This is a genomic window from Roseofilum reptotaenium CS-1145 (assembly GCF_028330985.1).
GTDB classification, from domain to species: Bacteria; Cyanobacteriota; Cyanobacteriia; order Cyanobacteriales; family Desertifilaceae; genus Roseofilum; species Roseofilum reptotaenium.
In genome coordinates, this window is record NZ_JAQMUE010000019.1 from 1 (window position 1) to 56,057 (window position 56,057).

Genomic DNA, 56,057 nt, shown 5'->3' on the forward strand with positions numbered 1-56,057 from the left:
GCAGCGATGACAAAACAGCCAAAATCACAGAAGTCGAGAGTGGAAGAACTTTACACACCATTATTCACCAGAGTAAGGTCAGGGCAATAGCCTTTTCCCCTGACGGACGTTACCTGGCTACTGGCAGCGATGACAAAACAGCCAAAATCACAGAAGTCGAGAGTGGGAAAACCCTGCACACCATTACTCACGAGGATCTGGTCAAGGCAGTCGCTTTTTCCCCTGATGGACGTTATCTGGCTACTAGCAGCAATGACAAAACAGCCAAAATCACAGAAGTCAAGAGTGGGAAAACCCTGCATACCATTATTCACAAGGCTCCGGTCTGGAACGTAGCCTTTTCCCCTGACGGGCTTTATCTGGCTACTAGCAGCAATGACAAAACAGCCAAAATCACAGAAGTCGAGAGTGGGAAAACCCTGCATACCATTATTCACAAGGCTCCAGTCGGGGAAGTAGCCTTTTCCCCTGACGGACGTTACCTGGCTACTGGTAATGCAGACAAAACGGCTAAGATAACGGAAGTCGAGAGTGGGAAAACCCTGCACACCATTATTCACAAGGCTCCGGTCTGGAACATAGCCTTTTCCCCTGACGGACGTTACCTGGCTACTGGTAATGCGGACAAAACGGCTAAGATAACGGAAGTCGAGAGTGGGAAAACCCTGCACACTATCGATTACCAGGGAAGGATATGGGGCATAGCGTTTTCCCACAATGGACATTACCTAGCTACTGGCAGCACTGATAACACGGGTAAGATAACGCAACTGAAGACAGGCCAGACTACGCCATTACATGGTCACTGGGATGATGTTATTGATATAGCTTGGCATTCCGATGGAGACCGAATTGCGACGAGTTCACGAGATAGAACTGTGAGGCTGTGGACGAGAACAGGTCAGGAGTTAGCTGTATTTAAAGATCATCAAGGCTGGGTCTTCCTTATCCGTTGGGATGAAGAAGGTCACCACCTTACCTCTGTTGCAGTTTATAACAATCAGGTTACCATTAGAGAATTACCTGTAGAAACCCTAGAGGAGCTAATTGCACGGGGATGTCGTTGGGTGCGACCCTATCTGAACAGTAATAATAAGGAGATGAAGGAGTGCGAGAAGTATTGGGAGTAGGCAAGGGAATAGGGAATAGGTTTAAGTTGGTTCGAGAAAGTCGTAGAGAATTTCATCGGGTTCATCATCCATATCGTCATCGGGTTCTGGCATCAATACGGTTTCAGAAATGGGGGTTTGCTGAGTCGATGGGGCGCTTAATTGTTGTTGTCGCATGACGGTAACGAGAGTATGCAGTCGATTGACTGTTTGTTTTAACAGGGTGACCTCTCTTTCTAAGGCAACCAGGCGATCGCCGGAATTCGCTGCAACCTCTCCCAAATAAAGCGCGATCGCCTCTTGCACGACTTCTTGTGACGTTTTCTGGCGATCGCTGGCTATCTTCCCAATCTTCTCTTGCCAACTGCTACTGATGTTTACCTGCATGACTTGCTCCACCGAGATCTGTTGGTTATCAAGAATGGATATTATATCAAATCCTTAAATGGTTGCGACTTTCTGTGTACTGTAGAGACATGGTGGGTTCGTGCGGGTTGACAAAAATAGTTGTCAGTCTACAAGATTTGGGTATAACCCGCCCCTACAGATCTCTGTAGCGTAAATAAATAGATTTGATATTACCCTAATAATAAGGAATCATCTGCTAACTCTTCCCCTTGAAGCTGATTAAAGCGCTCTAGCAGATCGGCAACTTCTAATCCTTCCCGTTCCTCGCCAGCAATATCTAAAATAATTTGTCCTTCGTGTAACATAATCGTGCGATCGCCCATCATCAATGCCTGACTCATACTATGGGTGACCATGATCGTGGTTAACTGTTGCTCCCGAACAATTTTCTGGGTGAGCTGCAAGACAAAATGAGCTGTTTTCGGATCGAGAGCTGCCGTATGTTCATCTAATAATAAGACCTCTGTGGGAGCCAACGTAGACATCAACAGACTCACCGCTTGTCGTTGTCCTCCCGATAATAATCCCATGCGATCGCCTAATCTGCGCTCTAATCCCAATCCCAAACTGGCTAACTGTTCCCGAAACTGGGCGCGACGACGGTTGGGAAGCGCCAATTTTAACCCGCGAAAGCCTCCCCGTTGAACGGCTAACGCCATGTTTTCTTCAACCGTTAAATTCGCACACGATCCCAACAGGGGATTTTGAAACACTCTGGCGACCAACTTCGCCCGTTTCTGGGTTGGCCATAGGGTAACATTTTGATCGGCAATATAGATGTGTCCAGAGTCCGGCAGGCGATCGCCACTGACTAAATTTAACAGCGTCGATTTTCCTGCCCCATTGGAGCCAATGACAGTGACAAACTGCCTGGCTGGAACTTTGAGGGAAATCTGCCGTAGTGCTGGAGTTTCTAGAGCAGTACCCGGATTAAACGTGACACAAGCGCGATCGATTTCAATCATCCGTAGAGTCTTCCCCCTGATTCTGTTGATTGAGAAGAATATCTAGTATACGGCGATTCTCCGTTTGCAGCCCGCGAATCTCTTCTTGGTGTTGCAATATAATCGCTTGTTGCTGTTGCCAATCTTCCCTAGCTCCTGCTGAGGTATTGGCTAGAGTTTGAATCACACGAGCGTTGCTTTCTATCAGGCGCTCTTGCCTCTGGGCTGCTTGAGCATTGCTTTCAAGGATGCGATCGTGTCTCTGGGCTGCTTGAGCATTGCTTTCTGCTGTACGAGCATTACTTTCTATCAGGCGATCGTGTCTCTGGGACATCTCAAGGAGATCCTCGATCCGATCTGCTAAACGATCTAAGCGCTCATCATTCCAGCGTTCTGCACTCATCGGTTTTTCTCCTTTAATCTTCTTTTGAATATTAAGTTCAATTTTACTGTTTTCTGATTAGCTGGACTGGGTATCAATCTGTCGAACTACGGTTAGCGCCGAATAGGATACGCCTGCGGTTCCTTCTCCGGGATGGGTGGAGTCTCCGACTAACCAAAGGTTGCCGATGGGGGTGCGGTTGGCAAAGCCGAAGGGACCAAAGGTGGTTAAGCGTTGTCCCATACCACCCACGATACCGCGATCGCGCGCTGTATAGTTGGCAAAGGTTCTCGGTGTGGCGGCTTCGACGTGAATTAGGGTTTCTGGAGTCAAGTGGAAATACTGGCTTAAACGGGCGATCGCCGCTTCGGTAAATTTTTGCTTCAGTTGGTCGTAGTCTCCACCATTCCACCATTGCTCCGTATCCGTAAAGGAGGAGGCGGTAATCGTTGCTTTTCCTTCGGGTGCCCGTCCATCTCCCGAATGACTGACGGAGACAAACAGGGAATTATTCTCGCCAATGGGGCCTTCATAATCATACAGAAATTGCAGATGGGGCGGGCAATTCTCTGGAATAGCAGCGTGTTCGACTCCCAGATAAACGACAAATGCGCCACTGGGTGAGGGGACTTGTTTCAAGCGCTGGCTGTAGCCATTGGCGTATATTTTTGTGGCTAGATCGTCAGATTTCAACAGTTGTACCAAGTTATGAATGGTGACATTGGCAACCACACGATCGGCTGGTTCGCTCCAGGTTTCTCCAGTTTTCATATTGCAGATACGAACGCCAGTCACTCGCGAATTTTTGGTTTCGATTTGCTCGACACTGTGGCGCATGAGGAGGGTAGCGCCATCTCGTTCTAGGGAGGCGACGAGGCGATCGCTCAAAACTTGCATACTTCCTTGCAAATGATACAGCCCTTGCGGTTCCTGGGAAACACCCAGAGCGGTTGCCGCATACAAGAGGGCGGTTTCCGTGGTATCGACTTGGGAGTAGAGCTTTAGTTGCATGTCGAGGAACGTTTTCAGGCGGCGATCGTTCCCCACTCCCATCAATCTCAGTGCATCCCACACCGTCAACAGTGCAAACGGCACAGTAATCAATGTATCCGGGCGCATCGCCTGCACCAATTGCCACAAATCCCATAAATCACGCGGAGGCAGCACCGGATCTCGTCCCTGAAACCGCCAACTGGCCTGAAATAGCGTATTCATCAACTGCCAAAAGGGTTCGCTTCCTGGAAACTGTTGCTGCCGTTCTTGTTGCCATTTTAGGGGATCTCGCCACACTGAAATCGGTTCTTTTTCCCCCGGCAAAAACACTGCACAAGCGGGATCGCAAGGCATTGCCTCCGGTAGCGCGATCTCCAGTTCCTCAAAGATGCGATGATGAATCCCCCCAGGCTCCAACCCCGCTACCTGCGTCGCTCCCACATCAAACGTAAACCCCCGCCGCTTAAACGTGGAAGCACATCCCCCCGGTACAATCGCTTGATCCAGGATCAGCACCGAATACCCCCGACGAGCCAGGAGTGCGGCTGTGGTTAAGCCACCAATACCTGCACCAAGGACGATACAGCGAGGCTTAGAGGAGGAGTGAGACTGAGCCATAATCTGAGCAGTGAACAAGGGAACATTCACGATTGTAACGTTTCGTTAAGTTTTTAGGGGGCTATAATTGCGCCAGAGAGCGTACTGTAAAAATCTCATCAGCTTTCAGAGGCGCAACCGCCGATTCAGGAACGATAACAGTATCAATTAATTTTCCTAAAGCATTAAACACTTCTAGGATATATCCTTTTTCTCCCTGGTTAGGAAGGAAGGAAGTTTTTCTGACCATTCCGTAAAGAAGTTACTATTTTTAGCAACTGGCAATCCCAAGCTTTATGTGAGATTTCCTAGGGTAATATCTTGTCCTGAAAGGGTTTGAGATATCATAAGTCATGAGAATCTAGTGATTTAAGTCACTCAGTAGTGACGCGCCACATGCTATTACAAGAGCTAATATTTTGTAGTTTAAACAAAACTATTATATTACCGTATTTTCGAGATATATTGGAAAAATACACAAAAAATCAAGATAAAACCTCGATTTATATCAACCCATTCATATGGAGGGGGGGAAATCCGTGGTAGCACAAGTCGAAAATCCAACCTATGAGAGCCAAACTCAGGCGATCGCCAAACAACTTCTCGCAGCGCAAGGGGAAAAACGCTCCATCTTTGCCCAGATGCGAGACCAAATGCGCTGGGATGATAAGCTTCTAGACTGGGCCATGAGTAACCCAGGGCTGCGGGTGCAATTGTTCCGGTTTATTGATTGTTTACCTGCATTGCGCTCTAAGGCAGAAGTGGCGCGGCATTTGCAGGAATATATGACAACTGAGGCGGTAGAATTACCCGGTGCCTTGAAGGGGATTCTTAATTTTACCAATGCCGACTCTATGCCGGGACAAGTGGCAGCAACAACGGTATCGACTGCGGTAGAAACCTTGGCGCGGAAATACATTGCTGGGGAAACTGCGGGGCAGGTGCTGAAAACTGTAGAAAATCTTCGCAAAGAGAAGATGGCATTTACCCTAGATTTACTGGGGGAAGCGGTGATTACGGAGACAGAAGCAAAAGCCTATCTGCAAGGCTATATCGATCTGATCGATCGCCTCACGGAAGCTGCTGCACGCTGGAAAACAATCCCCGAAATTGATGAAGCAGATGGGAAACCCTTACCCAAGGTGCAAGTTTCCGTGAAGCTGACAGCGTTTTATTCCCAGTTCGATCCCTTGGATGCTGAGGGATCTAAACAACGGGTTATTGAGCGCATTCGCACCCTCCTGCGCCATGCCCAAGAAAAGGGGGCTGCAATCCACTTTGATATGGAGCAGTATGTTTACAAAGATATTACCCTGGCAATTCTTAAGGAACTGTTACTCGAAGAGGAGTTTAAAACCCGTACTGATATCGGGGTAACACTACAAGCTTATCTACGCGAGTCAGAGGCAGACTTAAACGATCTGATTGCTTGGGCTAAAAAACGGGGAAATCCGATTACCATTCGCTTGGTGAAAGGGGCATATTGGGATCAGGAAACCATTCAAGCGGTGCAACATAACTGGCCGCAACCGGTTTTTGATGATAAAGTGGCTACCGATGCTAACTTTGAATTGCTCACGCGCCTACTGCTGGAAAACCACGAGGTTCTTAACGCTGCCATTGGTTCCCATAATGTCCGATCGCAAGCCAGAGCGATCGCCATTGCTGAAACCCTGAACATTCCTCGCCGTCACATTGAATACCAAGTGCTGTATGGAATGGGCGATCGCCTCGCCAAAGCCATGGTGAACCGAGGCTTACGTGTACGGATGTATGCTCCCTACGGCAGTCTGCTCCCCGGTATGGCGTATTTGATTCGCCGCTTACTAGAAAATACCGCAAACAGTTCCTTCTTACGTCAAAGTCAAGAAGACCGCCCCATTGAACAATTAATCGCGCCTCCAGTGGTTCAAAGTACGGGATCTCGACCCCAGAAAACCACAGTGTTTAAGAATGCAGCCGATACGGACTACGCCCAAGTTGCGAACCGGGAACGGGCACAAGCCGCTTTAAACACGGTACGTCCCCAACTGGGTAAAACCATTCTGCCTTATATTAATGGCAAGTTTGTGCAAACCGCAGATAGCGTGAATTCGGTCAATCCTTCCGATCCCACGGAGTTAGTTGCCAAAATTGGTTTGGCTTCCGTAGAACAAGCGGAAGCAGCCCTTGATGCCGCTAAAGCTGCATTTCCCGGTTGGAAAGCAACTCCCGCAGCAGAACGGGCGCGAATTCTGCGAAAAGCAGCCGATCTGATGGAACAGCGTCGCGCAGAACTGTCCGTTTGGGTGATGCTGGAAGTCGGAAAAGTCTTGCAACAGGTGGATGCAGAAGTTTCCGAGGCGATCGATTTTTGTCGCTATTATGCCGATGAAATGGAACGGCTCGATCGCGGCCATAATTATGATGTTGCTGGGGAAAATAACCGCCTCACTTATCAACCGCGAGGTATCGCCCTAGTGATTTCCCCCTGGAATTTCCCGATCGCCATTACTACGGGGATGACAGTAGCCGCCTTGGTGGCAGGGAACTGCGTGATTTTGAAGCCCGCAGAGGTCAGTAGTGCGATCGCCGCCCAACTGATGGAAGCTCTGATTGAGGCGGGAATTCCCAAGGGCGTGTTCCAATATTTATCAGCTAAAGGCTCAACCGTCGGGGGCCATTTGGTCAAACACAAGGATGTACAGATGATTGCCTTTACCGGTTCCCAGGAAGTCGGCTGTAAAATCTATGCTGATGCGGCTCTTCTGCAACCGGGACAAAAACACATGAAGCGTGTCATTGCCGAGATGGGCGGTAAGAATGCGGTGATTGTGGACGAAAGTTGTGATTTAGACCAAGCCGTGCAAGGAGTGGTCGATTCTGCCTTTGGGTATAGCGGTCAAAAATGTTCGGCTTGTTCGCGGGCGATCATCCTGGAACCCGTCTATGATGCCTTCTTGGAACGGTTTGTGGAAGCGACGAAATCCTTGAATGTGGGGCCAGCCGACTATCCGGGTACGAAGGTAGGCCCGGTCGTCGATGAAACCTCGATGAAGCGGATTCAGGAGTATATTGCGATCGGCAAACAAGAAGCAAAAGTTGCCCTAGAAATGCTCGCGCCCAATGTTTCCAATGCCAAAGAGGGCTATTATGTTGGCCCCACGATCTTCCAGGATGTGTCCCCGACGGCTAGAATTGCCCAGGAAGAGATTTTTGGCCCCGTAGTTGCGGTGATTAAGGCTAAAACCTTCCAGGAAGCTCTAGAGATTGCCAATAATACCAATTTTGCCCTTACGGGAGGTCTCTATTCCCGTACGCCAAGCCATATTGACCAAGCTATGGCCGAGTTTGAAGTGGGCAATTTGTATATTAACCGCAATACGACCGGGGCGATCGTCTCTCGTCAACCCTTTGGTGGCTTTAAGCTTTCTGGAGTCGGTTCCAAAGCAGGTGGCCCGGATTACCTGATTCAGTTCTTAGAACCCCGCACAATTACGGAGAATATCCAGCGTCAAGGGTTCGCTCCCATCGAAGGAAACGAGTAGGCTACGGAATCATGACAGCGCAAAGTGCTGTCATGAGATATAGCCAGAACAATCCCCCCAAATCTCCCTTAGAAAGCAGGGGATTGGGGGAATAAAGATGTATAGCAGAGAAAGGGAGAAGTTAGGGCATTTTCTATCGCCTATTGCCTCAAACCATAACCTAACTGTCTTAACCTACTTCTTCTCTGCTATATTGTGAATTACCAAACCGATTTCTAGAAGAGAAATTGAGTTTTTTGCAAAATCCCCAATTTCAAATCCTCAATCGACAAAAACTTTGCCTCAAACAAAGCTAACATATCTTTCGGCTGAGGATTACCCCGGGATTCGCCCCTCATTCCCATCGCAATCAGCAAACCACAATAGCCTTGAGTTTTACGACACTGATCGTCCCAGTTTTGCCGATTTTTCTGGTATGTAGAATTGATTTCAAATTCATCAAATAAGTATAAGTCTCCATCTCCAGTTTGAAGAATTCCCAGATCAAAAGTTTTTTCTGTATAGGGATCTTCTCCCCCATTAAATCCAAGACCTTCCAATCCATCAAAAGCTTCTAAATCTCGGATTAAGGTCTTGGCATTCCGTTTGCTGGTTTGAACAATCGCCACCGGTAATCCAGCTCCAACCCCTCGGATATGGTCTGGTGCAGCCGGGTGAAATTGAATCTGTTCGCGAATTGATTCCCAAGTTTCCCATCTAAGAATATCGAGACGACAGAGGGCGTTGTCGGGAATTAAATCATACTGAAGAAGGGGGCCATCGAAATCCTCATCCTCTTCTTCATCTTCTTCTAAATCATTCATCATGGCATCAAGTTCTAGGGAAACTTCTGGCAGAGTTTCCACTTTAACCAAAAGGGAAGATTTTGACTCTTCAGCCGTTTTGGGTAAAGAAATGCGGTAGCGTTGGCTAAGGCTTTCAAAAGACTCTGTATCGAGAGAGTTACGAGTGGATTTGAAAAATCGATGTAACGCTTCTAAAGCTACCATCATGGCTACTGGTTCTCGCTCATATAAGGTGGTGCGTAAGCCTTCGAGGGGATGAATTACGCCGAAAGAGGCTTCAATTTCTGACCACGGGAGCAGCTCAAGAATACATTCTTCTTCAGCTAGATCGCTTAAAGGAGAATCGGGTTTTAGCTCAAAGGTCAGAAAAAAACAGTCTTGATGGAAGAGGGCACTTTCAATGTCTTCCATGGTGTTATGGTCGATCAAGGCTTGGCGAAATTGTTTGAGAGAGTCTAGGGAACGGTAGAGCAAAATTCCGTATTCTTCACCGAGCATTCCTAGGATAGAGACATAAAATTTCTCAATATCCCATTGATTCAATTGCACGGAAATAATTTGATGTTCAGCTAGACTTTGCCATGGTTGAACTTGCCAAATTTTTTCAGCACTTTTAGATAAGGATGTGAGATATTTGGGCGCAATCTGAGGCGTTTGTTGGGTTACTTCTTCGGCCATTTGTTGAAAGAGATGTTCGATGAGAGGTAACTGGGGCCGATATTCAATATCAATGTCTAGGTCTTGTAATACCCCTCGCAGATAAAATTGAATTTCGCGATCGCACACTACAATTTTTTTGGGCCGACTCGGTTGACTGGGAGCTGGTGGCGCTTCCATTGCCTTGAGGAGCGCTCGGACAAGGGCCTCTGGTCCGGTTTGAGGATTCACCATTTCCATCGATCGCACCACCCCTTCTGAGCCATCTACCCATAAAATACATTCAGGCTGAAATCCTTCCTTTAGGGAAATTGGTATGATTCTTCGGTCTGCTTCCCAAATACTCTCTCCTGGTTGAGGTAGCTGTTGAAGACGGCGACAGGTGGAGGGGGTTAGGGTGATCATAGGGTTGTGTCTAGCAATAGTATCAGTTCCAGGGTCTACATGGACTCTAGATCCTGATTTTAATCGCGATCGCGTGGCTCCTGGCCATTAAGTTTATGATTACCAGTGTAGCTTTCTCTGCTGCAAGGGGACTTGACTCGATACAATAAGAATTAAGTTGACATCAAGAGTTCAGGTATACAGCTATGACCCAAACGATGGAGAGTTCTAAACGCGGCATCATGATGACGGATGCTGCTCTCGAGCAGGTGCAATCTTTACGAGAAAAGCAAGGCAACGATCTCTGCTTGCGTGTGGGGGTTCGTCAAGGGGGATGCTCTGGTCTGTCTTATACGATGGATTTTGAAACCGTCGATCAGATTAAAGACAATGATGAGGTCTTTGATTATGATGGCTTTAAGGTGATTTGCGATCCCAAGAGTATGCTCTATCTCTATGGATTGGTACTCGATTACAGTAATGCTCTGATTGGGGGCGGGTTCCAGTTTACCAATCCCAATGCCACTCAATCCTGTGGTTGTGGTAGCTCTTTTTCTGCCTAGAGTTTAAGTGCCCATTTTCTGTTAAACTATGTGGTTGGTCAAATTCAGGTACGCTTAAGCCTGGATTTGACCCAATTAATGTTTTGCACCTAAGCCGGTTATGACTCAGACAGCAGAAGACTTGTTTAATGAAGGGATTGAACGCTACAAGAAGGGAGAAAGTCCCGCTACGTTGATTCCCTTGTTTAAGGATATTTGCGATCGCGCCCCCAAACAAAGTACCGCCTGGACTTGTTTGGCTTGGTTATACTTACTCGAAGATAAACCCAAATCAGCTTATAAGGCTGCTCAGAAAGCGATCAAACTCAATCCTGAAGACCCCCAAGCGAGGGTCAATATGGCAGCCGCGATGCTGGAAACAAATAAAAGTGGAGTCCGTGAACATATTGATATGGCCCAGCGTTTGATTATGGCCGTCTCGGAATATCGCCAGGAAATTGAAGAGAATTGTAAAGAAGGATTAAGCAGAAAACCCGACTGGCAAAACCTCCAAAGAATATATGATTGGCTATTTTCGAGTTAAATCAAGGCTTGTGGGATTTATAAACGGAAATAACTAGGTAATTATTCTGATTCAATAATCGTATAAAACTTCATGATTATATACAGAATTTAACCCACTTTCCCGATTTCTAATGATAAGATTTGATGAACTCAGACATAAGGTTAATATATCAACCTGTCTGAGGGCATATATTTTTTAACATGAAGTCAATTAAGAAAGGAGTCAGGATATTATGCCAGTTGATAGTAAAGTAGCCATTAAACCTGAAACCCGTAACCACAAAGGGTTCTTTGTCCAAGAAGCTGAATATAAGCTGATGGGAATTGCTGATTCTGGATGGGCGCTTATTTGTCTGGACGATGCCGTTTGTCATTATGTTGATCCCGATGATTTACAAGCCCTCATCGATGCGAATGGTGGCTTAGAATAAGCTCATTCTCTGTTTTGTGAGTATTGAATAGTCAGGATGGCTGTACTGAGTTAGTGCAGTCTATTTTTTTATTTCTCCTAGTTACGACTGCTGGTTGAGCGGAGTCGAAACCAGCAGTCATCAAATACTATCCTCACTCTCCATTTCGTTCTCGATCGCCAAATTCTGGTAATGCGAATCATTTTGACACTCAGCTAAAATATGGAGTCGATCCCAATCACTATTGATCAAAGCCATTTTTTTAGCTCGACTCCATCCCTGAACTTGCTTTTCTCGATAAAAAGCATCATCCACACGATCGTAATGTTGGGCATAGACAAGTTTTACAGGTAAACGTTTGCTGGTATAGTTTGCCCCTAAACCATTTTCATGTTGCCAAAGACGCAGAGGTAAGTTTTGGGTACTGCCTGTGTAGAAAGAATTATCACAACATTGCAGAATATACAGATAAGCCATAGATTGAGATAGTGGATAAAACCTCAATGATTTCCTAGAGATTACCAATTTCCTGAGCAGAGCTGAAGAGTTCCCTGAGCGGAGTCGAAGGGAACTTTCTCCTCACAATAATTTGCGATTACAACGCTCTTTCGAGTCGTTCAGCAATCCACACTTTAATCAATGACTGTCGTGTTATCCCCAACCGTCTCGCTTCGAGATCGAGTCCTTTGATCATCCACTCTGGAAAATCAACATTTACCCTTTCCTGCGTCAACTCACCCCGTCGTGCTTGACTCAGATCCAGGTATTCAACAATATCTTCTTCACCTTGGTCAAACTTTTCATCAAAGGTCTTAGCTTTCATAAAGTTCTATCTCCTGTTTTCGCGAACGTCGAACTGAGATGATGCGTATTTTGCTCTCTCTGTAAGTAATAACGGCTGACCAGCATTTTCCTCCAATTTGCCCGATGACTAAAAAGCGAGGCTCATCCTCTGTGCGAGCTGGGATCTCTAACTGTCCTGGATCGTCCCAAAGCTCTTGGGCTTCTACAAAGTTAATCCCATGCTTGGATTTATTTCTTTCACTCTTGTGATGATCAAACTCAAACTCCATAGGTTTCAGCAGTGTTTTTTGCGCCAATAGGCAATCGCCTATTATATTATATGAAATGCATTTATTTATGCTATACATCACCATCATGGTAGAGACAAGGCATGCCTTGTCTCTACAGTACGCATTTGTAGTAAGCATTTAAAGGTATGAAAGAGAAACTCTTAAACGGACTCAACACCGTTTTAACCATTAACTTATTTTTTGTCTTATTTAGCTTTGGGTGGTTTGCGATCGCCCTTTTGGGTCGCTCCATAAATATTCCACTGGGCTTTGATATCTGGTATAAATTATGGGAACCCGTGTTTACTCCGGCAATCGGCATCCTCATGGCTGGATCTATTGCCAGTGGTGTCATCAGTTGGATTAACCGGCGATTAAATCCGGAATCTAAATCTTAACCCATGGTTGGTAAAGTTTATTTAGTGGGTGCAGGATTAGGCAGTCTCGACACGCTCACCCTACGGGCTTATACTCTCCTGAAACAGGCTGATGTCGTTATTTATGATGCGCTAGTCGATCCTCGTTTATTTGCCGAAGTGCGATCGCACTGTTTGCTCCTCGATATGGGAAAACGGGGAGGTAAACCCAGTGCCTCCCAAAGCAGCATTAATCAAGCGCTAATCTATTACTGTCAACAGGGAAACCAAGTGGTACGCCTCAAAAGTGGTGACCCCCTGATTTTTGGTCGTAGTGGTTCGGAACTGCAAGCGCTAATGGAGCAAAATTGCCCAGTAGAAATTGTTCCCGGACTTTCTTCTGCCATTGCTGCGCCGACTTTAGCGGGTATTGCGCTCACCGATCCGATTTTAAGTCAAGGCTTTACGGTTGTCACTGCTCACGATCCAAGTCTTTTAAATTGGGCAGTTTTAGCGCAGATGGAAACCCTTGCAATCCTGATGGGAACCCGTCAACTTGCGGAGATTATCTGTCAACTTAGTAACCAAGGTAAACATCCAGATACCCCAATTGCAATTATCCGTTGGGCGGGATTTCCAGAGCAACAGATTTGGCAAGGCAGATTACGAAATATTATGGAACTGACGGCAGGTCAAAGCTTGTCCCCAGCAGTGATTATTATAGGAAAAGTCGTTGAAGCGCGATCGCATTACTCTGTTGATTCTATGTCCCTATCCCAGCACACTATTTTAGTCACCCGTTCGGCAGGTCAATCGAGTCAATTTACGCAACTGTTACAACAACAGGGAGCTAGAGTGATTGAAATGCCCGCCTTAGAGATTGTAGCACCTTCGAGTTGGGAAGGGTTGGATGGGGCGATCGCCAATTTATCCACCTTTAACTGGCTTATCCTCACCTCCAGTAACGCCGTTGACTACTTCTTTCAACGTCTCCAGCACCATCACCTCGACAGTCGCGCCCTTGCGGGAATTAAAATCGCCGTAGTTGGCAAAAAAACCGCCACCAGCTTACGCCAACAAGGACTCGAACCCGATTATATTCCCCCCAACTTTATCGCCGATGCCCTAGTGGAGCATTTTCCCGAACCCTTATCTGGAAAAAGCCTTCTCTTTCCCCGCGTCGAAACCGGAGGGCGAGAAGTCCTCGTTCAAGAATGCACTGCTCAAGGCGCTCGTGTAACGGAAGTTGCCGCCTATCAATCCCAATGTCCTCAAACCATTCCCCCAGAAGCGTTAAACGCCCTCCAAAATCAACAAATCACGGTGATTACCTTCGCCAGTTCCAAAACCGTTAAAAACACCGTTCAAATGCTCAATCAAACCGGTGAAATTTCCCTCAATTCCGTTTGTATCGCCTCTATCGGTCCCCAAACCTCCAAAACCTGTCAAGATCTCCTAGGGCGCGTCGATATTGAAGCCAAAGAATATACTTTAGACGGATTGACCGAGGCGATCGTAAAATGGGCAAAGCATTAACCCTGTGACAAACGTATTTATAGATAACAGAAAAATTGATCATCTATTTAATTATCAGATTGCACCAGATAACCACAACAGTCCTCAGGCTATTCAAAATGTACAACAGCTACAGAGACTTGGTTTTTATGATAATCTAGAAAGTAGAGAAATCGTTGAACACCATCTCGATCAAGTAGTTCAAGAGAACTCCAATATAATTGATGATCGGGAAAACCAGTATGGTAAGTTTGAAGATAGAGAATCTTTACTATCCGGGCCTTCAGGAAAATTTGTCAAAATAATGAGTTCATGGCAAGTTATGCCAGATAGAACTCGCAGATTGGTCAGCGCCAAACTGTTTGGAGGATAAAAACATGAAAACAATTGAACTCAAGAACCATTTTGATGAACTAGACTTCTTAGAGTTTTTCTTAGTAGAACCCAAAGTTGCTCATCCTGAAGATGGCTATTGGTGTTATGAAGTTTCTGATAGTGTTGGTTCGACATTAAAATTTGGTATCGATATTATTCAATCCTCTGTCCAAATCGAAATCAAAAAGTCGGATGCTATCCTTACATTATTAAGCTTTGAAGCCATTGAAAAAATTGAAATAGATGGATCTGGGAAAAAACTCAGCTTTTGTTTGCCAACCGAGAAATCCAATATCAAAACTCAGATTAAAGTTGAAATTAGTCCCCAAATAAAAGTGTTTGGACATTCATTGAAAATCCAGTGAACTGGAAAATTAAAAGATGAAATTACCTGAAGTTTTACTCAAGGATATTCACCAGGCAGTCGATCGCATCGAACAAGCTCATTCTCAAACTTCTGGCCGCAGTTTACTCGTTGCCATTAGCGGTATTGACGGCTCAGGCAAAGGTGTAATCAGCAACGAAATCGTCAGTGTTTTGAAAACCCGAAACCTCAACGTTGCCTTGATTGGACTCGATGTTTGGCATCATCCCCAAAGTATCCGATTTAGTTCAGACAATCCAGCCCAACATTTTTACGATCATGCGTTTCGTTGGCAGGAACTGTTTAACTCCTTGATTCTGCCCCTGAAGCAGAACCAATCAATTGACTTGCAAGCAAAATCCCTAGATCTAAAAACCGATCGATTTTACGACGATACTTATGAGTTCAAAGATATAGATATCATCCTCTTTGAAGGGATTTTTATCTTCAAGAAACCCTGGATTGATGAATACGATCTGAAGATTTGGGTCGATTGTAGTTTTGACACTGCCTTGAATCGAGCCTTATCCAGAGGACAAGAAGGTTTAGGAGAAGAAGAAACGATTCGCGATTTTCAAACCATCTATTTTCCAGCTCAGAGGATTCATTTTGAGCGAGATAATCCGACAGCATCGGCTTCATTGATTATCAATAATGATTTGAAAAGAAAATCCTATGAGTTCCCAACCTGAAAAACAAAATGTTAACTCTCTACCACTCCCGAATTCTCCATTGAGTACCCTAGATATTCTCAAAGAATCTGGATTGATCGGTTGCATTAGTGCAGAGCCAAAAATTTCTACTCATTATAAATTTGCTCTACAAGAAGAATTAGACTCGAAATATGATCGATTTATCAGATAAGCTACAAGCCTTAACCGATGTTTTTGATTTAGACATTCCCGATGAAATAAATCCTGATTCTATTCGGATGATAAATCTAAAGCACCGCAATACCGGAATGATTTTTAAGTACATACCTGGCGGTGAGTTTGTGATGGGCTTGACTGAAGAGCAAGAAATAGAAGCCGGAAAAATCTATGATTATTTACCATTTGATAGTTCTGAAATGAAACCATGCACTAGAGTTGAAATCAATCCTTTCTTGGTTTCAGAAACTCCTCTACTCAATGGCATTGCCAAAGAAATACTTGGACAAGATTCAATAGCAGAAGAGAATCCTTACTATCCTGCTTTCTTGAGTAGACAAGATTGTGAAAGAGTGACCTCATATTTGAATTGTCGATTGCCATCTGAGGCTGAGTGGGAGTATTTTTGCCGTGGGGGAACCAATACGCTCTTTGTCTTTGGAAACCAAGTTTTAGAATACCAGGAAATGGAAAAGTGGTTACTTTGGGATTTTTCCAACCTTAAGATACATTACGCTAATCTATTTGGCTTATATGGGATTTTTGTTGGGGAATGGTGTCAAGATCGATATAGAGAAAATTATGACATTAAAAATCCTCCAGAAGATGATGTTTATGTCATTCGAGGAGGTGGAGCTATATTTTGGCCTTGGCAAGACCAAGAATGGATTTGGTGTATGTCAGCAATTAGGATGAGTTCAAAAGACCTGTTGGAGGACAGAACATGTGCAATGAGACTGGTTTACAACTTGCCCTAAGTCAGGATTCAATTTGTCTGATTGTGATTCTATTGTTCTCCATCACTATCTTCGATAAGCTCTAGAGAATCTAGACTGTTGTAGATAGACCGTTCCTCGATAGATAAATGATATGGAAGCTTTATTTCTTGTTGTTCAAGAGTGCATTCATAATGCCTTAAATGGTTTTCTAAATTTTCTAGCACACTCAGGATAGTATATTTTATATCTTCTGTTTGTTCATCTGGAAATTGACCCATAAAAGAATATATTTCTCGAAGATGATCAAATAAGTTTGAAACGGTATCACCTTGAATAATAATACCTGGATAGTGCCGTCCTGGGACGGCTGCAATCACACTATTAGATTGGTTACAAAGAATTTTAGCTTTCATAAATTTTAACCCTCTGCAAAATCAGCAATATCACTATTTCAAATGTGGTAAAGTTATATACTTTTTATCTCCCAAGTCAACCAATATATTTTTTGTAAGGGAATTAAGCTCATAATATTCTGTTGTTCTATATATTGCCAGTTACTGGGTAAGTGATTTTCAAATCCTAGGTAGTAAGATTCGGGATGCGAACAATAAAAAAATCGCGTGTTAAAATTAATTAAGATTGTAGGTAAAAAACAAAAGTATGACTCTGTTTTTTCTTTTTCTGATAGACTCTCGTAATCCTCTTTAAGGTCATCTAAGTTAATCTTGAATTCTTCCAAGTACAATAGATATGAATTTATTTTTTCTTCAGTATCTATATTGATCAGTCCTTGCCTAAAATTATCAGAGATATTTTCTTTAGAGGACAGATTCAGCATAAAAACAAAGTAGTCAGCTTCAAAAAAATAGATGTATTCATTATACTTGACTGAGTAAATTAAGTCCATATTTTATGTCAGTATTCCAATGAATTTATTATGATATAAAATCCAAAAAATTAGCAATGATAAGCTGTTGCGAACGGAACGCAGTGGAGTGAAGCAATCTGATAATCTCGCGAGTCTTGGCGATTGCTTTCTTGCCGTCGCAATGACAATTATTTAAACGGAATCAGGTAGGTTAAATTCCTACACCACCCCCAATGCTACCATCCCTTGATGGGAGATCTAATTCTTTGCTTAACCCAAGTAAGATATTTTGGATCTTCTTCTGCAAAAATCTCCTGACCCTCTCCCATGTATGCTCTAGTAAGTTCATCTAGCGCTCTACAAAAATTACCTAGTTCATATTGTACTTGACCCAATCTCAGATGAATAAATGGATTGCCAATGGCATCAGGGCAATACATTACATCCTGAAGTATTTTAAGGGATTCAGAATAGTTCTTCATAAGAAAATAAGCATCTCCAATTGCTGTTAAGATCCAAGTTGAGGCTACCCACTCCTCTTTAGGATCGGGAATCATGTGTAATGCTTTATAGTATTGTGATAAGGCAATATCGAATTTTTCTTCATCCGCATATCGATCGCCTGAATCACATAATTCAACGATTTCAGCATAAATTTCTGGTTCTAGCTCTTTCATAAAATTTTCACTCTTATTTATAAAAGAAGGCGATCGGTAAATTTGATACTTATTGACTCCTTATTTTGGAATTGAACTCAATTTGAACCACAAGACGGCGGCAAGAGGAGCGTAAATGTGACACACTAGAGGATATTATTCTTCAAAAACCCTATCACCACAAGCGACTTTATGACTCTTGTAATTCAAGCGCCGATCGCCAATGACCTATCCGTTAGAACCTATCACGCCACCAAACATCGGTTTGATGAAAGCTGGGAAGTGATGCTATCGAGTCTCCTGGGATGGGGACGCGCAGCAGGTGCAGACTTTATCGAATTCTTCCTAGAGCGGATCAACTATATCAGTTGTATGGGCGAAGACGATACCATTACCAGTATTTCCCCGCGCTTGTCTACCGGTGCAGGGGTGCGGGTATTTCGCGGCAAAGCAGATTGTTATGTGAGTACCAACGATTTATCGTTTACGGGACTCAAAGCGGCTCTGGAAAAAGGGTTGCTCATTCTCGGCTTTAACCTCCCTTCTGCCAACTCCTATATTCCCGAAGTTAACCTCGAACCCCTGCGCGACTATGCCAGTACCAAGGGGAAAGAACTGTGGTTAGACGACTGTAGCCCCATGCAAGAGATGGGAGATATTCTATTACAAGCGAGCGATCGCCTCAACCAAAAAGCCTCCCATATCCAATCTCGTCGCGCCATCTACTTCCGCGACTGGCAAGAAGTCCTCGTCGCTGCCAGTGATGGCACCTTTGCCCGCGATATTCGCCTCACCCAGTCCGTTGGTTGCAGTCTCCTCTGTGCGGATGGCAGCCATCGCACCTCCATCGGGCAACGGTTGGGTAGTACCAGTCAGCCTGATTTTTTACGAAATTGGGACAGTGAAAATACGGCTACCGATTTGGCTGAAGCGGCTGGAAAAATGCTCTATGCTGACTATGTAGAATCGGGAAATTATCCGATTGTAATGGCGAATCAATTTGGTGGCGTAATTTTCCACGAGGCTTGCGGTCACCTCTTAGAAACCACGCAAATTGAGCGGAAAACCACCCCCTTTATGGATAAGAAAGGCGAAAAAATTGCCCATGAAAATCTCACCGCTTGGGATGAAGGACGCTCAGAAGGTGAGTTTGGCACCATTGATATGGATGATGAAGGAATGCCCACTCAGAAAACGCTTTTAATTGAAAATGGCATCCTGAAAAACTTTATCTCCGATCGCGCCGGTTCCATGCGGACAGGACATCCCAGAACCGGAAGTGGTCGCCGTCAGTCCTACACTTATGCCGCTGCTTCCCGGATGCGAAATACCTACATTGCTCCCGGCGCTTATTCCTTAGATGACCTCTTTGCCTCCATTGATAAGGGCATTTATTGTAAGAAAATGGGTGGCGGTAGCGTCGGCCCAACCGGTGAATTTAACTTTGCCGTTGATGAAGCCTATTTAATTGAAAACGGTAAAGTCACCAAACCATTGAAAGGTGCAACCTTAATCGGAGAAGCCAAGGAAATTATGCACAAAATTTCCATGAGTTCCCAAGATTTGGGATTAGCGGCTGGCTTCTGTGGCTCTGTCAGTGGCAGCGTTTATGTTACCGTCGGGCAGCCTCATATTAAGGTAGATTCTATCACCGTGGGCGGGCGATCGTAGTAAACCCTCTCTCGATATCCCCAGCCCCCTGCAAAAATGGGGGGATGGGGGGATAGGGAGATAGGGGGATCTCAGCCCATCTCAATCCGTGCAGAAATTTCTGTAAAATTTACTCTCAAAATCAACATTAGACCCATCATTTCCAATGGTACAAACAATCGATTCATTAACTACCTCTGCACAAGAGAGTGCCGAAAAGTTAGGCATTCAAAAGTTTGATATTTATGGTTCTGCTGTCGAAGAAACCAGCGTCAAAGTCGATAGCGGTGAACCGGATCAGGTGAAAGCCTCCCAGCGCTCGAGTATTTCCGTCAGGGTATGGAATGAAGAAAATCGCATGGGAATTACCAGCACTACCGAACTCGATCCAGAGGGGCTAGAATTAGCTCTGAAAACCGCCTATGAAGCCAGTTTTTTCGGCATGAAAGAGCATGTGCCTGACTTTAGTCCAGAAGCGACTGCACCCTTGGAAAGCCAGGTGGATAAAGTGCCTCAAGCGTCGGTAGCGACGTTGATTGAAAAGTTAGTGGACGTAGAGAAACAATTGCTCGACTCCCATGAGGCGATCGCCGGAGTTCCCTATAATGGATTGGCACAACGGGATATTGAGCGCTTTTATCTCAACAGTGATGGCGCGGCTCGCTATGAAGGGGGTTCCTATGCCTCTATTTATCTGTACACCAAAACGGAACAGGAAGGCAAAAAACCGCGCAGCGCTGGTTCAGTAAAATTTAGCCCAGGGTTCGAGAAACTAGATATCGAAGGCTGCTTAAAAGAAGCCACCGAAAAAACCATCAGTCACCTGAATTATCAGAAAGTGAAATCGGGGAAATATTTGGTGGTGTTTTCACCTGTGGCATTTCTAAGTCTGTTGGATTCCTTTACCAATATCTTTAATGCCCAAAATATTTTGGATCGTCAAAGTTTATCCACTCCCGAATCTTTAGGAACACCCATTGCCTCTCCCCTGCTCTCGTTTTCCGATGATGCTTTGCATCCCGAAAATATTGCCAAAACTACATTTGACGGCGAAGGCACGCCCACGCGCCGAGTGCCCATTATCACTGAGGGCGTATTAACCAACTTCTTACACAGTGCAGGAACCGCTAAACGCCTCAATGCTCAGCCCACAGGACATGCCAATATTGGTGCAAAAGTCACGGTTGGTCCCCACTATTATCATGTTTTTCCGGGACAAAAGGGCGATCGCACCCTGAGCCTCGACTCAGCCGAAAACGTGATTTTTATCGACGAACTGAACGCCCTCCATGCTGGAGTCCAATCCTTACAAGGGTCATTTTCCCTACCCTTTGACGGTTGGCTCGTCAATAAAGGCGAGAAGATTTCCATCGATTCTGCCACCGTAGCTGGTGATATTTTAGAAGTGCTAAAATCCATCGTCTATGTGGAACCCGAACCAGAAATTACTCCCGATGGCGTTTGTCCTCGTATCTGGATTGAAGGATTATCCATCACTGGAGAATAGGGGAATAAATGGATAATTAATTATAGGGGCAGGTTCACTCAATATCTCCCAATTCCTACCAATAAATCTTGTGAACCTGCCCAATTGAAGGGTTATAGCGCTTCGCGCTAGGCAATAGGCAATAGGTAATCGCTTGCATTACTTCTAAGGCTTCAAGCTGTACTTCATAGAAGAGAGAATCAATATATTGGATCGCCAGAGAATAGGAGAAATTTATGAACATTAAGTTAGTAGAATCTTTAGCCCACGTCGTCGAATCTCTATCGCCCGAAGAGCGATCGCTCTTAGAAGAGAAGCTAAAAGTACACCAAGAGCAAGCCTTAGCCGAGGGGCAAGAGCGTCCTTTTTATGAAACCGCGACTCCGGCAGAAAGAGCGAAAGCCTTTCGGGAGTGGGCGGAGAGTCACTCGCGCAATCAGCCCTACTTATCCGATGAAGCCATTAGCCGGGAAAGCATTTACGGAGACAGAGGTTAATGTCATTTTTGATTGATACTAACATTCTGTTGCGGAGTGCTGATCCTAACCATCCCATGCACGCCGATGCGGTAAGAGCGACAAATATTCTGCTCGATCGAGGAGAAGATGTTTGTATCATTGCCCAAAATTTAATCGAGTTTTGGAATGTTTACACCCGCCCTGCGGATCGGAATGGATTGGGGTATACCCCAGCCGAAGCCGCCGCAGAAGTGAATCGGTTAAAAGGAATTTTTTCCCTATTACCGGATACCCTGGCGATTTATACTGAGTGGGAACGGTTGGTGCGAACTTATGAAGTGAGGGGCGTTAATGTCCACGATGCAAGGTTAGTGGCGGCGATGGTGGTGCATGGATTGACGCATATCTTGACTTTTAATACCAGGGATTTTGCCCGGTATGCAGAAGTGACAGTAGTCCAGCCGATGGAGATGCGATCGCCCCCTGCTGAGTAGGGACTTGATCCCCAGTAGGAGTAATACCAGCCCGGTGAATCAGTCAATAATACCTTTTGCCTAGCGCCGACCGCCATAACTCTTTAGATCGATTTTATATTCAACCAGGGCAAATCATGCTTATATAGAGTCACATCTGTTGAGGAGAATGCGATGGATAGAGTTAGCATCAATGCCCTAGGTCGTTTTCGCCAAAGCGCGATCGCCACTCTTTTGGGAACCGCAGCCAGTGCAGCCAGTATCGTCTGTTTCGCTCCTACTGCCCAGGCTGCTGATACGATCATTTTCAAATATAAATCGGAGCAAATCACCCTTGAAGTTCGTGAACTGAGAGACTTTGCCCGCACCGGTGAGATTCCCTCTGACTTACGGCGCTTCTTAGACGATACAGATCAAGTGCCATCGGAAGTCCAAGATGTCCTCAATTTATCGATTCGGGTGAATCCTAACTTCTTCCGAGACCTGATCAACACCTCCACAGGGGAATTTGTGGTTCTGAAATTAGATGAGGCGATCGCCTCATCTGCCAGTCGCCAAGACTTAGACGCAGTTAAAAATACTCTCCTAGAAGCGGTAGAAGACGATGGGGAACTCTCCATTATCGGCTTACTCGAACGTTATCCCATCGAAACGATTACCGTAGATATTACCAATTTAGAGCCGGTTTATTTACAAGCGAAAGCCCTGGTCGAGCGCATTATTCCTGCTTTAGAAGTGGCCAAACGCTTCCTTCAGGATATCGTCTGTGAATGCGAAGAAAACAGTAATCTGCCCACAACTGAGGGACTTTCTGCTTCTGCGTCCTCCAGCAATAGCTGCAAACCTAGCACCTATACGGCAGAAGTCACAGAAGAAGGTATCGTCATTAAAGATATTGCCGATGACTCCATTGTGTTAGAGTCAGTCAGCTTTACAAACCTTTCTCGTCTCAGCGCCAGCGTTGAGTAATCTGGTTGATTAGTTTTGAGACTCAATGCTTATGTCTACAGTTATACAGTCCATTCAACAACAGGTTTCTCAGTGGATGGCTCGCGCCTGTCCCCTAGTGTGCGCGGGTGTGGCGAGTCTGTGTTTAGGTAGTTCAGCCGCTCTCGGTGCTGAACGGGTAGTGTTGAAGTATGGCCCCGTTTCTCGGTCAGTTCCTGTTGAAGATCTAGTTGAGTTTGTGGAAACGGGAGAGGAATCCCCGATTATTCGATTTATTCTGGATGTTTCCAATGCCGATCCAGAGCAGATACGCGAGTTATTAACCTATAACATAGGGGTTAATGTATTATTCGTGGATCGGGTATTTTACTCCTTACCCGGAGAGTATGTACTCTTTGAATTAGGCTTTTTATTTAGTACCCGGTCAGGAAAAGCCAATATTCAAGCCTTGCGCTCTGCAATTACCCTATCTGCCAGTGATGATGGCCAGATTTCTCTGTTAGAGTTCTTGCAAAACTATCCCACGGAAGGTCTCTATGTGGATGGACAGCGAGTGCAACGAGTGGCCAATGATGCGATCGCTTTTGTGGAGCGCATTGGGGTAAGGTTAGAGTTACCGATCGCCATTGTCAAAGATTTTCTCAGTAGCGTTGTCTGCGACTGCGAAGAATTCGAGAGTCCCTGAACCATCATTATTAGACTTCTTGCAGAAAGTGAGGGAATAGGGAATAGGGGTAAGAATGCAGGATTACTCCATTGCCATTTATTTTCTGCACAATTATGCAAGAGGTCTATTCATTATTTCGGCTTGGGATGAAACACCCGGTTTCTTAAAACAGAAGCTGGGTTTCTGGTAGATTCATTGAGTCTGGACAAGATAATGGATATCACGCGAAGGCAGTTGATCAAAACACTGACTTTTGTCGGTGGACTAGGAACCGTTTTGACAATGCAAGGATGCAAAAGTAATCGGCCTACGTTTGACTTTGATGTTGTGACGGTTAATGCCACTCCCCGACTTCTACAAGAAGTCTAATTTTGTGCCTCAAAGTCATCTTCTCGCAATTTTGCTGTTCCATCAGCTTGTAAGACCCAAAGTTCCTTATGAATAACACCACTAGCTTTATTCATTTTCCATTGGGAAGTTAGTATTGCACTGGTTTCATCAACGATGTCGATTTTGGGTTCGACATATTCCACATCAGAAAACCCATCTTCAATGAGCTTTTGCCAAAATTGTTGGATTTCTTCGCGACCTGTAAATGTACCAAATGGTCTGGCATACATCACTGCTGTTTCCTCATATTCATTAGCACAGCCTGCGGCCTTCCCTGAATTAAACGATGATTGCCACCGTTTACTTGCTTCATTGACTATTTTAAGGAGATTTTCTTCATCCATATCCTATTCCCTCACTCTTAGTTAATTTGCTACCATATAACGGTCAGTTCAGTTTTGTACGACCGATTCATTCTCTTGAGTATCACAGATTTTATTTCCTGTCAATAATTTTCAGAAGCCCTAATCAGCGATACCCAGGTATTGTGTTACTAGACCTCTGGCATAGGTCAGCAGAAAATGAATAGTAATGCAGTAATCATATATTCTTATAATTATTACCTCTTGCCTTGTGCCTTGTGCCTGACTTCTGCAAGAAGTCTCGTGACTCCCCTTGACCAGTAAGTTACAGTGTTAACTTGTTTCCCTTAAATTACCCATTACCCATGACATTAAGCTTGTGCATTATTGTTAAAAATGAAGAGCAGAATCTTCCCGCTTGTCTGAAAAGTGTGAAAGATGTGGTCGATCAAATGGTGGTGTTGGATACCGGATCGAGCGATCGCACGGTGGACATTGCCAAGCAATGGGGGGCACAGGTTGAATACTTTGAATGGTGCAATGATTTTGCGATCGCCCGTAATGAGTCCCTCAAATATGCACAGGGAGACTGGATTTTAGTCTTAGATGCTGATGAACACTTGAATCCCAGCGCAATTAACCCCCTAAAACAGGCCATAACCTCTGAAGAGCATTTAGTCATTAACCTAATTCGTCATGAAATTGGAGCCACTCAATCTCCCTATTCTCTGGTTTCTCGTCTGTTTCGCAATCATCCCCAAGTGCAATTTACCCGCCCCTATCATGCGATTGTGGATGATTCCGTCGAAGCACTGTTAAAAACAGAACCCCATTGGAAAATTGGAAATTTACCCACGATCGCGATCGATCATTATGGCTATCAACCGAGTATTATCGCCGCTCAAAATAAGGCAGAGCGGGCAAAACTCGCCATGGAAGCCTATTTAAACGAACACCCGCGTGACCCCTACACTTGCAGCAAATTAGGCGCACTCTACAGCCAAATGGGAGAGGTAAAACGGGGAATTGAAGTATTGAAAAGTGCCCTTTCTCAGGAAACCACCAATTTAGTCCGCTTTGAACTCTATTATCATTTGGCACTAGCCTACACTCGCCTGGAAAATATTCCCAAAGCTATCAAGTATTATCAACAGGCGATCGCCCTAGATATTTTCCCCCCCTTAAAACTGGGTGCTTATAATAACTTGGGAAACTTGCTCCAGGCTCAAGGAAACCTGGGAAATGCCCTATTAATGTACCAGAAAACCGTAGAAATCGATCCCACGTTTGCGAAGGGTTATTTTAACCGAGGGATGGCATTTAAGACTTTAGGAAAACTTGACAGTGCGATCGCTGCTTATCGCAAAGCCATACAATATAATCCCCAATATGCCCAAGCTTATCAAAACTTAGGAGTGGCCTATCTCAAAGGAGGCAATGTTCCCGAAAGCTTAAAAGCATTTAAAGAAGCGATCGCCCTTTACAAAGGCATCAATCCCTCACAAGGCGAGAGACTTCGCCAAGAACTCTCTGCTATGGGATTTCCTGAACTGTAATCGTGCGATCCGAACCCTAAATAGTTCTGAATCCTTTTTTGGACTCACAATTATTAAGACATAATAAACAATCCCCATTCTGGCCATGAGTTGCCCTCGACCATGTTAGATCGCCGTCAGTTTCTCCACTTAACCCGTTTGTTTTCTACATCAATCGGTATGTCGATCGCCGTTTCTAGTTGCGATCGCATCTTTCATCCCCAAGCATCCCAACCATCAGACAATGATCGGGTTAAAATTGGTTATATTCCCATTACGGATGCTTCCCCATTACTGGCTGCCTACGACAAAGGCTTTTATCGTTCCGAAGGTCTCGAAGTCTCCCCTCCCCAACAGTATTACTCTTGGGATGCCATCTCTCAAGCCTTCATCAACCGAGAGGTGAACGTTGTTCACTTATTAATGCCCACAACAGTGTGGATACGCTACGGTCTCAACGTTCCCGGAAAAGTCGTTGCTTGGAACCATACGAACGGTTCGGCGATTACCGTCTTGCCCAACATCGATCGCCCAAGTCAGTTAGGCGGGCAAACCATTGCCATTCCCTCTTGGTACTCTATCCACAATATTGTCCTGCAACTTCTCTTGCGCCAATATGGTTTAGAACCCATCGTGCAACCGACAGATATAAACTTGCAATCCAACCAAGTACAGTTGGCAGTATTATCCCCTCTAGATATGCTTTCTGCCCTCTCTAAGGGTGATATTTCTGGGTATATTATTGCCGAACCCTATAACTTGGCGGCGGAGACAACAGGAGCTGGCAAGCTCTTACGCCTTACTGGAGATATTTGGAAAGATCATGCCTGCTGTGTGGTTTTTATGCATGAAGATGACATTCGCGATCGCCCTGAATGGACACAAAAAGTGGTTAATGCTATTGTGAGGTCACAACAATGGTCTCGGTCAAATCGTTTAGAACTGGCGCATCTTCTTTCTCTCGACGGAAGTAAATATATGCCCTATCCTGCATCCGTTCTAGAACGAGTTTTGACCTCCTACGATAGCGATTACTACACTCGCACAGGAGCGATGATTCATCCAGAGTGGCGATCGCAGCGTATCGATTTTCAACCTTATCCCTTTCCATCGTATACGCGATCGTTGGTCGAGCAGCTCAAAAAAACATTGATTCAAGATAACATTTCTTTTCTAGAACAATTGTCTGCTGATTTTGTTGTCGAAGATCTCGTCGATGATTCTTTCGTTAAGCAAGCCTTAATGAAAGTAGGCGGACCACAAGTCTTTGGTCTATCTTTAGATTTATCTCGTACTGAAGAAGTCCATATTTAAATAGCAACCCATAATGGATAGGTTTAGGTTACTGAAAAATTACATTCAGTCAAAATTCAGTTCTATATGGCGAACTATTGCTATTGAGCATTTGCTTCGTTACAGCTTGATTGCATTAGTAACCCTCAATTTAGTCATTGTTGGAGTAATTGCCATCGAATTGACTCGACAAACTCAGGAACAACGAATTAGCGAGCTACAAGAAGAACGCTCCCTATCTCTAGCCAATAAAGTCAGAAGTCGATTAGACGATTTACAAAAAGAATTAAGCTATCTGCAAAAAATACGCAGTTTAACCGAGATCGATCCAACCATTCAACATCGTCTCTTGGAAGGGTTGACACGGCAAAATGATGCCTATGAAATGATCGCTATTATTAATGAAAATGGTAATGTATTAACCGCAATTGCACCCTATTCATCAGCTGATCCGATCGATCTTGTCCGATCTTCGATCGCCAATCAGCAAATGACTACAGCAATACAAGAACAAACGCTATATTCTCAGCACATTACATTTGATGAAGACTTGCGTGTTCCTGTCATGACCTTAGTGCTTCCCTTGCAAAATCTTCATGGACAACCTCAAGGCATTTTATTTGCAACGATTAATCTCAATTTTCTGAATTTTATTCTTGCACAAGTCCAGATTGGACAAACGGGTTATGTTTATATTCTGGACGAATACAATCGAGTAATAGTCGAAAAGCTGACAGCAGAGGACGCTTACAAAGAAATAAATTTAGCTCCTCTCAATAACCTGTCCTTAATTACAACATTAAATACCCAAATAGCCGGTTCTGTTAATATTTATCAAGGGTTGCGTAACCTCCCCGTATTTGGAAGTAGTGCTTTTATTTATGGTGTAAATTGGCGTGTGATTGTTGAATTACCCACCTCGGAAGTCTATGCTCCGCTGCGTCGTTTAGTCATAGTGATCTTGCTGGTACTCGTTCTGGCCATCTTCATTTCTACTTTGTTAAGCATTAAAATTGCTCAAATTCTCGTCTCTCCTCTAGAAATACTAACTCAGGCAGCTAATGAGATTAGTAATGGAAACTTTTCTACTCGATTAACTGTCAAGCAAGATAATGAATGGGGAGTCTTGGCAAATGCTTTTAATTCAATGAATGATGAGATCCAGTCCTCTTTCCAAAAAATGGAAGTTAAAAATGCAGAACTTTCGGATACATTATCCAAACTGCAAAATACTCAAATACAACTTGTTCACAATGAGAAAATGTCCAGTCTTGGCCAATTAGTGGCTGGGATTGCCCATGAGATCAACAATCCTATTAATTTTATTTATGGAAATCTGATTTATACAGAGAGCTATGCAGAAAACTTGCTAGATGCAATTGAAACTTATGAATCTGTTTATCCAGATCCCGATAGAAAAATTGCAGAGAAACTAGAAGAGATTGATATTGATTTTATCAAGAAAGATTTTCCTAAACTCCTAAAGTCTATTAAAATGGGGTCTAATCGTGTCCGTGATATTGTTGATTCCCTCCGCAATTTTTCCCGTCTTGATGAAGCAAATATGAAGGAGTCTAATATTCATGAAGGAATTGATAATACCCTGGTTATTCTACAAAATCAGACAAAAGATAATGGCGATCAAAAAGCCATTGAAATTATCAAGATTTATGAGGATTTACCCTTGATTGAATGTTATCCTGCACAGCTCAATCAAGTCTTTATGAATCTCCTGAATAATGCGATTGATGCTCTAGAACCATTCCGTCATTCAGGAACTGATCGATTGCCTCAAATTTCGATTTCTACATCCCAGGAAGAACGGGGAAATATTGTCATTCGTATTGCTGATAATGGTTCTGGGATTCCTGATGAGATAAAACAACGGATTTTTGACCCGTTTTTTACAACTAAACCGATTGGGCAAGGCACGGGATTGGGGTTATCCATCAGCTATCAAATTATTACCCAAACCCATAACGGAACGCTCAAATGCGATTCAAATGTAGGTGAAGGCACAGAATTTAAAATTATTATACCCGATCGCATCGTACAGGTGGGTGAGAACATAGGCTAAGAAATCAACATGAATAGGGACTACGGCCAAGGATAGAACTCAGAGTTAACGCTATATGATACCCTTATTCCTACAGCGGATTGAGGAATAAGCGGATGTTCAAACGCCTAGCGATCGCCACTCTGATGGCATTAACGTTTATGTTGACCAGTTGTGTTGGAGCCACCAGTGGACTGCAACAGTATGTCAATGCTACCAAAGGATACGAATTTTTATACCCCAATGGTTGGGTTCCCGTGAAAGTCAGTGGGGGGCCGGATGTCGTCTTCCACGACTTAGTGGAGAGAACAGAAAATTTATCGGTCATTATTAACCCAGTGGAGGGAGACCAAGGGTTAAGCGATTTAGGAACACCGACAGAAGTGGGATATGAACTCTCAAAAACGGCGATCGCTCCTGAAAGAACAGGACGCAGTGCAGAACTGGTGAATGCCGGTTCTAAGACTCTTGGCGATCAGCTCTATTACTTATTAGAATACGAAGTCAATACCCCCGATCAACCCATGCGCCATAATCTCACCAGTGTGGCGGTGAGTCGCGGAAAATTGCTCACGTTTAGTTTATCAACGACCGAAAAACGTTGGCAAAAACTCCATACTCTCTTTGAACAAGTCGTTCAATCATTTAACGTTTATTAACCATGACCATTCCTCCCTTGGTCTTAGCTTCTGCGTCCCCAGCTCGGTTGCGCTTACTCCAACAAGCGGGAATTTTTCCCCAAGTGCATCCGAGCCATTTTGATGAGTCCCAAGTGCAAAGCTCAGACCCAGAAATCTTAGTAAAAGCCTTAGCCCAACGCAAGGCAGAAACGATCGCCCCAGAGTATGAAAAAGGCGATCGTTTGCCCCTGATTTTAGGCTGTGATTCTGTCTTAGCCATCAACAATCAAATCTATGGTAAACCGGCGAGTGCAGCCGAAGCGATGACTCGCTGGCAGGAAATGCGCGGTCAACAAGGATCTTTATATACGGGCTATGCTCTGTTAGACTTGCAGCAAAAAAACTCTGTAATTACCGCAGAAGTGACCACAGTTCACTTTGCTTGGGTGAGCGATCGCGCTTTAAGAGCCTATATTGCCACCAAAGAACCCCTTAACTGTGCCGGAGCATTCGCCATTGAAGGTAAAGGGGGTTTATTTGTCGAGCGTATAGAAGGCTGTCATATGAACGTCATTGGCCTGAGCTTACCTTGCTTGCGATCGATGGTCGATCAATTGGGCTACGACATCACCCAATGGTGGGAACCATCAACCCATTAAACCTGTAATCCTCTAAGCTTGCTACACTAAAAAAAAGAACCAGCAATCGACAATACTCGGCAAACGTTGGGAATCAATATGGCGAATGAACAAGCCTCCAATAAATTAGTCCAGTTTCCCAAAACTGTGACCTGGGAAACCGACCTGGCGCGTCTATGTGGAGAAGACGAGTTATTTCGCGATCGCTATCAACTCTATAAACTCCTGGGAAGAGGTGGCTTTGGAGTCACTTTTTTGGCCAAAGATTTAAGTGCAACCCAACAGCCTTGGTGTGTGATTAAACAACTTTGTCCTAAAGTAAAACACCCTAAAGGACTCGAACGGGCCCGTCGTTGCTTTCGCCGAGAAGCCAGAATTCTCAGCCAGTTAGGTAACCATCCCCAAATTCCACAAATGTTCGATTATTTTGAGGAAAATGGAGAGTTTTATCTCGTTCAAGAATATATTCAAGGGCGAACTCTCTCCCGTGAGATCCGACATCGAGGGCAATATTCTGAAGCCTTAGTGAAATCTTTTTTGCTGGAAATTTTACCCCTATTGAAGTTTATTCATGAGCAAGGAGTAGTCCATCGTGATATTAAACCCCCTAATATTATTCGCCGACACAGTAGAATGGAATCCTCCCCAGGAGAGTTAGTTTTAATCGATTTTGGAGCCGTCAAAGAGTTAATCCGAGAAACCGAATCGAATCATACAATAACGGCTACTGCTTCTACTGCTTTTGTGGGAACTTTTGGCTTTTCTCCCCCCGAACAGTTAGCCTTACGCCCCACCTACGCCAGCGATCTTTATGCCCTAGGAATTACTTGTGTTTATATGCTGACCGGGAACTTTTCCGCTGATGACGAACTGCCCCATTTTCGTTCTAAACAATGGTGGCGTAATCAGGTAGAAGTTAGCGATCTTTTGGCTGATGTTGTTGATAAAATGTTGGCGGTGGATCTCAAGGAGCGATATAGTTCAGCCCAAGAGGTTCTTACCGCTATTGATCTAGCCCCCCATCTAGAAAGTTTAAATGAGTGTCTCACCCATCAAGCCCAACCTGAAGAACCGGAATCTGAGGAATATGCATCTCCAGCCCAGCGCCGCGCTCAAGAAATTCGAGCGCGTATGGAACGTTTGCAAAAACGGCAAAAGTTGGGGAATCACCATTTCCCCAAGCATTGGTAGCTTAAAATTCTGCACAACTTTTTCTTGATTATCCCAAACAATTGTTGCTAAATGTATAGACAATAGTGTTTCACTGCCATAAATTGTTTGGCTCTTTCCGCAACTTCTTCCACTGTCCAAAAAATAGCTTGCATGAGGATTTACCCTGTTCTTTCTTCTTTAAGTTGGTCATATCAACTATAGCGCTACACGCTAGTGGGAGTTGACTGATAAAACTGAAAATCCCCTGGTAAAAGCGACCAGGGGATCTTAGAGGTTAAGATAGGGGCAAGTGATTAAATCTCTTGCATCAGGGGTCAGAAAATGAATCGCAATAGACTCATCGTCTATTCTGATGACGATTGCCTATTGCCCGACTTCTGCAAGAAGTCTATTGAAATCCTAACGAGCAAAACCCACCGTTATAGAGTTCGTTGCGTTCGCGTTCTAATTGGGAAACTAGGGTACGATCGCCTTTATCTTGGGCTACTTGCAAGCGGTGTTCCAGACTTTTGAGGATATTCTGACAATGGGCCGCAGCCAGTTCAATGGTCAATTCTGATTGAGCGGACTGGAGCTGATGGGTTGGGCGTTGTAAACCTGGATAGGTGGGTTCGTCACATTGGTGGGTTTTATACTCGATCCCACGGTATCTTAAATCCATCGGCGATTGAGGGACAGGGAGGTGTCTGGGGTAGCGATTCACCCGATAGGTACGACCCCGATATTTGGCAATCAAATCTTCTTCTTGTATGTCGATCGGTAGGGGTTTACGGTTGTATTCTATACCGCGATAAAAGAGTTTCATGAGTCTTTCCTTTTCTTAGTTTTGAAAGCGTTTTTTTATTTCTGTATCTATCCTGACATTTCAGGATGAAGTTTGGGTGTGATTTAAATTAAGATTAAGTTAAAAATTATAAAGTTAATCTAAAGTCTTTGGAGATGAGTGAAAATCGGGACAACAACAACCAAAAACAAAGACTTTTAGAAGTTATCTGTTCTGGCTGTTGTTTATTTTCTACTGCAATCGGAGCTAAGATTCTTTAGCTTCTAAGGCTTCGACCCGACTTTTTAAGGTTTGATTGGTTTTCTTCAACTGCTCGATTTCTTGCCGTAAGGTGTCCATCGCGCTATTCGAGCCGATCGCCTTCTGCACTTTTTGCACGGTTTCTTCTGCTCGACGCTGGACCCGGCCATCTGCGGTTGAAGAGGCGATCGCCTGTAAAATCCCCATCGCTTTTGCTGTTTTCATCCCTCCCAAAGCCTGGATCACTGCCATTTGGGTTAAGAAAAACGATTCAGCCGATAGAGCATCCAACCGTGCTAACACTTCTTCTACTTGAGCTTCATCTTGACCGGAGGATGCCACACCTAAAGCACGAATGGCACTTAAACGTAGAGGTTGGGGAATACCGAGGTGGGTATACTCTAGAATCACCTCTAAAGCTGCTTTAGAGCGATTCATTTGGCTTAATCCGGCGATCGCCCCACTGCGAACTACCTCATTCCAACCCGCTTTCGTTTCCAAAACTGTCTTGAGCAGTTTAATCACCTTACGGGGTTTAGGCATCTCTTGATCCTTGACAGCGGCGATCGCCCCCAAAGCCTTAGCCACAGAAGCTTCCACCTGATAAGACGGATCGCCATTAACCAAAACCGACTTCAGCACCTTATAACTCGCCTTAGTTTTGATCGTCCCTAACGCTTCAATAACTGCCTTACGGACTCTAGCATCCCCATCTTGCAAACCCACTAACAGAGCCTCAAATACCTGATCCAGGCGAATTTTACCCAAACCTCTGGCTATTTCCACTCGCACTCCCCAAAAGGCTTCCGTTTTTAATGCTTCAGCTAAAGCCTGAACCACGGGTAAGGTTCCTTTCTTCACTAAAGCATTAATGGCATAAATGCGAGCAATGGGATCGGGATCGTAAGCCAACTGAGCCTTTAACTCAACCACAGGATAGTCCAAAACCACCGTTTTCAAATAGCGATTCCCCACATCAAAACTGATAAACTTAGGCTTCTCATCTAAGGGGAAATAAAAACTCTCTTCCACTTGATGAATTCTCACCGTATGGGAGTTAACCACAATTTCAGGTGCTTCACCGTCCTGTTCTGAAGGACTGACATAGCCAAAACCGATAGGGATTGTCAAATCAAAGAGAGATTTTTTATCTTCTTTAGCTTGGGTTTGGACTACCGTTACCTTCGCCAGCTTATGATCTGTATCCCAACTGTAGCTGACCTTAAAATCGGGATGTCCCCCACGATAGACATATTGATCGAATAAAAACAGGAGATTGCGCCCTGTAGCTTCTTCAATGGCTCGCAGTACATCCACCGTTTCTACCGTACTATGGGCATGATTGCGAACAAAGGTTTGTATTGCCTTGAAAAATAAATCATCGCCCAATTCTGCCCGCATCATATGGTAGACACAGGCTCCTTTTTCGTACAAATGGCGATCGTAGAGTTCTATCGGCTCCCGATAGACATGGGTGACCATGGGGCGACGATAGCGGGTTTTATCTTCTTGTAAATAGCTTCGTGCTTCTCTGAGGTAATAATAGGCAGCATCCTCTGCTCCATATTCCTGTTCTGTCCACAGCACTTCACAATAGGAAGCCATCCCTTCTTTAATCCAAGCGTGAGACCAATGTTTAATCACCACTAAGTCCCCAAACCATTGGTGGGCAAGTTCATGAGCGACTAAACTTTCAGTAAAGGGATGATCGAGTAGAGATCGTTTATCCAGTAGACAGCGATCCGTTAAGAGCGTTGTTGAGGTATTTTCCATGCCGCCAAAGATAAAATCAGCGACACAAACTTGGGCATATTTGGGATAGGGATAGGGATAATCAAAGATGTTACTAAAGAAGTCGATCATACGTGGCGTTTTGCCCATACTTCTCTGGGCATCATTTTTACGGTCTTTTTCCACATAGTAAAGGACGGGTGTGTTTTGCCACTTGTCTTTGATTTCTACAAATTCGCCTATTGCTAAAGTCATCAAATAGGTCGGATGAATTTCTTTTTGAAACCAATGATAAATTTTAGTGTTGCCTTCAGTTTTTGTATCGATCAGTTCCCCATTGGAGATCGCCATATATTTAGCCGGGACTTGAACTCGAATTTCTGAAGTGGAAAGTTGTCCGGGGTAGTCTAGACAAGGGAACCAGTAACGGGAGTCTTCATCTTCGCCTTGAGTCCAAACTTGGGTGGGTTTGCCAGGATAATCAGTATCAGGATGAATGAAATAGAGTCCTCTTTGGGGATGATCGACTTGATAGACAATGTTAATTTCTAGAGTTTGTTCCGCTTGAGTTGGGAGATCTAGGTGGATGTGGAGTTTTTGTCCATCGTAGTCAAAGGATTGGGATTTGTGGTTGATTTTGACCTTCTCGATGATTAAGTCTACTGCGTCTAGGGAGAGGGTTTCAATACCCGTGCGAATGGGTTTGAGATGGAGAGTACAGGAACCGCTATATCGAGCGTGAGGAATGTCTAAGACTAAATCTAAAAAAATATGTTCGACTTGTCCGGGGCGATCGGGGGTATAGTGAGGATAGGAACCGGGAAGTTGAAAGGATTTGCGTTTGGGTTTTTCGGTATCGAGGAAGGATTTTAAGAGTTCAGACATGCACTTAGAGTTGAGATTAGGAGCAATCTTTTAGTTTAATACAGTTTTTAGGGTTTGGAACACGAAACTGGGAACAACTAATCTAAGATGCCGGTTAATATTTCTAGCAAAAGAGTTAATTCTTCTGGTACAAGATAGCGCTTGGGGTCTTGTTGAATGCAGCGCTGTTGGCGATCGAATGTCCCAAATCGCCAGTCTTCACCGGTCGTGACGATGCCGTATAAAATGGGGGTATCCGATTGAGTCCAGCGATCGAGGGCGAGGAGTTGAACTGCCAGTTGGGTAAAGCCACGCACGAGATCGGATTGTTTGGCTTCAATGACTATGAGGTTATGACTGGCAATATAGTAATCTAGGGTTCCCCGCAGATATTCATTGACAGCGATCGCATATTCGACATGGATACGCAGATCGGCAAGGTCGGCGACTTCAAACAAAATGGGGCTAATTAGAGCTTCTCGACGGGCAGTTTCATTGATCAATTCGATGCGTTTGCGGTTGCGCTCTAGTTGATAGAGCAAGGGTTCAATGGAAGTTGTTAAGGCTCTGTGAGGTAAATTGAGGGGCGATCGCACAAGATGACAATCAAATTCAGCTAGAATATCTTCCAGAGTAAAACTGAATTCAAAATATTGGCTGAAAGTATACGATTCTCCTGGCTTAAAAATACGTGAGGAAGCCATAAGTTAGAGTTTAAGAAAGACAATAGATAACAGATAAAAAACGAAAATATCCCACTGTTCTTTTAGCTGGACAAGTGGGATATTTTTTCTTTCTAGAGATATCGACTTATCGCAAGAAACTACTCACTAACCACAACGTAAAGAAAGCAACTACAGCCGCGAATTGATCGCTGTTAACTTGACTGACGTTGGCTAACCCCGCTCCTAAAAGGCTACCGAGCAATAACCCAGCGATCAGTCCCCCAACGGTAAGTAAGACCGATCGCCCAAACTTATTTTCCTTGCGGTTCAAGAAATAAATGCTGGCCACCACCCCCGCTAAAAGTGTAACCTGGAGAGGAGACTGACTACCCTGGGTGGGGGGCAGGAGGGCGACACAACTCATTAGCACTAAATAAACACCCATAGGCAAGAGAATATCTGCTTGACTGGGAGTATCCAGATAGGATTGTAACCAGTTGGGCATGGAATTCCCAGGAGTTGGGGGGGGCTTCGGTTGAGTCACCGTTGCTTTTTCCGGAAACCGGATGCGATCTGGAACTTTGAGTTTTCCCTGTTGCCGCAGTCGTAGACGATCCATGAGAACGGCATCATAGGCCGTCTCAATAGCTTCTACTTGTCGGCGATCGCCACTGTGTTGATCCGTGAGGCTCTGACGGGCCTGTTGAATTTCCTCAAACGAGGCATTTTCGTTTAACCCCAAGGTTTCATAAGGACTTTTGTCACTCATCTTCTTTTTAATTCCCTCACAATCATTCAGCCCTCCGATCGAGGAACCGTAGGAGTATAGACTTCCAGCATACATAGCTTATACAAGCTTGGTTGCTCAACTCAATGGTTGACCCGTTTTCTAGCGCTTGCCAAATTAGCCTAAACTTTTTTCGCCATTTTATTTAGTGTCACTTTAACATAATTCTTAATAGAGTTGGCTACCCAAGCAATCACCACCGATAATAGATAATCTAAGCTCCTCAATGACAGATCGCCCCATCTTTTTGAGCAAGGAATGATCTGCCAGTGGGCTTAGGCTGCCGTTATTCTAACGGAAAACCTGTATCACAGAGCCACCATGGCCAGATACACTTGAGGACGAAACTGCCAGTCTTGGGTCTGTTTGTCAACTCGCAAGCATATATCACAAGGTTATTCATATGGCTTCAGCCAAGATTCTTGTCGTAGATGATGATCCTGCAATTCGTAATCTAGTCTTTCGCTATTTGGGCAAACATGGCTATGAACTTGAAAATGCTCCTGACGGAAAAACCGGCATGACTAAGTTCAAGCAGTTTCGCCCCGATTTGGTAATTTTAGATGTTAATTTACCGGACGCGCTAGGTTACAATCTTTGCCAGGAAATGCAAACTTTAACGGATGTTTTTGTGTTGATGCTTACGAGCCGCACGGATACATCAGATAAAATTATTGGCTTTGAAAAGGGAGCCGATGATTATCTCACTAAGCCTTTTAGTGTCGAAGAACTCAAATATCGCGTAGAAGCTCTACTGAAGCGCCAGCGCACTGTGACCACTCCTGAGCGTCAACTGATTACCCATGGTCAGTTGTCTATTGATCCCGAACGTCGGGAAGTGATGTTCCAAGGGGAACCCGTGGTGCTAACGGCATTAGAGTTTGATTTGCTGCATGTTCTAGCCAGCAACCCGACCAAGGTGCTGCGACGTTCAGAGTTAATCAGCCAAGTATGGGATTATGAACACCAGGGCGATCAGCGGGTTGTTGATGTGCATATTGGCCAAATTCGGAAGAAGTTAGAAGCAGATGGGGGACATCGGTTTATTAAAACGGTGCGGGGTGTGGGTTATAAATTTGCACCTCCCGATACTGTATAGGATGAAACCAATTCTGGATTGCCCTATCCTTCTGCGGATACGGAGGGGTTGAGATGGGACGTGCATCTACCCAGTGTTTGGAATAAGCGCCTGACTTTTTCTAGGTCTTTGTCTCCTGGTTGGCGCTCAACTCCACTGGACAAATCGATACCTTGGGGAGAGAGCTGCTGTAAAGCTCTGTGAATATTGTCAGGAGTCAATCCTCCCGCTAGGAACCAGGGTAAGGGAGGAGTAAAGCTCTTTAAGTCTTCCCAATTGAGGGTTTGACCTGTTCCGCCAAGTTGGTGGGGGTGATAGGCATCTAAGAGTAGGGTATCGACACAGGTTTGATAGGTGGGAATTTGATTTAAGGTTTCCGGAGTGCGGACTCGAAAGGCTTTGATTAGTTCGATCTGGGGTAGATGTTGGCGCAGGGTTTGGCAAAATGAGGGGTCTTCATCACCATGGAGTTGAATTCCAGTCAGATGGCCTAGGGTGACGGTGTGGGAGATTTGCTCTAGGGTAGCGTTGACAAATACGCCGATGCGATCGATAGATGGGGGCAGTTGGGTACAGATCTGTTGGATCTGTTGGGGTTCAATGTAACGGGGAGAGCTGGACACACAGATGAATCCTAGGGCTGTAGCTCCTAAATCGGCGATCGCCACCGCTTGGTCAACTTGGGTAATGCCACAAATTTTAACGCGCATATTTGCTCCGGATTCTGGAAATTTTGTATCAAAATTTTAATAAACTTTAAGGAATGACACAAAAATAAAGTTTTGTCACCCGGCTTCTTATAATAGTGAGGACTTTTTACCGGGATTAAGGAGCGAAAGACCTATGACCTCAGAATGGTCTCTCAATATTGGACTGATCATGATTGCTTGCAATATTCTAGCGATCGCCATTGGCAAATTCACCATTCAACAAAAAGGTGTTGGCCCCGGCCTGCCTGCTGGCCCCTTCTTCGGTGGCATGGGAATGGCTGAATTACTGGCGACCACCAGCTTAGGTCATCTCCTAGGTGCTGGCGTAATCCTAGGACTCAGTGGTACTGGAGCGATTTAATCTCCCACACAGTTTGGAAAACTTGGGGAGTATGGGAGTCCGGGGAGCATCGTTTTCCTGATTTTCCCTCTCCCCAACTCAATTAGCCCTTACTAACCTGTAGCACTCTAATTGCTGTCCACTCTTGTTCAGATAAAGGTTGTACCTGAATTTCCATCTTAAAGGTTTCACAGGCTGCTTGAGTCAACGTATCGACTAAGTGAGAAAAACTCAGAGCAGCTAAACTCGGTGGAGATTCTGGCAGTCGCTCAGAAAAGACCTGATGCCATAATTGGCGATCGGGATTCAGACGCATAGAGCCATGTTGGAGAACTGTGGAACCCTGCCAAACCTGAGCGCTACCAATCAGCTTATAGCCAGAATCTAAGACTAAATCTGCTCCCGTCGCTGTGGCAAAACAATTGGGAACTTGGGCATAGCCTCGCCCAGCAGAACCATAGTGTAACTCGAAATCGAGCGATCGCCACCCTCGAATCAGAAACTCACAAATCTGCTCGTAAGCTGCCATTCGATGAGCAAACCGTCCAGAATACACCACAGCATAAGTTAAATCTCCTTGATGGAGAACCCCTCGCCCCCCCGTTGGTCGCCTCACCAACTCTACGGGTTTTCCTTGCCATTGCAAACCTTGCCAAGACTCGGGCCAGCGTTTTTGGTGATACCCCAAAGAAATTGCCATCGGCTGCCAGGTATAAAATCGCAAGCTAGGCGGCTGATTGCCCTGTTGATGCTGTTTCCAGAGCCAGCGATCGATCGCCATTTGCGATCGGCCCGACTCCTCAATTAAGGGAATAAACCGCCACTGTGCAACCAAAACTACTGTCCAAATTCAGCAATCAGAGCGTCATCATTATCATCAGCAATATTGGCTACTAACGTAATGGCTCGCGCAATTTCCCCTGGGGACAATTCCGCCACCGTGCGCGTCGCGACCACCACCACCCGGTTATCCACAATGGCAAAATGGGCCTCAAAGGTTTTTAGCCAATTCATTTCCAATAACTTACGCATCAATCGTGCTTCCTCTTTAGCCGGTAGCGATAGCACATAAGACCAGACCGTTAAGCTATCATCATCCGTTTGACCCGTCAGTTGCACATAGACCTCAACCGAGCCATATTGGAATTTCCATAAGTACCCTTCCTGAGAATCATAGCCCGCTTGCACCGTCTGACCTTCAGCAATCATCGTGCTGATGACTCCTTCAATCTCATTAATATAACTGGGAGTCACAGGTTCTAGCTCTTGGGTCATCGTGTTTTCTACCACTGGATTACTCATAATCGTCTTTCTCCATCACCAATCACCAATCACCAATCATACAGGAATCTTATGGGTCAGAGGCTCCCATGTTTATCCATTATTACAAATCCTGAGGATTTAGAGATATTCAATGAATTAAGATCTCGGAGGTGCAGAAAAACTCTAAACGCTATAGAGCTTGGGTTGACTGCAAATTATTTTGCTCTCTCCACTAACCGGATATCTGGATTTTTCTATATATCCTTTTCTAAGGCCTCCCAATCTATAGCGCTTCGCGCTAGGCTTGCTTTGCAATAGGCTTGCTTTGCAATAGCTTGTATCGCTTAGGTTCTAAGGCTTCAAGCTGTACCTCATAGAAGAGAGAAACGCTATAGTTTTCGATATATAGTTGTTTTAATTAAGGAGGGGACATGGTTGTAGGGGCAGCCGTTCGCCCCTACATATACCCTGGCTTTAGATAGATCTTGGTGTGTCAATCTTAATTAAAATGACTATATAAGCGCTTCGCGCGGTAATGGGTAATAGGTAATGGGAAAACCATTTTCACACTATAACGCCCATTCTTCAGGCTTTTCAGGGGAAGGCACTCTCAAGGAAAACTCCGATCGCTGTACCTCATAACAGTGAAAACCACTGTAAGTTTTTCAATATTTCACTTAACGTTGATGTTTACGTGTGTGCCTTCGCTCTATAGCTCTTCCATCAATGCTTTGACTCGATCGATTCCCTCTCGATCGCCAGCCACCTGATAGAGTTGTAGGGCGCGTTCTAATACCGAAAGGGCTTCCTGTTTGCGATCGCGCTCTTTGAGTGCCAACGCCAGCTTATAATAGCCTTCTGGATCTTGGGGCGCTAGTTGCACCACTTGACGGTAGGTGGCGATCGCCAAGAGGACATCATTCTGTCTCATGAGAATATCACCCATGGATCGATGGGCATCCACCAAATTCCGATCTAAGGATACTGCCCGTTGATAGGCTTGATAGGCTTCTGGCCAATTTTCAAAGCTCTCTTGGATTTTACCAATGGTCATATAAATTACTGGATTCCGGGAATCGAGTTGAGCGGCTTTATCCAAGGCTTGCCGTCCTAAATCCACATTACCGCGAGCTAACCAAGCACTGGCTAATTTCACCTGAATGCTACCGGAACGGGGATTCAGTTGTTCGGCTTGTCTGAGGTGTTGAATAGATTGATCCAGTTGTCCCTGTTTGAGGTACATTGCTCCAAGTAACTCATGGGCTTGAAAATTTCGAGGATCGGCACTGAGAACCTGTTCATAGGTTCTTTTAGCTGAGATAAAATCGTTTTGTCGCCACTGCACCACTCCCAAACCCAAATAAGCCTCCAAATTGTTCCGATCTAACTGAATGGCTTGTTGATAGGCAATTTGGGCCGCCGCATTATCACCAATCTTGGCTAAACTATGGCCGAGGGCATAGAAAAAGTCTCCATTCTGGCGATCGTAAACCACTGCCTGACGATAGGCTTGGGCTGCTTGAGCAAAATTTCCTTGAATAGCTTGCAGATAACCAATACCAGAATAGAGGCGAGCATTTTGGGGGTCTAATCTGAGGGCTTGTTGATAAACTTGAATGGCTCTAGGATAATTTCTCGCTTCGACGAACTGATTTCCTTGCTCCAACAGAGTATCAAGTTGGGCATCAGTGGGCGATCGCTGGGCAATCCATTCTACCCCTTCAGAGGCTTGAACGGCCAAGGGCGCAACCCCCTGAAAACCTCCCCAAACCAATAGAGTTGCCAAGAATAAGCTGGAGTTGTGCATGGTTAATGATCGACAGAGCGTGTGTGAGGGATTTGTAATGAAAATTTACACTTTCTTTAGGATTCCGGCAAGGGGGAATAGGGGGACGCGGGGACGCGGGGAATGGGAGACACGGAGATATGCAGATAAGGAAGATACTCAATGACTCCCGACTCCCGACTCACAAATCCCGACTTAATTCTTCAAGATCCTAGTTTGAAGGCTTCGACGAACAGACTATACACTAAGCCAATTTTCAATCCATTAATTACATCTCGCCAGAGGTTATCTTGACTCCAAAGCTTAGAGCCATAAATGAGGCGATTGAGGACTTCTATCCCCATCACCAAAATGGCTGCTACCAGGATATCCTGTTCTGCCCGTTGACCAGCGATGGTAGACAAGGCTGTACCCAGGAAAAAACCGAATAAAAAACTGATAGTCAACAAGGACAAGCGCCGCCAAGGATTGCGTAATACCCTAGCAGTCTCTCGACTCAAAACGTTGACGAGTTCATTCAGACGAGTATTCTGCGTAACCCTATCCTCCCGATCGAGTGCAGTGCTAAAATTAAGGGTAAACCATTCACTCCATTTTTACCAAATTGTGACTATCTCTGTAGAATTTATTGAAGGAATGTCAGAAGAAATTAGTGGCATTAGTCTGCGAAAACGCCCGAATTCTGATACCAAAATTGTGGTTTTAAGCTTTGAGAGGCTGGTTGCAGCAGAAGGATTTAAGAGTTTTGGCAATAAGGTGGAGCATCTGTGGCTCAAGGATGAAGAAGGAACGATCCAGGTGAGTCCCAATGGTATGAAATTTATTTTTGTCGATGATGATGAGCTATCTAATGCAGAGTGTACGTTTGAGGTGCATTCTCAAGATCAGTTTGACCGGGTAATGCGTTTTTTCCATCGCTATGCTGATGCCTATGGTTTTGAGTTTCAAGGCAATAGGCAATAGCTTTAAGATTCTTCTGGAGGGGGATCGAGGGGTAACAGACCACTCTGTTGGATAAGTTTGGGCCAAATGAGGATAAAGTAGCCCATCCAAGCGAATATGGGTAGGGAGAAGAGGAGGGAAAACCACCAACGATGGAGAATAATCCAACTCAGGGCGATCGCCGCGACTCCAGTTAAAATGATAGACCAGGGTTGACACCACCAGGGCTTATATTGCCAAACATTCACGGGTTTTGAGGGAAGGGATTCAGACATGGGTAAAAAGTTAAGGCTCTCAGCTAGTTGTCAAGGGGGAGGCAATAGGCAATAGGCAATAGGGAAAATCCAGTTTTCCCCTTGGCTTGAAAAGTCCATAAGGGGAACATCGGGTGCGATCAAGATTTTATTCTATTGGAAATATTTCTAAACACAAGGGAAAACTATGGCAAAATCGAAATCCAAAGATCGGACGTTAGCGATTGATATTGGTGGTAGTGGGATTAAGGCAATGGTCTTGGATCGCAAAGGCCGTCCTTTGGGCGATCGCGTACGAGTGCAGACTCCCCAACCCGCTACACCCGAGGCACTCTTGAGGGCGATCGCCGATTTAGCCGAACAAGCCGGAGCTTGCGATCAGGTTTCCGTTGGCTTTCCCGGAGTCGTGCGCCATGGTATCGTTTCTACTGCCGTTAACCTTCATCCCAATTGGGTGGAATTTGACCTAGCCTCAACGCTCTCGGAATCGTTGGGTCAACCGGTACGAGTGGCCAATGATGCCGATATTCAAGGGTTTGGAGCGATTTCTGGTCAAGGGGTGGAACTGGTAATTACCCTGGGAACCGGCTTTGGAACGGCCTTATTTGTAGATGGAAAACTGGTTCCGAATCTGGAAGGTGGTCATCATCCTTTCCGTAAAAAACAAACCTATGAGCAACAATTGGGACGTGCTGCACTGGAGAAAGTCGGGACGAAAAAATGGAATAAACGGTTGAAAAAGGCGATTTGCAAACTTCAACATCTATTCAACGCCGATCGTATCTATTTAGGAGGTGGAGAAGCGAAAAAGGTAGACTGTGAACTTCCTAAAAATGTCTCCATTGTTCCGAACATCAATGGACTTTTAGGCGGAATTGCGCTCTGGAATTTATAGCACTTTGTGCTAGGGAATAGGGAATAGGATTATGGTACATGGCTTTAGGGATTCAGTATTGTACTCCATAACATCGCAAAGCCCTGTATCTATTTTTCTGTCAGTTTCAATCCCTCATAGGGATTTAAGAGCGTTTCAACTGGTTCGCTCGGTTCGCCTTCGCTGTATTCTTTGTCTGTTTCAATCCCTCATAGGGATTTAAGAGCGTTTCAACTTGAGGAAGTGGGCGCACTTGCCATTTTGACACGTTTCAATCCCTCATAGGGATTTAAGAGCGTTTCAACCGGTAGGGCGCGATCAAGGCATCAAGGTTTCTAAATTGTTTCAATCCCTCATAGGGATTTAAGAGCGTTTCAACGTGCGATCGCTCCATAGAGCGATGGGAAATGATCGCTTTTTGGTTTCAATCCCTCATAGGGATTTAAGAGCGTTTCAACGATTATCGCAGAAGACTAAAAAACAATTTAGGGCAAGTTTCAATCCCTCATAGGGATTTAAGAGCGTTTCAACGCCACATATTCGGCATCTTCTGTTGACAATTCTTCGTTTCAATCCCTCATAGGGATTTAAGAGCGTTTCAACAACTCCCCACGGCATCCATCCCCCAAAAGCGCTTGGTTTCAATCCCTCATAGGGATTTAAGAGCGTTTCAACTTTCCATTCCATAAGTGCGACCTGTAAAGCTACACGTTTCAATCCCTCATAGGGATTTAAGAGCGTTTCAACTTGGATGTCGTTACTGAGTTCGATTAATCCGTCTGTTTCAATCCCTCATAGGGATTTAAGAGCGTTTCAACACTCGAAACCATCCCCAGCGACTCCACCTCGTTCCCAGAGTTTCAATCCCTCATAGGGATTTAAGAGCGTTTCAACTCGCAGGGGGAAGTAAGCTATCCCCCATTTTTGTGGTTTCAATCCCTCATAGGGATTTAAGAGCGTTTCAACAAAGCTTGAAACCCTTATCCAGAGAGAATTATAGCCAGTTTCAATCCCTCATAGGGATTTAAGAGCGTTTCAACCCCTTGGCGATGAAAATGATTTCTATCGGCCAGTGCGGTTTCAATCCCTCATAGGGATTTAAGAGCGTTTCAACATTGGGCTCTTCAATGTTTCCCGATCGTATTTTGTTATGCGTTTCAATCCCTCATAGGGATTTAAGAGCGTTTCAACACCGGGGTCTGGTTTTCCCCAATAGGCGAGGAAGAGGTTTCAATCCCTCATAGGGATTTAAGAGCGTTTCAACAAGATTTCGCTAGGCGTGGGGATATCTTGATGACAAGTTTCAATCCCTCATAGGGATTTAAGAGCGTTTCAACATGATTTTGATTATAGCGAATGGAATCCTCTTCTTAACCCAGGTTTCAATCCCTCATAGGGATTTAAGAGCGTTTCAACTTAGAATCGTCAGTCCTGATGTTGTGGTGATTAGTTTCAATCCCTCATAGGGATTTAAGAGCGTTTCAACATTATGGCAACCTTGGGCAAGCCTAATTGCTCAAGGTTTCAATCCCTCATAGGGATTTAAGAGCGTTTCAACCAGGGCGATTTTCTTACGGATGTAGTAGGTTCTGCCGTTTCAATCCCTCATAGGGATTTAAGAGCGTTTCAACTCTACCATTATTTTAGCGATCGCCACCAGATCCACTGTTTCAATCCCTCATAGGGATTTAAGAGCGTTTCAACTTTGCATAGCACGAGCCGTTGCCGTTTCTAGTTTTTCAGTTTCAATCCCTCATAGGGATTTAAGAGCGTTTCAACTTCACCCACTCCAATATGTCTTTCTGGTAATTACTTGTTTCAATCCCTCATAGGGATTTAAGAGCGTTTCAACGACCACTATAGGCGGCTGCGGTGAGGGCTTGGGTTTCAATCCCTCATAGGGATTTAAGAGCGTTTCAACTCCAGCAGTTGATGGGCATTGTAGTGTTCTAGTCGGAGGAGGTTTCAATCCCTCATAGGGATTTAAGAGCGTTTCAACTTATCGGATTTTGGGCGGTTGTCATCCTGATTCTTATTGCGTTTCAATCCCTCATAGGGATTTAAGAGCGTTTCAACGTAACTCAGGCATTGGTGACTGGCGAATCTTTTGGTTTCAATCCCTCATAGGGATTTAAGAGCGTTTCAACTGCTGGCTTTTGAGATGCTTGCTGTATTGACTTTTCAAGGTACATTTCCGACGCACAGGTAGTATCATAGCAAATCGGCTCCCAACAAACAAGCCCAAATCGCTGAAACCTTTGCTCTGTAAGGGCCGACGCTGGTTGTTGGACTCCAAAGCTTGGAACTCAGACGAGATAAGTCATACAGCCATTTCAGCGTTAGAGGCATTTTCCACACCCCCCTAGCGTCGGAATTCGAGAGGGGGATGGGGAGATCATCAATTATCGATTCTCGATGTTCTGATAATAACTAGAAATAATGGCAACGGCGAACCACCAGAGAGTGTTGACTTGGGGACGATACCAAACCGTATCGACTGCACCATGGGCCATCATACCGATCGCGATCGCCAATGCTCCCATTAACCACCATGCCTCAGTGGAAGCCCTATCCCGCAATCGTTCCAGGTGTTTCCATCCCTGATGGAAGGTGACGGCTAAAAACCACAGGAATACGCTTAAGCCAATTAAACCCGTTTCTACCGCCGTTTCCAGTAAGACGGAATAGGCACTAAGGGCAGAATATTTCGGAGTCATAAACAGGGGATAGATTTTATTAAAAGCACTATTCCCCGGCCCAATACCGATAATGGGATACGCTTCGATCATCCGCACAGCGCCCATCCAGACGTTAATGCGGAAATTATTACTGCTATCACTACGACCGGCAAAAATACTGGAAACGCGATCGCGCACGGGAGGCACAAACAGGACTGCTATGGCAAACAAAGCGACTAAAACCCCAAATGTCAAGGGAAGAGCAAACTTTTGCCAAAACGGAGATAACCTAGCGCTCCACCAATAAACCGCCAATAAACCGAAGGCAGTCAGGGCGACCACAAAGCCAATCCACCCTCCCCGACTATAGGTCAACACTAAGCAGGCAGAATTAACCGCGAACGTCACGATCGCCAACATTTTAGGAAAAATGCCATTCCAGATCCAAACCGCCGCCAAGCCCCAAATAACCGCCGGTAAGAGATAACCGGCTAGGAGGTTAGGATTGCCCAAATAGCTATAGACGCGGGTAACATCGGCAGAAGCTGAACTGGGGTCAACCCAAGTGGCTAGCGATCGCGCCCCAAAGAAGTATTGGCGAATGCCATAAACCGCTACGGGCAAACTGGTCAATAAATAGATAGTAATTAGACTAGAGCGAATCCTCGGATTACGGGCGAGTCGAGCAGTAAAAGCAAAAAATAGCAGATACAAACCCAGTTTAATCAAGCCACTGAGGGCAGCCATTTTTACTGGAGATAGGGCTGTCGAGATCAGAGAAATCACCCCAAACAGGAAGATCGTTCCATGGATAGGAGTTGCTAAGGGTTGGCTTTCCTGACGGGGATCGTCGGAGAGAGTGAGTAAAATCCAGAATCCACTACAGGCGAGCAACAGGACACCAATTAAAGTAGTGGAGACAAAGGGACTAAACCCTAGAAGCAAGGCCACGAGGGTAGCACCGATCCAGTCAGCATAGGTCATCAGAGCGCTACCAGAACGCCAAGTTCTCAGCGATCCGACAATTCGATGCAGTAGCGATCCTTCCAGCCAAGGATCGAGGGCAAAGTTAGATAAGAGTAGAGTTTCCCACACAGCGATTTTTAGGGAATAGGGAATAGGTAATCGATAATAGCAAGAGTCTAGCAGGGTGGGCAATGCTCACCAACCCCTAATATCAAATACTTAGATGTTTGCTACAGATGATTGACACGGGGACGCTCCAGACACTCCAGACACGGGGATTGATGTGTAGCGTTGTTTTTGGGATTTGATATAATTTTACTAACTAGGGTGTAGTGCTCTAAAACTGATGTTAGATTTAATCTAATCTTTAGTTTATTGAATTACGATTATTAAATAATATTCTGATGTCTAACACGATCGCCATTCATCCTAGCATTCACATCGATTGCGATCGCCTGCGGAAACTGTGCCAGCACTGGCAAATTATCGAGCTTGCCCTCTTCGGTTCCGTTCTGCGTGAGGATTTCCGCCCCGATAGCGACATTGACTTACTCATTACTTGGGATGCACAAAGCCATTGGACATTACTCGATTTTGCCCAAATGCATGAAGACTTTGCTCTACTTCTAGATCGCCCAGTTGATCTCGTCAGTAAACGCGCCATTGAAAGTAGCAACAACCCACTACGCCGCAAGGAAATTTTGAACACTGCTCAACTCATTTATCAAAAATGATCACCGATCGCGATCGCCAGTCTCTAGTTGATATCATTAACTCCATCACCCTTGCGGGTGAATATTTGCAGCACAAGAGCCAAGCTGATTTTGAGCAAGACCCAATTCTGCAAGATGCCATCATTCGCCGAATTGAAATTGTTGGAGAAGCTGCTGCCCGCTTATCTGAAACTGCACGTAACGAAATGCAAGCTGTTTCCTGGAAACAGATCATTGGAATGCGGAATATTATGATTCATCAATACGATCGCGTTGATCTGCAACTTGTCTGGGATACGGTCACTCAAGCTTTTCCTAGACTTATCCAAAGTCTTCAACCCTACCTCTAAATTTAATCCACTTAGATGGGTAGACCCCCTACCAGAGTCTCTAGTTCATCTTGCAGAATGGGTTAAGTTACAGCGCGAGCGCTCTAAAACTTCAGATACGGCAATTGGGCGGCGGTGGTACGAATGGAGTCTACTCCTTGCAGGAGTTGGCCGCAACTGTCCCATGTACCAGAGGTAAACATTTGTTGCGCTCCAGCACTGAGGTGAACGGGGCTGGTGTTGCCTTCCCACGCCACGGTTAGGTTATTGAGATCTAGGGTAAGCTGCATTGAGGGATTAGCGGCGATCGCCGTTTGCAGAGCCTTAATTTGCTCGCTCGAAGCCGTCACACAAGGCAGTCCAATGGCGACACAATTACCAAAGAAAATTTCGGCAAAACTTTCACCGATAATGGCTTGAATCCCCCAACGGGCGATCGCCTGGGGAGCGTGTTCGCGACTGGAACCACAGCCAAAATTACCATTCACGACTAGGATTTTCGCCTGTTGATACTGGGGTTGATCGAAGGGATGTTTGCCCTGCATTTGGGCACGGTCATCCTGAAAAACAACTTCTCCTAAGCCATCGAACCTGACACAGCGGAGAAAACGAGCCGGAATAATGCGATCGGTGTCAATATCATCACCGATTGAGGGAATTCCTGGGCCAGAAATTAGTTGAATTTGACTCATAGTTATAGAGAGGGGATAGGGAATAGGAAATAGGTAAGAGGGAAAAGAATATTAATGTTCTTTTGCACTGCCATAGTAAGACGTTACCTGGCTGGCGATCAATAGACCTCTTACCTATGTAGGGAAAAATAATAACCCAACAGATATAAGGAACCCGACAGCACAATTAACCCGGAAGAGTCCATAACTGCTGCATCTAAAGCATCTTGGAGATCTCGATAGGCAGCACAAGCGCTCAGATTCGGTTGTAGGGTTTGGGCGAGTTCAAGTAGTGCTTCAGGGGAAGCGCAATTGCTATCGGGAACGGGGACAGTAAAGAGGCGATCGCCGGGACGCAGCAGAATTTGAAAAATTTCTTGATGAGATTTAGTCGAGATCATTCCCATCACCCAATGAATGGGGATCGTCTCTAGGCTATCGAGATAGTGGCGCAAAACCAGCGCCGACTCTGGATTATGGGCCCCATCGATCAGAATACGCTGTTGTTTCCAGCTACTCCATTCTAGGCGGCCGGGCCATCGGGTATGGGCAATTCCCTGTTGGATCGCTTGAGGAGAAATCTGCCAGTCTGAAGGGGGTAGAGTTTGGATTGTGGCGATCGCCACAGCAGAATTTTGCAGTTGATGCGCTCCTACTAAGGGCAGTTGATACTCCAGATCCCCAAATCTAGCTTTTCCTCCCCCCAAATCTTCGGCTGCTGGAGGATAAAGAGCTGGGCAATTTAACTCTTGAATTCGTTGCTTAATCACCGTTTGTGCTTCTGGCTGGAGAGCGCCAATAATCGCCGGACAGTGGGGTTTGAGGATGCCCGCCTTTTCCCGGGCAATATCCCCTAGGGTAGGCCCCAACACTTGCCAATGATCCCAACCAATAGAAACAATAATCGAAGCTAAAGGGCGATCGCACACATTCGTGGCATCTAGACGACCCCCTAATCCCACTTCCATGACCGCCACATCGCAACCCTTTTCAGCAAAATAGAGCCATGCAGCAGCCGTAAACACTTCAAACTGAGTGGGCGAATCTTCAGGATTGACTTGTTCTAAAACCGAAACCAAAATGTTATAGAGGTCTTCTGAGGCAATATTCTGACCATTAATACAAATTCGTTCTGTCCAATCTTGTAAATGGGGGGATGTATAGCGTCCCACTCGATAGCCGGCTGCCTGTAAAATCGACGAGATATAAGCACAAACTGACCCCTTGCCATTGGTTCCCGCCACATGGATGACTCGAACCCGATCCTGGGGATTCCCCAAACGAGCCAAGAGTTGCTTAATGCGATCCAATCCTAGATGAATCGCTGGATGTTGATGAGAGGGCAACAAATCGGCGATCGCCTGCCCCCATTGAGAAACCTTATTCTTCAAGTTGCAATCTCAAATTCACTGTTCCAGAAGGTCTAACATCACCGGGAGAGCGAAATAATCCTAGGCCTTCACCTACGATACTCTCTCGATACATGACATCCACCTTTTCATTAAGTCTCAATTGGGGAATTCCTTGAGATCTTCCCCGGGTCGATAACCGCGGATCGACCCGGTTTTCTAGGTCTGTATACAAACCCGGAAAATCTTGAGTGCTGCGACTCTCCACCGTTTGCAAAGAATCCCCTTTCAGAGTCACCGCCTCATCTTGGGACAGAGCGGGGGCAGTGAATAAGGAAACCACTCCACCCAAAGTCATCAGTGGTATAACCAGCCAGAACCCTATGGCGCTACGTTGTGCTAGGGAATCGGGCATATTGAGGGGGTGTACCTGCATTTTAGGATTCACAACTGTACTCCATAACTGTAAAGTCTTCATCTGTCACACTGAGGGATTCAGTCTAAAAATACCCATACTTACTATTATGGTGCGCTATGGAAAGCCTGAGCAAGCGATCATTTATAAAGTTTTAATCTCCCAACTGCCTATTGCTAGCCCTAAAGCTGGACAGCCGTTAATTCTCCCTGATTTAAATGCCAACAGCGATCGGCTAAACTCACTAATTCATCGGGATCGTGGGTGACAATCATCAAGGTCCAATGGGACTTAATTTTAGCTAACAATTGCACCAATTGCCGACGCATCGACCAATCTAAACCGGCGGTTGGCTCATCTAACATTAAAATACTCGGTTGACGGATTAATTGTACCGCTAAAGCTAAACGACGCTGTTGCCCTCCACTCAAAGCATGGGGAGAGGTTTGCAACGACAGGTGTTCTAAACCCACTTCCATCAGGGCTTCCTTAACCCGATCTAAATCCAACTCTGGATGACCTAAACGCAACTCTTCCAGAATCGTACTGCCGCAAAAATGGCGTTCGGGAAACTGAAACACTAATCCGGCCAATTGTTGCATATCCTCAGCAATTAATATTTGCTCACGCCAGCGAATTTCTCCGGCTGTCGGATAAACTAAACCTGATAAAATTTCCATCAGGGTACTTTTTCCAGAGCCACTAGGGCCAATAATTAATCCCAGTTCTTGGGGGCCGAGTTCTAAATTAATGGCTTTGAGAACTGGGTGGGGAATAGCTGGAGGATGATAGCTTAAGTTGTTTAGATAGAGCATGGGGAGATGGGGGGATAGGGGGATGGGAACTTTTAATTCAAGATATATCATCCTATCGAGTATACTATCGGACTAGAGAGCGACTGACTCCTGTTGAGTTAAACTGCCATGAAAAACCAGCGTAACCTATTTAAATTTTGCTCCAGCTTGGCGATCGCCAGCTTACTGCACTTGAGTGTATTCACGCCTTCCCTACAAGCGGGCGATCCCTTCCGCGAACAAAATCCCCATGCTATTGGTGACCATACGGAAGCTGCATTTAAGGCCCTTTTTATTGGCGGAGATTATCCCCAAGCGCAACAGTATCTACAACAGGCAAAACAAAAGGAAGCCAACGATCCTATGCTTTATGCAATGATGGCTTCTCTAGCGTATATTGAACAAGACTGGGAGAAATTTGAAGAATATGCTCCCCAAACGGGTAAAGTGGCCAAGGCTTTAGTCAATGAGAACCCGTTGCGGGGCAATTTATACATAGCAGTGGGTCATTTTATGGAAGGGGGTTATGCCTTAGCTAAAGATGGGCCAGTCAGGGGCGCAACCCAAGCATTAAGGGAGTTACAAGAAGCACTAAAGTTTATTAACAAAGCGGAAAAAATCCGGTCGGACGATCCAGAGTTGAATTTAATTAAGGGATATATGGACTTGATGTTAGCCGTGAATTTACCCTTTGCCGATCCACAACAGGCGATCGCCCGTTTAGAAAATCTAGCTCGTCCCCAGTATCTCACCTATCGCGGCATTGCTATGGCTTATCGCGATTTAGGCAATTACAATAAGGCTCTTGAATATGTAAATTTAGCCTTATCTGAGACCCCCAATCATCCCGAAGTTCATTACCTCAAAGCACAGATTCTCAAACAACTCGAACAATGGCAAGCCGCCCAAGGCTTTTTTAATCAGGCCTTAGCTCGGCCGCAAATTTTACCCAAATATTTAGTCGCCCAAATCTTTTTTGAATCTTGTCAAAATCAGCGTAAAATTGATCAGAAACCGCGCAATTGTGATGCTCTGCGCGACCCCATTAAAGAAGGCAATCAAACCTGGGGGCCGGAACGTTTACCCTCTTTAGATTAGCGCTACGCGCTAGTGATGGGTAATAGGTAATGGGTCAGAACGTTCTGTATTCATATTATTCATCATGAAACACAAAAGTCGGGAACCAGAAAGAGAACAGGGAAGCAAACGGTATCGTATTCAACGTCTGCGTCGTTTAAGTCAACTGCTCGATAATGCTCTACCTATTCCCGGCTTAAATTACCGCGTGGGAATCGATCCAATTATTGGCTTAATTCCTGGAGGTGGAGATATGGTGAGTGGGATCTTATCTGCTTATATTGTCCTGGAAGCCACGCGGTTTGGATTACCGAAAGAAACCCTAGGACGCATGGTAATTAATGTCCTTATTGATACCCTAACCGGAATTGTTCCCATTTTAGGTGATATTTTCGATCTCACCTGGAAAGCGAATGCCATGAATGTGGAATTGCTGGAAGAACATTTACAAGCCCCTAAATCCAGCGAAGCAGCCGATCGCGGCTTTATCATTGTCATGATTCTGAGTTTAGCCCTGATTGTCGTTGGCGTTACCAGTTTTGGCCTGTTCCTGCTTTGGGGATTAACTGCTTTAATGAATTCTTTGTTTTAAGTCTAGCGATCAATCTCAATTGCCTGTCAAAGTCCTATAATACTTCTTCTGATAAAGACATGATTTTATGTTTTGCTCTTTCTAATATCAACTCTCGATTCAGCATGAGTTCATATTCATTCCCTTCCAATCCTAATACATAACACCAACATTTTTCCGTTCCCCAAATCGTGTTTTTCTTGAGGTCTATAACGCTTGCTCTAAAACGGGGATAGCGATGAATTAACTCTAATTCCAACTCTCGGTGTTTAACGGCATTATAAACCTGATTTGAAGTCGAAGCGGTTAAATTAATCCATCTATTGGCTAGAGTAAATTGATATCCCCAAGCCAGATATGACAATTTATTTCTTTGTTTTTGAGCTGTCCCCTCTGGCATTAATTCCAGTAATTCATCAGGTTTAAGATGAATTAAACTAATATCAACATCACTGACTCCGCGTACATCAGAAGGAACACCACTAGCCAACTTTAGCCCAGAAATAGGAAGCATTTCTTGAACTAAAATAAATGTCTCTTCAATAGATAACATCCGATCTCCTTTGATTTCTTATCTTGCCCACTTTCTCAATGAAATTGCTATATTTTAATCAAACTTGTCAGAAATGGGATCAGTTTCCAGGATTAAGCCGACAGGGTTGTGAAATCAAACGTTAAGGCAAGCAGCGATTGTTGCCATTACTGACTCGGACAAATTCGATAAGTGATAACCCCCTTCCAAGCCAAACAGGATTTTCGAGGTAAGTTGTAAACAAGCTCCGGTAAATGTACCATAATCATCCGGAACTAAATTCATCCCTGCTAATGGATCATCTCTTGTGGCATCATAACCGGCACTGACAATTAACAAATCCGGTTTGAACTGCTGTAAAAATGGAATTGCTTGGCTTTCAAAGGCTGGCCAATATTCCGCTATTCCCGATCCAGAGGGTAAAGGAATATTTAAAACATTGTCATACTCTCCACGCTCTGTTGCTCTACCGGTTCCAGGATAAAAGGGAAACTGATGGAGAGAACAATAGGCAATTTGGGGATGGCTTTGGACGATCGCCTGAGTACCATTGCCATGATGGACATCCCAATCTAGAATAGCAACTCGCTCGACTCCCGGTTGAGCTAAAGCATAGTGAGCAGCGATCGCCGCATTAGAGAACAAACAAAACCCCATTCCCCGCTGTGCTTCCGCATGATGTCCTGGAGGACGCGCCAATACAAACGCTGGAGTCCCTGTTGCCAAAACCCTCTCTACACCATCGATCCAGCCATTCACTGCCAAGAGCGCTATATCATAGCTCTGGGCAGAAACCGGGGTATCGCCATCGAGTAACCCACCTCCTCCTTCCGCAATTTCCCGTACCCGTTGAATATGTTCAGCCGTATGCACTTCCTCTATCCAGGGTAAAACGGGACGCACTTCTACTGGGGTCGGTGTTTGCCAATCGAGAGATTCAGCCCATAAACTAGATTGGAGAAGATTTGCGATCGCCTGAAGACGCTCCGCTCTCTCCGGATGCCGTCCCGTATCATGGAGCAAAAATTCCTCAGCATAAATAATCGGAAATACCATATGAGCGCCCCATCTCTGATCCGCTTAATTTGCCCTCTATTTTATAGCCCTATGGTATTAAAATAAAAACCAACCCCCTTCTGGGGAATCACGGGATTTGCTCTACCCGCCATGACTTTCCCAAGCCAAAAGAACACGACCTCTGCTAATCATGCTTTCCATACCCTCCGCTCTACCACAAATCACCAACGAAATCGAACGTCATCCCGAAGCGCTTCGGATGAAGAAAATGTTAGTGTGCGCCTGGCAAGATATCTGGGAAAACGATGCCAAACGCTTACGAGCCATAGTTTTACCCGATCTACTCAAATCAGTCATTAAGAAATATCCCACCTTAGAAGATCTCAGAGAAGCGCTCGAGCGGATTGCCAATACCCTCAACAAAAGACAAGAATATCAGGCGATCGCCCACAACATCGTCCTTATTTTAAGCAAAGTCTATCCCGATACTGAGGAAGCCACCCAAGTCTATGCTGCACCCCCAACCCATATTACCCTGGCCTCTAATCAACCCCTGCCCCGTTCTATCTCTGTGGTTGACCCTCCCGTAAACACTCAAATTCGCACCGGTTATGACCCTTTCAATCTGCGGTTAGAACTGATGCGATACACCAATCCTCTCAGGGCTAAAATGGTCTTATTTTCAGCCTTACACCAAAAATCCCGTTTAGAAGAACAGGATTGGGTGAATCTAAAAGCCGAAAACCTAGATGGCCTACTTTACGGCATCTATGAACAATGTGAAACCTTAGCAAAATTAGGAGAGTGTCTTTGTGCTACAGCCAATAATGCCGAAGATGAACCGAGTGAATGTAATCAAGCAGCCGGAGCTATTATCCAA

General features: G+C 45.0%; 63 protein-coding genes and 1 CRISPR repeat array (1 of these 64 running past the window's edge). Of the genes, 34 read left to right on the forward strand and 29 right to left on the reverse strand.

What is annotated here, in order from left to right; genetic code table 11:
- On the forward strand, positions 1-1,130 hold a 1,130-nt coding region (locus PN466_RS02120), incomplete at its 5' end, for a WD40 repeat domain-containing protein (RefSeq protein ID WP_271936577.1).
- Between the two features lie 21 nt (positions 1,131-1,151).
- Here the strand turns inward: PN466_RS02120 and PN466_RS02125 are convergent.
- The 5 genes from PN466_RS02125 to PN466_RS02145 all read right to left on the reverse strand — a co-directional run bounded on the left by PN466_RS02125 (position 1,152) and on the right by PN466_RS02145 (position 4,683).
- Positions 1,152-1,496, reverse strand: a complete 345-nt coding sequence (locus PN466_RS02125; protein WP_271936579.1) for a hypothetical protein — start codon at positions 1,494-1,496, stop codon at positions 1,152-1,154.
- A 191-nt stretch (positions 1,497-1,687) separates the two neighbouring features.
- On the reverse strand, positions 1,688-2,482 hold the full coding sequence (locus PN466_RS02130; RefSeq protein ID WP_271936581.1) for an ABC transporter ATP-binding protein: 795 nt from the start codon (positions 2,480-2,482) through the stop codon (positions 1,688-1,690).
- Positions 2,475-2,864, reverse strand: coding sequence for a hypothetical protein (locus PN466_RS02135; protein ID WP_271936582.1), 390 nt, complete (start codon positions 2,862-2,864; stop codon positions 2,475-2,477). The genes PN466_RS02130 and PN466_RS02135 overlap by 8 nt, the downstream gene beginning before the upstream one ends.
- 57 nt (positions 2,865-2,921) lie before the next feature.
- Entirely contained in the window at positions 2,922-4,454 is a 1,533-nt protein-coding gene (gene crtD / locus PN466_RS02140) for a C-3',4' desaturase CrtD (RefSeq protein ID WP_271936691.1), read from the reverse strand.
- A 61-nt stretch (positions 4,455-4,515) separates the two neighbouring features.
- A complete protein-coding gene (locus tag PN466_RS02145) occupies positions 4,516-4,683 on the reverse strand; it encodes a hypothetical protein (RefSeq protein ID WP_271936583.1) in 168 nt (55 codons plus the stop codon).
- A gap of 289 nt (positions 4,684-4,972) precedes the next feature.
- Between PN466_RS02145 and pruA the strand changes: the two genes are divergently transcribed.
- Complete coding sequence (pruA, locus tag PN466_RS02150) at positions 4,973-7,960, forward strand: L-glutamate gamma-semialdehyde dehydrogenase (protein WP_271936584.1); 2,988 nt, start codon at positions 4,973-4,975, stop codon at positions 7,958-7,960.
- Between the two features lie 215 nt (positions 7,961-8,175).
- Here the strand turns inward: pruA and PN466_RS02155 are convergent, their stop codons facing one another.
- Positions 8,176-9,807, reverse strand: coding sequence for a DUF6930 domain-containing protein (locus PN466_RS02155; RefSeq protein WP_271936585.1), 1,632 nt, complete (start codon positions 9,805-9,807; stop codon positions 8,176-8,178).
- 185 nt (positions 9,808-9,992) lie between these two features.
- Between PN466_RS02155 and PN466_RS02160 the strand changes: the two genes are divergently transcribed.
- The 3 genes from PN466_RS02160 to PN466_RS02170 all read left to right on the forward strand — a co-directional run bounded on the left by PN466_RS02160 (position 9,993) and on the right by PN466_RS02170 (position 11,284).
- Positions 9,993-10,349, forward strand: a complete 357-nt coding sequence (locus tag PN466_RS02160; RefSeq protein WP_271936587.1) for a HesB/IscA family protein — start codon at positions 9,993-9,995, stop codon at positions 10,347-10,349.
- Positions 10,350-10,449: 100 nt separating this feature from the next.
- Positions 10,450-10,872: a tetratricopeptide repeat protein gene (locus PN466_RS02165; RefSeq protein WP_271936589.1), complete on the forward strand. Its 423-nt coding sequence runs from the start codon at positions 10,450-10,452 to the stop codon at positions 10,870-10,872.
- A gap of 214 nt (positions 10,873-11,086) precedes the next feature.
- Positions 11,087-11,284: a hypothetical protein gene (locus tag PN466_RS02170; RefSeq protein ID WP_271936591.1), complete on the forward strand. Its 198-nt coding sequence runs from the start codon at positions 11,087-11,089 to the stop codon at positions 11,282-11,284.
- A 120-nt stretch (positions 11,285-11,404) separates the two neighbouring features.
- Here PN466_RS02170 and PN466_RS02175 read toward each other — a convergent pair whose 3' ends face one another.
- The 3 genes from PN466_RS02175 to PN466_RS02185 all read right to left on the reverse strand — a co-directional run bounded on the left by PN466_RS02175 (position 11,405) and on the right by PN466_RS02185 (position 12,336).
- Complete coding sequence (locus tag PN466_RS02175; protein ID WP_271936592.1) at positions 11,405-11,740, reverse strand: GIY-YIG nuclease family protein; 336 nt, start codon at positions 11,738-11,740, stop codon at positions 11,405-11,407.
- Positions 11,741-11,858: 118 nt separating this feature from the next.
- On the reverse strand, positions 11,859-12,086 hold the full coding sequence (gene brnA / locus PN466_RS02180) for a type II toxin-antitoxin system BrnA family antitoxin (protein WP_271936594.1): 228 nt from the start codon (positions 12,084-12,086) through the stop codon (positions 11,859-11,861).
- Positions 12,076-12,336 (reverse strand): BrnT family toxin, encoded by a 261-nt coding sequence (locus tag PN466_RS02185; RefSeq protein ID WP_271936595.1) that lies wholly within the window; start codon positions 12,334-12,336, stop codon positions 12,076-12,078. Before PN466_RS02185 ends, brnA begins: the two co-directional genes overlap by 11 nt.
- Positions 12,337-12,482: 146 nt before the next feature.
- Here PN466_RS02185 and PN466_RS02190 point away from each other — a divergent pair, with 146 nt between their 5' ends.
- From PN466_RS02190 to PN466_RS02220, 7 genes are read left to right on the forward strand one after another with little or no spacing between them, the layout of a single operon-like run.
- Entirely contained in the window at positions 12,483-12,734 is a 252-nt protein-coding gene (locus PN466_RS02190) for a hypothetical protein (RefSeq protein WP_271936596.1), read from the forward strand.
- Positions 12,735-12,737: 3 nt separating this feature from the next.
- Entirely contained in the window at positions 12,738-14,228 is a 1,491-nt protein-coding gene (cobA, locus tag PN466_RS02195) for a uroporphyrinogen-III C-methyltransferase (protein ID WP_271936597.1), read from the forward strand.
- Between the two features lie 4 nt (positions 14,229-14,232).
- Positions 14,233-14,580 carry a hypothetical protein gene (locus PN466_RS02200; RefSeq protein WP_271936598.1) on the forward strand — a complete coding sequence of 116 codons (348 nt, stop codon included), beginning with the start codon at positions 14,233-14,235 and terminating at the stop codon, positions 14,578-14,580.
- 4 nt (positions 14,581-14,584) lie between these two features.
- A complete protein-coding gene (locus PN466_RS02205; RefSeq protein ID WP_271936600.1) occupies positions 14,585-14,947 on the forward strand; it encodes a hypothetical protein in 363 nt (120 codons plus the stop codon).
- Between the two features lie 16 nt (positions 14,948-14,963).
- Entirely contained in the window at positions 14,964-15,638 is a 675-nt protein-coding gene (locus tag PN466_RS02210; protein WP_271936602.1) for a uridine kinase family protein, read from the forward strand.
- Positions 15,622-15,810, forward strand: a complete 189-nt coding sequence (locus PN466_RS02215) for a hypothetical protein (RefSeq protein ID WP_271936604.1) — start codon at positions 15,622-15,624, stop codon at positions 15,808-15,810. Before PN466_RS02210 ends, PN466_RS02215 begins: the two co-directional genes overlap by 17 nt.
- On the forward strand, positions 15,791-16,573 hold the full coding sequence (locus PN466_RS02220; protein WP_271936606.1) for a formylglycine-generating enzyme family protein: 783 nt from the start codon (positions 15,791-15,793) through the stop codon (positions 16,571-16,573). The genes PN466_RS02215 and PN466_RS02220 overlap by 20 nt, the downstream gene beginning before the upstream one ends.
- A gap of 29 nt (positions 16,574-16,602) precedes the next feature.
- On the opposite strand, the gene PN466_RS02225 is transcribed toward PN466_RS02220, so the two are convergent.
- Both PN466_RS02225 and PN466_RS02230 read right to left on the reverse strand, forming a co-directional pair.
- Positions 16,603-16,947 (reverse strand): DUF6959 family protein, encoded by a 345-nt coding sequence (locus tag PN466_RS02225; protein WP_271936608.1) that lies wholly within the window; start codon positions 16,945-16,947, stop codon positions 16,603-16,605.
- 691 nt (positions 16,948-17,638) lie between these two features.
- Positions 17,639-18,079, reverse strand: coding sequence for a tetratricopeptide repeat protein (locus PN466_RS02230; RefSeq protein ID WP_271936610.1), 441 nt, complete (start codon positions 18,077-18,079; stop codon positions 17,639-17,641).
- 171 nt (positions 18,080-18,250) lie between these two features.
- On the opposite strand from PN466_RS02230, the gene PN466_RS02235 reads away from it, so the two are divergent.
- The 7 genes from PN466_RS02235 (at position 18,251) to PN466_RS02265 (ending at position 24,109) form a co-directional block, all read left to right on the forward strand.
- Complete coding sequence (locus PN466_RS02235; protein ID WP_271936611.1) at positions 18,251-19,729, forward strand: TldD/PmbA family protein; 1,479 nt, start codon at positions 18,251-18,253, stop codon at positions 19,727-19,729.
- Positions 19,730-19,874: 145 nt separating this feature from the next.
- Positions 19,875-21,215 (forward strand): TldD/PmbA family protein, encoded by a 1,341-nt coding sequence (locus PN466_RS02240; protein ID WP_271936612.1) that lies wholly within the window; start codon positions 19,875-19,877, stop codon positions 21,213-21,215.
- 215 nt (positions 21,216-21,430) lie between these two features.
- Positions 21,431-21,691 carry a hypothetical protein gene (locus tag PN466_RS02245; protein WP_271936613.1) on the forward strand — a complete coding sequence of 87 codons (261 nt, stop codon included), beginning with the start codon at positions 21,431-21,433 and terminating at the stop codon, positions 21,689-21,691.
- Positions 21,691-22,146: a type II toxin-antitoxin system VapC family toxin gene (locus PN466_RS02250; protein WP_271936614.1), complete on the forward strand. Its 456-nt coding sequence runs from the start codon at positions 21,691-21,693 to the stop codon at positions 22,144-22,146. The genes PN466_RS02245 and PN466_RS02250 overlap by 1 nt, the downstream gene beginning before the upstream one ends.
- Before the next feature lie 153 nt (positions 22,147-22,299).
- Positions 22,300-23,094 (forward strand): alpha/beta hydrolase, encoded by a 795-nt coding sequence (locus PN466_RS02255; RefSeq protein WP_271936615.1) that lies wholly within the window; start codon positions 22,300-22,302, stop codon positions 23,092-23,094.
- Positions 23,095-23,125: 31 nt separating this feature from the next.
- Positions 23,126-23,758, forward strand: coding sequence for an alpha/beta hydrolase (locus PN466_RS02260; protein ID WP_271936617.1), 633 nt, complete (start codon positions 23,126-23,128; stop codon positions 23,756-23,758).
- A 195-nt stretch (positions 23,759-23,953) separates the two neighbouring features.
- Complete coding sequence (locus PN466_RS02265; protein WP_271936619.1) at positions 23,954-24,109, forward strand: hypothetical protein; 156 nt, start codon at positions 23,954-23,956, stop codon at positions 24,107-24,109.
- Here PN466_RS02265 and PN466_RS02270 read toward each other — a convergent pair.
- Positions 24,106-24,474 carry a hypothetical protein gene (locus PN466_RS02270; protein ID WP_271936620.1) on the reverse strand — a complete coding sequence of 123 codons (369 nt, stop codon included), beginning with the start codon at positions 24,472-24,474 and terminating at the stop codon, positions 24,106-24,108. The genes PN466_RS02265 and PN466_RS02270 overlap by 4 nt on opposite strands.
- A 323-nt stretch (positions 24,475-24,797) precedes the next feature.
- Here PN466_RS02270 and PN466_RS02275 point away from each other — a divergent pair, with 323 nt between their 5' ends.
- The 6 genes from PN466_RS02275 to PN466_RS02300 all read left to right on the forward strand — a co-directional run bounded on the left by PN466_RS02275 (position 24,798) and on the right by PN466_RS02300 (position 31,765).
- Complete coding sequence (locus tag PN466_RS02275; protein ID WP_271936622.1) at positions 24,798-25,988, forward strand: tetratricopeptide repeat protein; 1,191 nt, start codon at positions 24,798-24,800, stop codon at positions 25,986-25,988.
- A gap of 102 nt (positions 25,989-26,090) precedes the next feature.
- Positions 26,091-27,281: an ABC transporter substrate-binding protein gene (locus PN466_RS02280; RefSeq protein WP_271936624.1), complete on the forward strand. Its 1,191-nt coding sequence runs from the start codon at positions 26,091-26,093 to the stop codon at positions 27,279-27,281.
- 106 nt (positions 27,282-27,387) lie between these two features.
- Entirely contained in the window at positions 27,388-29,337 is a 1,950-nt protein-coding gene (locus PN466_RS02285; RefSeq protein WP_271936626.1) for a sensor histidine kinase, read from the forward strand.
- A gap of 95 nt (positions 29,338-29,432) precedes the next feature.
- Positions 29,433-29,975, forward strand: coding sequence for a photosystem II reaction center PsbP (psbP, locus tag PN466_RS02290; protein ID WP_271936628.1), 543 nt, complete (start codon positions 29,433-29,435; stop codon positions 29,973-29,975).
- A gap of 2 nt (positions 29,976-29,977) precedes the next feature.
- Complete coding sequence (locus PN466_RS02295) at positions 29,978-30,595, forward strand: Maf family protein (protein WP_271936629.1); 618 nt, start codon at positions 29,978-29,980, stop codon at positions 30,593-30,595.
- A 78-nt stretch (positions 30,596-30,673) separates the two neighbouring features.
- Positions 30,674-31,765 carry a serine/threonine-protein kinase gene (locus PN466_RS02300; RefSeq protein ID WP_271936630.1) on the forward strand — a complete coding sequence of 364 codons (1,092 nt, stop codon included), beginning with the start codon at positions 30,674-30,676 and terminating at the stop codon, positions 31,763-31,765.
- A 370-nt stretch (positions 31,766-32,135) separates the two neighbouring features.
- Here PN466_RS02300 and pirA read toward each other — a convergent pair whose 3' ends face one another.
- The 4 genes from pirA to PN466_RS02320 all read right to left on the reverse strand — a co-directional run bounded on the left by pirA (position 32,136) and on the right by PN466_RS02320 (position 36,800).
- On the reverse strand, positions 32,136-32,552 hold the full coding sequence (gene pirA / locus PN466_RS02305; RefSeq protein WP_271936631.1) for an arginine synthesis PII-interacting regulator PirA: 417 nt from the start codon (positions 32,550-32,552) through the stop codon (positions 32,136-32,138).
- A gap of 225 nt (positions 32,553-32,777) precedes the next feature.
- On the reverse strand, positions 32,778-35,387 hold the full coding sequence (locus PN466_RS02310) for a M1 family metallopeptidase (protein ID WP_271936633.1): 2,610 nt from the start codon (positions 35,385-35,387) through the stop codon (positions 32,778-32,780).
- A 77-nt stretch (positions 35,388-35,464) separates the two neighbouring features.
- Entirely contained in the window at positions 35,465-36,070 is a 606-nt protein-coding gene (locus PN466_RS02315; protein WP_271936635.1) for a hypothetical protein, read from the reverse strand.
- Positions 36,071-36,176: 106 nt separating this feature from the next.
- Positions 36,177-36,800 carry a CPP1-like family protein gene (locus tag PN466_RS02320; RefSeq protein WP_271936636.1) on the reverse strand — a complete coding sequence of 208 codons (624 nt, stop codon included), beginning with the start codon at positions 36,798-36,800 and terminating at the stop codon, positions 36,177-36,179.
- 421 nt (positions 36,801-37,221) lie between these two features.
- Between PN466_RS02320 and PN466_RS02325 the strand changes: the two genes are divergently transcribed.
- Positions 37,222-37,917, forward strand: a complete 696-nt coding sequence (locus tag PN466_RS02325) for a response regulator transcription factor (RefSeq protein ID WP_271936638.1) — start codon at positions 37,222-37,224, stop codon at positions 37,915-37,917.
- Positions 37,918-37,940: 23 nt separating this feature from the next.
- Here PN466_RS02325 and PN466_RS02330 read toward each other — a convergent pair whose 3' ends face one another.
- Positions 37,941-38,606, reverse strand: coding sequence for a phosphoribosylanthranilate isomerase (locus tag PN466_RS02330; RefSeq protein WP_271936640.1), 666 nt, complete (start codon positions 38,604-38,606; stop codon positions 37,941-37,943).
- A gap of 133 nt (positions 38,607-38,739) precedes the next feature.
- Between PN466_RS02330 and psaK the strand changes: the two genes are divergently transcribed.
- A complete protein-coding gene (gene psaK / locus PN466_RS02335; RefSeq protein WP_271936642.1) occupies positions 38,740-38,967 on the forward strand; it encodes a photosystem I reaction center subunit PsaK in 228 nt (75 codons plus the stop codon).
- 82 nt (positions 38,968-39,049) lie between these two features.
- Here psaK and PN466_RS02340 read toward each other — a convergent pair whose 3' ends face one another.
- From PN466_RS02340 to PN466_RS02355, 4 genes are all read right to left on the reverse strand, one after another.
- Positions 39,050-39,727 carry a lipoate--protein ligase family protein gene (locus PN466_RS02340; protein WP_271936692.1) on the reverse strand — a complete coding sequence of 226 codons (678 nt, stop codon included), beginning with the start codon at positions 39,725-39,727 and terminating at the stop codon, positions 39,050-39,052.
- 56 nt (positions 39,728-39,783) lie between these two features.
- Entirely contained in the window at positions 39,784-40,248 is a 465-nt protein-coding gene (locus tag PN466_RS02345; RefSeq protein ID WP_271936644.1) for a YbjN domain-containing protein, read from the reverse strand.
- A 670-nt stretch (positions 40,249-40,918) separates the two neighbouring features.
- Positions 40,919-42,016, reverse strand: a complete 1,098-nt coding sequence (locus tag PN466_RS02350) for a tetratricopeptide repeat protein (protein ID WP_271936646.1) — start codon at positions 42,014-42,016, stop codon at positions 40,919-40,921.
- Between the two features lie 182 nt (positions 42,017-42,198).
- Complete coding sequence (locus PN466_RS02355) at positions 42,199-42,495, reverse strand: DUF565 domain-containing protein (protein WP_271936647.1); 297 nt, start codon at positions 42,493-42,495, stop codon at positions 42,199-42,201.
- Here PN466_RS02355 and psb28 point away from each other — a divergent pair.
- Positions 42,389-42,958: a photosystem II reaction center protein Psb28 gene (gene psb28 / locus PN466_RS02360; protein WP_271936648.1), complete on the forward strand. Its 570-nt coding sequence runs from the start codon at positions 42,389-42,391 to the stop codon at positions 42,956-42,958. The genes PN466_RS02355 and psb28 overlap by 107 nt on opposite strands.
- A gap of 2 nt (positions 42,959-42,960) precedes the next feature.
- On the opposite strand, the gene PN466_RS02365 is transcribed toward psb28, so the two are convergent.
- Positions 42,961-43,212 (reverse strand): DUF6737 family protein, encoded by a 252-nt coding sequence (locus PN466_RS02365; RefSeq protein ID WP_271936650.1) that lies wholly within the window; start codon positions 43,210-43,212, stop codon positions 42,961-42,963.
- A 166-nt stretch (positions 43,213-43,378) separates the two neighbouring features.
- Here PN466_RS02365 and PN466_RS02370 point away from each other — a divergent pair, with 166 nt between their 5' ends.
- Positions 43,379-44,086 (forward strand): ROK family protein, encoded by a 708-nt coding sequence (locus PN466_RS02370; protein ID WP_271936651.1) that lies wholly within the window; start codon positions 43,379-43,381, stop codon positions 44,084-44,086.
- A gap of 103 nt (positions 44,087-44,189) precedes the next feature.
- Positions 44,190-46,212: a CRISPR direct-repeat array (repeat unit 37 nt; unit sequence GTTTCAATCCCTCATAGGGATTTAAGAGCGTTTCAAC).
- A 255-nt stretch (positions 46,213-46,467) separates the two neighbouring features.
- On the opposite strand, the gene PN466_RS02375 is transcribed toward PN466_RS02370, so the two are convergent.
- Positions 46,468-47,892: an IctB family putative bicarbonate transporter gene (locus tag PN466_RS02375; RefSeq protein WP_390889959.1), complete on the reverse strand. Its 1,425-nt coding sequence runs from the start codon at positions 47,890-47,892 to the stop codon at positions 46,468-46,470.
- 221 nt (positions 47,893-48,113) lie between these two features.
- Here PN466_RS02375 and PN466_RS02380 point away from each other — a divergent pair, with 221 nt between their 5' ends.
- Positions 48,114-48,443 carry a nucleotidyltransferase family protein gene (locus tag PN466_RS02380; RefSeq protein WP_271936654.1) on the forward strand — a complete coding sequence of 110 codons (330 nt, stop codon included), beginning with the start codon at positions 48,114-48,116 and terminating at the stop codon, positions 48,441-48,443.
- On the forward strand, positions 48,440-48,772 hold the full coding sequence (locus tag PN466_RS02385; protein ID WP_271936656.1) for a HepT-like ribonuclease domain-containing protein: 333 nt from the start codon (positions 48,440-48,442) through the stop codon (positions 48,770-48,772). Before PN466_RS02380 ends, PN466_RS02385 begins: the two co-directional genes overlap by 4 nt.
- Before the next feature lie 83 nt (positions 48,773-48,855).
- Here the strand turns inward: PN466_RS02385 and leuD are convergent, their stop codons facing one another.
- The 4 genes from leuD to PN466_RS02405 form a co-directional block, all read right to left on the reverse strand.
- Positions 48,856-49,443, reverse strand: coding sequence for a 3-isopropylmalate dehydratase small subunit (gene leuD, locus PN466_RS02390; RefSeq protein WP_271936658.1), 588 nt, complete (start codon positions 49,441-49,443; stop codon positions 48,856-48,858).
- 110 nt (positions 49,444-49,553) lie between these two features.
- Positions 49,554-50,813 carry a bifunctional folylpolyglutamate synthase/dihydrofolate synthase gene (locus PN466_RS02395; RefSeq protein WP_271936659.1) on the reverse strand — a complete coding sequence of 420 codons (1,260 nt, stop codon included), beginning with the start codon at positions 50,811-50,813 and terminating at the stop codon, positions 49,554-49,556.
- Positions 50,803-51,249 carry a hypothetical protein gene (locus PN466_RS02400; protein ID WP_271936661.1) on the reverse strand — a complete coding sequence of 149 codons (447 nt, stop codon included), beginning with the start codon at positions 51,247-51,249 and terminating at the stop codon, positions 50,803-50,805. Before PN466_RS02400 ends, PN466_RS02395 begins: the two co-directional genes overlap by 11 nt.
- A gap of 119 nt (positions 51,250-51,368) precedes the next feature.
- A complete protein-coding gene (locus tag PN466_RS02405) occupies positions 51,369-52,001 on the reverse strand; it encodes an ABC transporter ATP-binding protein (protein ID WP_271936693.1) in 633 nt (210 codons plus the stop codon).
- A 108-nt stretch (positions 52,002-52,109) separates the two neighbouring features.
- On the opposite strand from PN466_RS02405, the gene PN466_RS02410 reads away from it, so the two are divergent.
- Positions 52,110-53,078, forward strand: coding sequence for a Sll0314/Alr1548 family TPR repeat-containing protein (locus PN466_RS02410; protein ID WP_271936662.1), 969 nt, complete (start codon positions 52,110-52,112; stop codon positions 53,076-53,078).
- 64 nt (positions 53,079-53,142) lie between these two features.
- Positions 53,143-53,649 carry a DUF4112 domain-containing protein gene (locus tag PN466_RS02415; RefSeq protein ID WP_271936663.1) on the forward strand — a complete coding sequence of 169 codons (507 nt, stop codon included), beginning with the start codon at positions 53,143-53,145 and terminating at the stop codon, positions 53,647-53,649.
- A gap of 34 nt (positions 53,650-53,683) precedes the next feature.
- Here the strand turns inward: PN466_RS02415 and PN466_RS02420 are convergent, their stop codons facing one another.
- Entirely contained in the window at positions 53,684-54,181 is a 498-nt protein-coding gene (locus PN466_RS02420; protein WP_271936664.1) for a hypothetical protein, read from the reverse strand.
- 114 nt (positions 54,182-54,295) lie between these two features.
- Positions 54,296-55,216 carry a histone deacetylase family protein gene (locus PN466_RS02425; protein WP_271936665.1) on the reverse strand — a complete coding sequence of 307 codons (921 nt, stop codon included), beginning with the start codon at positions 55,214-55,216 and terminating at the stop codon, positions 54,296-54,298.
- A gap of 151 nt (positions 55,217-55,367) precedes the next feature.
- Here PN466_RS02425 and PN466_RS02430 point away from each other — a divergent pair, with 151 nt between their 5' ends.
- A protein-coding gene (locus PN466_RS02430; protein WP_271936666.1) for a hypothetical protein crosses the window boundary here: on the forward strand, positions 55,368-56,057 show its 5' portion. The gene runs 174 nt beyond the window's last position; 690 of the gene's 864 nt are visible here — the first part of the coding sequence; it begins with the start codon at positions 55,368-55,370; its stop codon lies off the right edge, out of view.

Bases quoted from the DNA above. Each gene is read 5' to 3' on its own strand.
- PN466_RS02210 (WP_271936602.1), top strand. From the start codon at position 14,964: ATGAAATTACCTGAAGTTTTACTCAAGGATATTCACCAGGCAGTCGAT.
- PN466_RS02330 (WP_271936640.1), bottom strand. From the start codon at position 38,606: ATGCGCGTTAAAATTTGTGGCATTACCCAAGTTGACCAAGCGGTGGCG.
- psaK (WP_271936642.1), top strand. From the start codon at position 38,740: ATGACCTCAGAATGGTCTCTCAATATTGGACTGATCATGATTGCTTGC.
- psb28 (WP_271936648.1), top strand. From the start codon at position 42,389: ATGGTAGACAAGGCTGTACCCAGGAAAAAACCGAATAAAAAACTGATA.
- psbP (WP_271936628.1), top strand. From the start codon at position 29,433: ATGTTCAAACGCCTAGCGATCGCCACTCTGATGGCATTAACGTTTATG.
- PN466_RS02205 (WP_271936600.1), top strand. From the start codon at position 14,585: ATGAAAACAATTGAACTCAAGAACCATTTTGATGAACTAGACTTCTTA.
- PN466_RS02135 (WP_271936582.1), bottom strand. From the start codon at position 2,864: ATGAGTGCAGAACGCTGGAATGATGAGCGCTTAGATCGTTTAGCAGAT.
- PN466_RS02420 (WP_271936664.1), bottom strand. From the start codon at position 54,181: ATGTTATCTATTGAAGAGACATTTATTTTAGTTCAAGAAATGCTTCCT.
- PN466_RS02405 (WP_271936693.1), bottom strand. From the start codon at position 52,001: ATGCTCTATCTAAACAACTTAAGCTATCATCCTCCAGCTATTCCCCAC.
- PN466_RS02230 (WP_271936610.1), bottom strand. From the start codon at position 18,079: ATGAAAGAGCTAGAACCAGAAATTTATGCTGAAATCGTTGAATTATGT.
- PN466_RS02240 (WP_271936612.1), top strand. From the start codon at position 19,875: ATGGTACAAACAATCGATTCATTAACTACCTCTGCACAAGAGAGTGCC.
- PN466_RS02300 (WP_271936630.1), top strand. From the start codon at position 30,674: ATGGCGAATGAACAAGCCTCCAATAAATTAGTCCAGTTTCCCAAAACT.
- PN466_RS02410 (WP_271936662.1), top strand. From the start codon at position 52,110: ATGAAAAACCAGCGTAACCTATTTAAATTTTGCTCCAGCTTGGCGATC.
- PN466_RS02400 (WP_271936661.1), bottom strand. From the start codon at position 51,249: ATGAAGACTTTACAGTTATGGAGTACAGTTGTGAATCCTAAAATGCAG.
- PN466_RS02170 (WP_271936591.1), top strand. From the start codon at position 11,087: ATGCCAGTTGATAGTAAAGTAGCCATTAAACCTGAAACCCGTAACCAC.
- PN466_RS02265 (WP_271936619.1), top strand. From the start codon at position 23,954: ATGGATATCACGCGAAGGCAGTTGATCAAAACACTGACTTTTGTCGGT.
- PN466_RS02235 (WP_271936611.1), top strand. From the start codon at position 18,251: ATGACTCTTGTAATTCAAGCGCCGATCGCCAATGACCTATCCGTTAGA.
- cobA (WP_271936597.1), top strand. From the start codon at position 12,738: ATGGTTGGTAAAGTTTATTTAGTGGGTGCAGGATTAGGCAGTCTCGAC.
- PN466_RS02315 (WP_271936635.1), bottom strand. From the start codon at position 36,070: ATGGCTTCCTCACGTATTTTTAAGCCAGGAGAATCGTATACTTTCAGC.
- PN466_RS02310 (WP_271936633.1), bottom strand. From the start codon at position 35,387: ATGTCTGAACTCTTAAAATCCTTCCTCGATACCGAAAAACCCAAACGC.
- PN466_RS02380 (WP_271936654.1), top strand. From the start codon at position 48,114: ATGTCTAACACGATCGCCATTCATCCTAGCATTCACATCGATTGCGAT.
- PN466_RS02385 (WP_271936656.1), top strand. From the start codon at position 48,440: ATGATCACCGATCGCGATCGCCAGTCTCTAGTTGATATCATTAACTCC.
- PN466_RS02220 (WP_271936606.1), top strand. From the start codon at position 15,791: ATGATCGATTTATCAGATAAGCTACAAGCCTTAACCGATGTTTTTGAT.
- PN466_RS02270 (WP_271936620.1), bottom strand. From the start codon at position 24,474: ATGGATGAAGAAAATCTCCTTAAAATAGTCAATGAAGCAAGTAAACGG.
- PN466_RS02295 (WP_271936629.1), top strand. From the start codon at position 29,978: ATGACCATTCCTCCCTTGGTCTTAGCTTCTGCGTCCCCAGCTCGGTTG.
- PN466_RS02345 (WP_271936644.1), bottom strand. From the start codon at position 40,248: ATGAGTAATCCAGTGGTAGAAAACACGATGACCCAAGAGCTAGAACCT.
- PN466_RS02145 (WP_271936583.1), bottom strand. From the start codon at position 4,683: ATGGTCAGAAAAACTTCCTTCCTTCCTAACCAGGGAGAAAAAGGATAT.
- PN466_RS02320 (WP_271936636.1), bottom strand. From the start codon at position 36,800: ATGAGTGACAAAAGTCCTTATGAAACCTTGGGGTTAAACGAAAATGCC.
- PN466_RS02325 (WP_271936638.1), top strand. From the start codon at position 37,222: ATGGCTTCAGCCAAGATTCTTGTCGTAGATGATGATCCTGCAATTCGT.
- pirA (WP_271936631.1), bottom strand. From the start codon at position 32,552: ATGAAACTCTTTTATCGCGGTATAGAATACAACCGTAAACCCCTACCG.
- PN466_RS02185 (WP_271936595.1), bottom strand. From the start codon at position 12,336: ATGGAGTTTGAGTTTGATCATCACAAGAGTGAAAGAAATAAATCCAAG.
- PN466_RS02175 (WP_271936592.1), bottom strand. From the start codon at position 11,740: ATGGCTTATCTGTATATTCTGCAATGTTGTGATAATTCTTTCTACACA.
- PN466_RS02275 (WP_271936622.1), top strand. From the start codon at position 24,798: ATGACATTAAGCTTGTGCATTATTGTTAAAAATGAAGAGCAGAATCTT.
- leuD (WP_271936658.1), bottom strand. From the start codon at position 49,443: ATGAGTCAAATTCAACTAATTTCTGGCCCAGGAATTCCCTCAATCGGT.
- PN466_RS02280 (WP_271936624.1), top strand. From the start codon at position 26,091: ATGTTAGATCGCCGTCAGTTTCTCCACTTAACCCGTTTGTTTTCTACA.
- crtD (WP_271936691.1), bottom strand. From the start codon at position 4,454: ATGGCTCAGTCTCACTCCTCCTCTAAGCCTCGCTGTATCGTCCTTGGT.
- brnA (WP_271936594.1), bottom strand. From the start codon at position 12,086: ATGAAAGCTAAGACCTTTGATGAAAAGTTTGACCAAGGTGAAGAAGAT.
- PN466_RS02125 (WP_271936579.1), bottom strand. From the start codon at position 1,496: ATGCAGGTAAACATCAGTAGCAGTTGGCAAGAGAAGATTGGGAAGATA.
- PN466_RS02260 (WP_271936617.1), top strand. From the start codon at position 23,126: ATGTCTACAGTTATACAGTCCATTCAACAACAGGTTTCTCAGTGGATG.
- PN466_RS02245 (WP_271936613.1), top strand. From the start codon at position 21,431: ATGAACATTAAGTTAGTAGAATCTTTAGCCCACGTCGTCGAATCTCTA.
- PN466_RS02215 (WP_271936604.1), top strand. From the start codon at position 15,622: ATGAGTTCCCAACCTGAAAAACAAAATGTTAACTCTCTACCACTCCCG.
- PN466_RS02190 (WP_271936596.1), top strand. From the start codon at position 12,483: ATGAAAGAGAAACTCTTAAACGGACTCAACACCGTTTTAACCATTAAC.
- PN466_RS02370 (WP_271936651.1), top strand. From the start codon at position 43,379: ATGGCAAAATCGAAATCCAAAGATCGGACGTTAGCGATTGATATTGGT.
- PN466_RS02425 (WP_271936665.1), bottom strand. From the start codon at position 55,216: ATGGTATTTCCGATTATTTATGCTGAGGAATTTTTGCTCCATGATACG.
- PN466_RS02350 (WP_271936646.1), bottom strand. From the start codon at position 42,016: ATGCACAACTCCAGCTTATTCTTGGCAACTCTATTGGTTTGGGGAGGT.
- PN466_RS02415 (WP_271936663.1), top strand. From the start codon at position 53,143: ATGAAACACAAAAGTCGGGAACCAGAAAGAGAACAGGGAAGCAAACGG.
- PN466_RS02340 (WP_271936692.1), bottom strand. From the start codon at position 39,727: ATGGCGATCGATCGCTGGCTCTGGAAACAGCATCAACAGGGCAATCAG.
- PN466_RS02255 (WP_271936615.1), top strand. From the start codon at position 22,300: ATGGATAGAGTTAGCATCAATGCCCTAGGTCGTTTTCGCCAAAGCGCG.
- PN466_RS02365 (WP_271936650.1), bottom strand. From the start codon at position 43,212: ATGTCTGAATCCCTTCCCTCAAAACCCGTGAATGTTTGGCAATATAAG.
- PN466_RS02225 (WP_271936608.1), bottom strand. From the start codon at position 16,947: ATGAAAGCTAAAATTCTTTGTAACCAATCTAATAGTGTGATTGCAGCC.
- PN466_RS02250 (WP_271936614.1), top strand. From the start codon at position 21,691: ATGTCATTTTTGATTGATACTAACATTCTGTTGCGGAGTGCTGATCCT.
- PN466_RS02160 (WP_271936587.1), top strand. From the start codon at position 9,993: ATGACCCAAACGATGGAGAGTTCTAAACGCGGCATCATGATGACGGAT.
- PN466_RS02165 (WP_271936589.1), top strand. From the start codon at position 10,450: ATGACTCAGACAGCAGAAGACTTGTTTAATGAAGGGATTGAACGCTAC.
- PN466_RS02130 (WP_271936581.1), bottom strand. From the start codon at position 2,482: ATGATTGAAATCGATCGCGCTTGTGTCACGTTTAATCCGGGTACTGCT.
- PN466_RS02155 (WP_271936585.1), bottom strand. From the start codon at position 9,807: ATGATCACCCTAACCCCCTCCACCTGTCGCCGTCTTCAACAGCTACCT.